This window comes from Kribbella yunnanensis (assembly GCF_039529655.1).
Lineage (GTDB): Bacteria > Actinomycetota > Actinomycetes > Propionibacteriales > Kribbellaceae > Kribbella > Kribbella yunnanensis.
The window spans coordinates 292,877-348,288 of the sequence record NZ_BAAANF010000002.1; the positions used below are offsets into that span (position 1 = coordinate 292,877).

The 55,412-nt window shown below is 68.0% G+C and carries 56 protein-coding genes (2 of these 56 running past the window's edge); 20 read left to right on the plus strand and 36 right to left on the minus strand.

Annotated elements, in window-relative coordinates; all coding sequences use genetic code 11:
* Positions 1–845, plus strand: the 3' portion of a protein-coding gene (gene guaA / locus ABD231_RS02850; protein ID WP_344144810.1) for a glutamine-hydrolyzing GMP synthase. 706 nt of this gene lie to the left of the window's left edge; the window shows 845 of its 1,551 coding nt (coding positions 707–1,551); the start codon falls outside the window, past its left edge; the stop codon is at positions 843–845.
* 24 nt (positions 846–869) lie between these two features.
* Positions 870–2,726, plus strand: coding sequence for a tetratricopeptide repeat protein (locus tag ABD231_RS02855; RefSeq protein WP_344144812.1), 1,857 nt, complete (start codon positions 870–872; stop codon positions 2,724–2,726).
* On the opposite strand, the gene ABD231_RS02860 is transcribed toward ABD231_RS02855, so the two are convergent.
* Positions 2,727–5,378, minus strand: a complete 2,652-nt coding sequence (locus tag ABD231_RS02860; protein WP_344144814.1) for a tetratricopeptide repeat protein — start codon at positions 5,376–5,378, stop codon at positions 2,727–2,729.
* Positions 5,375–7,144 (minus strand): HSP90 family protein, encoded by a 1,770-nt coding sequence (locus ABD231_RS02865; RefSeq protein ID WP_344144816.1) that lies wholly within the window; start codon positions 7,142–7,144, stop codon positions 5,375–5,377. The genes ABD231_RS02860 and ABD231_RS02865 overlap by 4 nt, the downstream gene beginning before the upstream one ends.
* 80 nt (positions 7,145–7,224) lie before the next feature.
* On the opposite strand from ABD231_RS02865, the gene ABD231_RS02870 reads away from it, so the two are divergent.
* Positions 7,225–8,187: an endonuclease/exonuclease/phosphatase family protein gene (locus ABD231_RS02870; RefSeq protein WP_344144818.1), complete on the plus strand. Its 963-nt coding sequence runs from the start codon at positions 7,225–7,227 to the stop codon at positions 8,185–8,187.
* Here ABD231_RS02870 and ABD231_RS02875 read toward each other — a convergent pair.
* Entirely contained in the window at positions 8,184–8,930 is a 747-nt protein-coding gene (locus ABD231_RS02875; RefSeq protein WP_344144820.1) for a TetR/AcrR family transcriptional regulator, read from the minus strand. The two genes, ABD231_RS02870 and ABD231_RS02875, sit on opposite strands and share 4 nt — an antisense overlap.
* Positions 8,931–9,003: 73 nt before the next feature.
* Between ABD231_RS02875 and ABD231_RS02880 the strand changes: the two genes are divergently transcribed.
* Complete coding sequence (locus tag ABD231_RS02880) at positions 9,004–9,837, plus strand: NmrA family NAD(P)-binding protein (protein WP_344144822.1); 834 nt, start codon at positions 9,004–9,006, stop codon at positions 9,835–9,837.
* 37 nt (positions 9,838–9,874) lie between these two features.
* Complete coding sequence (locus ABD231_RS02885; RefSeq protein WP_344144824.1) at positions 9,875–10,972, plus strand: Rv2578c family radical SAM protein; 1,098 nt, start codon at positions 9,875–9,877, stop codon at positions 10,970–10,972.
* A 7-nt stretch (positions 10,973–10,979) separates the two neighbouring features.
* Here the strand turns inward: ABD231_RS02885 and map are convergent, their stop codons facing one another.
* Positions 10,980–11,747, minus strand: a complete 768-nt coding sequence (gene map / locus ABD231_RS02890; protein WP_344144826.1) for a type I methionyl aminopeptidase — start codon at positions 11,745–11,747, stop codon at positions 10,980–10,982.
* 131 nt (positions 11,748–11,878) lie between these two features.
* Between map and ABD231_RS02895 the strand changes: the two genes are divergently transcribed.
* Both ABD231_RS02895 and ABD231_RS02900 read left to right on the plus strand, forming a co-directional pair.
* Complete coding sequence (locus ABD231_RS02895; RefSeq protein WP_344145587.1) at positions 11,879–13,048, plus strand: CapA family protein; 1,170 nt, start codon at positions 11,879–11,881, stop codon at positions 13,046–13,048.
* A 61-nt stretch (positions 13,049–13,109) separates the two neighbouring features.
* Positions 13,110–13,652 carry an rRNA adenine N-6-methyltransferase family protein gene (locus ABD231_RS02900; RefSeq protein ID WP_344144828.1) on the plus strand — a complete coding sequence of 181 codons (543 nt, stop codon included), beginning with the start codon at positions 13,110–13,112 and terminating at the stop codon, positions 13,650–13,652.
* A gap of 60 nt (positions 13,653–13,712) precedes the next feature.
* Here the strand turns inward: ABD231_RS02900 and ABD231_RS02905 are convergent, their stop codons facing one another.
* Both ABD231_RS02905 and ABD231_RS02910 read right to left on the minus strand, forming a co-directional pair.
* Positions 13,713–15,449, minus strand: coding sequence for an ABC transporter ATP-binding protein (locus ABD231_RS02905; RefSeq protein WP_344144830.1), 1,737 nt, complete (start codon positions 15,447–15,449; stop codon positions 13,713–13,715).
* A complete protein-coding gene (locus ABD231_RS02910; RefSeq protein WP_344144832.1) occupies positions 15,446–17,182 on the minus strand; it encodes an ABC transporter ATP-binding protein in 1,737 nt (578 codons plus the stop codon). Before ABD231_RS02910 ends, ABD231_RS02905 begins: the two co-directional genes overlap by 4 nt.
* Before the next feature lie 76 nt (positions 17,183–17,258).
* Here ABD231_RS02910 and ABD231_RS02915 point away from each other — a divergent pair, with 76 nt between their 5' ends.
* Entirely contained in the window at positions 17,259–17,888 is a 630-nt protein-coding gene (locus tag ABD231_RS02915; RefSeq protein ID WP_344144834.1) for a lysoplasmalogenase, read from the plus strand.
* Here ABD231_RS02915 and ABD231_RS02920 read toward each other — a convergent pair.
* Complete coding sequence (locus ABD231_RS02920) at positions 17,823–18,971, minus strand: DUF418 domain-containing protein (RefSeq protein ID WP_344144836.1); 1,149 nt, start codon at positions 18,969–18,971, stop codon at positions 17,823–17,825. The genes ABD231_RS02915 and ABD231_RS02920 overlap by 66 nt on opposite strands.
* Positions 18,972–19,067: 96 nt before the next feature.
* On the opposite strand from ABD231_RS02920, the gene ABD231_RS02925 reads away from it, so the two are divergent.
* Positions 19,068–20,033, plus strand: a complete 966-nt coding sequence (locus tag ABD231_RS02925) for a glycerophosphodiester phosphodiesterase family protein (protein ID WP_344144838.1) — start codon at positions 19,068–19,070, stop codon at positions 20,031–20,033.
* Here ABD231_RS02925 and ABD231_RS02930 read toward each other — a convergent pair.
* Positions 20,030–21,172, minus strand: a complete 1,143-nt coding sequence (locus ABD231_RS02930) for a M48 family metallopeptidase (RefSeq protein ID WP_344144840.1) — start codon at positions 21,170–21,172, stop codon at positions 20,030–20,032. The genes ABD231_RS02925 and ABD231_RS02930 overlap by 4 nt on opposite strands.
* A gap of 67 nt (positions 21,173–21,239) precedes the next feature.
* Positions 21,240–21,572: a PspC domain-containing protein gene (locus ABD231_RS02935; RefSeq protein ID WP_344144842.1), complete on the minus strand. Its 333-nt coding sequence runs from the start codon at positions 21,570–21,572 to the stop codon at positions 21,240–21,242.
* A 188-nt stretch (positions 21,573–21,760) separates the two neighbouring features.
* Between ABD231_RS02935 and ABD231_RS02940 the strand changes: the two genes are divergently transcribed.
* From ABD231_RS02940 to ABD231_RS02955, 4 genes are read left to right on the plus strand one after another with little or no spacing between them, the layout of a single operon-like run.
* Positions 21,761–22,252 carry a SigE family RNA polymerase sigma factor gene (locus ABD231_RS02940; protein WP_344144844.1) on the plus strand — a complete coding sequence of 164 codons (492 nt, stop codon included), beginning with the start codon at positions 21,761–21,763 and terminating at the stop codon, positions 22,250–22,252.
* Complete coding sequence (locus ABD231_RS02945; protein WP_344144846.1) at positions 22,249–23,103, plus strand: PASTA domain-containing protein; 855 nt, start codon at positions 22,249–22,251, stop codon at positions 23,101–23,103. The genes ABD231_RS02940 and ABD231_RS02945 overlap by 4 nt, the downstream gene beginning before the upstream one ends.
* Positions 23,104–23,136: 33 nt before the next feature.
* A complete protein-coding gene (locus tag ABD231_RS02950; RefSeq protein ID WP_344144847.1) occupies positions 23,137–23,472 on the plus strand; it encodes an MmcQ/YjbR family DNA-binding protein in 336 nt (111 codons plus the stop codon).
* 13 nt (positions 23,473–23,485) lie between these two features.
* Entirely contained in the window at positions 23,486–24,403 is a 918-nt protein-coding gene (locus ABD231_RS02955) for a zeta toxin family protein (RefSeq protein ID WP_344144848.1), read from the plus strand.
* Here the strand turns inward: ABD231_RS02955 and ABD231_RS02960 are convergent.
* Entirely contained in the window at positions 24,376–25,242 is an 867-nt protein-coding gene (locus ABD231_RS02960; protein WP_344144850.1) for a GlxA family transcriptional regulator, read from the minus strand. The genes ABD231_RS02955 and ABD231_RS02960 overlap by 28 nt on opposite strands.
* Positions 25,243–25,357: 115 nt before the next feature.
* Here ABD231_RS02960 and ABD231_RS02965 point away from each other — a divergent pair, with 115 nt between their 5' ends.
* Both ABD231_RS02965 and groL read left to right on the plus strand, forming a co-directional pair.
* Complete coding sequence (locus ABD231_RS02965) at positions 25,358–25,732, plus strand: Rid family hydrolase (protein ID WP_344144852.1); 375 nt, start codon at positions 25,358–25,360, stop codon at positions 25,730–25,732.
* Between the two features lie 216 nt (positions 25,733–25,948).
* Entirely contained in the window at positions 25,949–27,574 is a 1,626-nt protein-coding gene (gene groL, locus ABD231_RS02970; protein WP_344144854.1) for a chaperonin GroEL, read from the plus strand.
* Between the two features lie 62 nt (positions 27,575–27,636).
* Here the strand turns inward: groL and ABD231_RS02975 are convergent, their stop codons facing one another.
* On the minus strand, positions 27,637–27,996 hold the full coding sequence (locus ABD231_RS02975; RefSeq protein ID WP_344144856.1) for a guanyl-specific ribonuclease: 360 nt from the start codon (positions 27,994–27,996) through the stop codon (positions 27,637–27,639).
* Positions 27,997–28,211: 215 nt separating this feature from the next.
* Here ABD231_RS02975 and ABD231_RS02980 point away from each other — a divergent pair, with 215 nt between their 5' ends.
* Entirely contained in the window at positions 28,212–29,150 is a 939-nt protein-coding gene (locus tag ABD231_RS02980) for a GNAT family N-acetyltransferase (protein WP_344144858.1), read from the plus strand.
* Positions 29,151–29,188: 38 nt separating this feature from the next.
* The gene (locus ABD231_RS02985; protein ID WP_344144860.1) at positions 29,189–29,626 is read left to right on the plus strand and encodes a hypothetical protein; all 438 of its coding nucleotides are present in this window, start codon (positions 29,189–29,191) and stop codon (positions 29,624–29,626) included.
* 2 nt (positions 29,627–29,628) lie between these two features.
* Here ABD231_RS02985 and ABD231_RS02990 read toward each other — a convergent pair whose 3' ends face one another.
* The 12 genes from ABD231_RS02990 to ABD231_RS03045 all read right to left on the minus strand — a co-directional run bounded on the left by ABD231_RS02990 (position 29,629) and on the right by ABD231_RS03045 (position 42,930).
* A complete protein-coding gene (locus ABD231_RS02990; RefSeq protein ID WP_344144862.1) occupies positions 29,629–30,345 on the minus strand; it encodes an FHA domain-containing protein in 717 nt (238 codons plus the stop codon).
* The gene (locus tag ABD231_RS02995) at positions 30,342–31,625 is read right to left on the minus strand and encodes a vWA domain-containing protein (RefSeq protein WP_344144864.1); all 1,284 of its coding nucleotides are present in this window, start codon (positions 31,623–31,625) and stop codon (positions 30,342–30,344) included. The genes ABD231_RS02990 and ABD231_RS02995 overlap by 4 nt, the downstream gene beginning before the upstream one ends.
* 14 nt (positions 31,626–31,639) lie before the next feature.
* The gene (locus ABD231_RS03000) at positions 31,640–32,701 is read right to left on the minus strand and encodes a PP2C family protein-serine/threonine phosphatase (RefSeq protein WP_344144867.1); all 1,062 of its coding nucleotides are present in this window, start codon (positions 32,699–32,701) and stop codon (positions 31,640–31,642) included.
* Complete coding sequence (locus ABD231_RS03005; protein WP_344144868.1) at positions 32,686–34,962, minus strand: serine/threonine-protein kinase; 2,277 nt, start codon at positions 34,960–34,962, stop codon at positions 32,686–32,688. The genes ABD231_RS03000 and ABD231_RS03005 overlap by 16 nt, the downstream gene beginning before the upstream one ends.
* Positions 34,959–36,083 (minus strand): hypothetical protein, encoded by a 1,125-nt coding sequence (locus tag ABD231_RS03010; protein ID WP_344144869.1) that lies wholly within the window; start codon positions 36,081–36,083, stop codon positions 34,959–34,961. Before ABD231_RS03010 ends, ABD231_RS03005 begins: the two co-directional genes overlap by 4 nt.
* Entirely contained in the window at positions 36,080–37,036 is a 957-nt protein-coding gene (locus tag ABD231_RS03015; protein WP_344144871.1) for a glutamate ABC transporter substrate-binding protein, read from the minus strand. The genes ABD231_RS03010 and ABD231_RS03015 overlap by 4 nt, the downstream gene beginning before the upstream one ends.
* On the minus strand, positions 37,033–38,337 hold the full coding sequence (locus ABD231_RS03020) for a hypothetical protein (protein ID WP_344144872.1): 1,305 nt from the start codon (positions 38,335–38,337) through the stop codon (positions 37,033–37,035). The genes ABD231_RS03015 and ABD231_RS03020 overlap by 4 nt, the downstream gene beginning before the upstream one ends.
* Complete coding sequence (locus tag ABD231_RS03025; RefSeq protein WP_344144874.1) at positions 38,334–39,671, minus strand: AAA family ATPase; 1,338 nt, start codon at positions 39,669–39,671, stop codon at positions 38,334–38,336. The genes ABD231_RS03020 and ABD231_RS03025 overlap by 4 nt, the downstream gene beginning before the upstream one ends.
* Positions 39,668–40,240 (minus strand): hypothetical protein, encoded by a 573-nt coding sequence (locus ABD231_RS03030; RefSeq protein ID WP_344144876.1) that lies wholly within the window; start codon positions 40,238–40,240, stop codon positions 39,668–39,670. The genes ABD231_RS03025 and ABD231_RS03030 overlap by 4 nt, the downstream gene beginning before the upstream one ends.
* Before the next feature lie 26 nt (positions 40,241–40,266).
* The gene (locus ABD231_RS03035; RefSeq protein WP_344144878.1) at positions 40,267–41,559 is read right to left on the minus strand and encodes a toxic anion resistance protein; all 1,293 of its coding nucleotides are present in this window, start codon (positions 41,557–41,559) and stop codon (positions 40,267–40,269) included.
* Between the two features lie 127 nt (positions 41,560–41,686).
* Positions 41,687–42,142, minus strand: coding sequence for a dihydrofolate reductase (locus ABD231_RS03040; RefSeq protein ID WP_344144880.1), 456 nt, complete (start codon positions 42,140–42,142; stop codon positions 41,687–41,689).
* Entirely contained in the window at positions 42,139–42,930 is a 792-nt protein-coding gene (locus tag ABD231_RS03045; RefSeq protein ID WP_344144882.1) for a thymidylate synthase, read from the minus strand. The genes ABD231_RS03040 and ABD231_RS03045 overlap by 4 nt, the downstream gene beginning before the upstream one ends.
* Positions 42,931–42,963: 33 nt before the next feature.
* On the opposite strand from ABD231_RS03045, the gene ABD231_RS03050 reads away from it, so the two are divergent.
* A complete protein-coding gene (locus ABD231_RS03050) occupies positions 42,964–43,617 on the plus strand; it encodes a peptidyl-tRNA hydrolase (RefSeq protein WP_344144884.1) in 654 nt (217 codons plus the stop codon).
* Here ABD231_RS03050 and ABD231_RS03055 read toward each other — a convergent pair.
* The 10 genes from ABD231_RS03055 to ABD231_RS03100 all read right to left on the minus strand — a co-directional run bounded on the left by ABD231_RS03055 (position 43,604) and on the right by ABD231_RS03100 (position 49,712).
* Positions 43,604–44,194, minus strand: coding sequence for a dihydrofolate reductase family protein (locus tag ABD231_RS03055; RefSeq protein ID WP_344144886.1), 591 nt, complete (start codon positions 44,192–44,194; stop codon positions 43,604–43,606). The two genes, ABD231_RS03050 and ABD231_RS03055, sit on opposite strands and share 14 nt — an antisense overlap.
* A gap of 2 nt (positions 44,195–44,196) precedes the next feature.
* On the minus strand, positions 44,197–44,799 hold the full coding sequence (locus ABD231_RS03060) for a dihydrofolate reductase family protein (protein WP_344144888.1): 603 nt from the start codon (positions 44,797–44,799) through the stop codon (positions 44,197–44,199).
* Between the two features lie 3 nt (positions 44,800–44,802).
* Positions 44,803–45,273 (minus strand): SRPBCC domain-containing protein, encoded by a 471-nt coding sequence (locus ABD231_RS03065; protein WP_344144890.1) that lies wholly within the window; start codon positions 45,271–45,273, stop codon positions 44,803–44,805.
* Entirely contained in the window at positions 45,270–45,608 is a 339-nt protein-coding gene (locus tag ABD231_RS03070; protein WP_132404371.1) for an ArsR/SmtB family transcription factor, read from the minus strand. The genes ABD231_RS03065 and ABD231_RS03070 overlap by 4 nt, the downstream gene beginning before the upstream one ends.
* Before the next feature lie 77 nt (positions 45,609–45,685).
* Entirely contained in the window at positions 45,686–47,188 is a 1,503-nt protein-coding gene (locus tag ABD231_RS03075; RefSeq protein WP_344144894.1) for a multicopper oxidase family protein, read from the minus strand.
* Positions 47,185–47,613, minus strand: coding sequence for a hypothetical protein (locus ABD231_RS03080; RefSeq protein ID WP_344144896.1), 429 nt, complete (start codon positions 47,611–47,613; stop codon positions 47,185–47,187). The genes ABD231_RS03075 and ABD231_RS03080 overlap by 4 nt, the downstream gene beginning before the upstream one ends.
* Positions 47,610–47,984, minus strand: a complete 375-nt coding sequence (locus ABD231_RS03085) for a hypothetical protein (RefSeq protein ID WP_344144898.1) — start codon at positions 47,982–47,984, stop codon at positions 47,610–47,612. The genes ABD231_RS03080 and ABD231_RS03085 overlap by 4 nt, the downstream gene beginning before the upstream one ends.
* A gap of 87 nt (positions 47,985–48,071) precedes the next feature.
* Positions 48,072–48,416 (minus strand): hypothetical protein, encoded by a 345-nt coding sequence (locus ABD231_RS03090; RefSeq protein WP_132404359.1) that lies wholly within the window; start codon positions 48,414–48,416, stop codon positions 48,072–48,074.
* Between the two features lie 38 nt (positions 48,417–48,454).
* A complete protein-coding gene (locus tag ABD231_RS03095; RefSeq protein ID WP_344144901.1) occupies positions 48,455–48,664 on the minus strand; it encodes a hypothetical protein in 210 nt (69 codons plus the stop codon).
* 13 nt (positions 48,665–48,677) lie between these two features.
* On the minus strand, positions 48,678–49,712 hold the full coding sequence (locus tag ABD231_RS03100) for a LacI family DNA-binding transcriptional regulator (protein WP_344144903.1): 1,035 nt from the start codon (positions 49,710–49,712) through the stop codon (positions 48,678–48,680).
* 113 nt (positions 49,713–49,825) lie between these two features.
* On the opposite strand from ABD231_RS03100, the gene ABD231_RS03105 reads away from it, so the two are divergent.
* Entirely contained in the window at positions 49,826–50,530 is a 705-nt protein-coding gene (locus ABD231_RS03105) for a copper homeostasis protein CutC (protein WP_344144905.1), read from the plus strand.
* Positions 50,527–50,793 (plus strand): DUF4031 domain-containing protein, encoded by a 267-nt coding sequence (locus ABD231_RS03110; RefSeq protein WP_344144907.1) that lies wholly within the window; start codon positions 50,527–50,529, stop codon positions 50,791–50,793. Before ABD231_RS03105 ends, ABD231_RS03110 begins: the two co-directional genes overlap by 4 nt.
* An 18-nt stretch (positions 50,794–50,811) precedes the next feature.
* Here ABD231_RS03110 and tuf read toward each other — a convergent pair whose 3' ends face one another.
* The 3 genes from tuf to ABD231_RS03125 all read right to left on the minus strand — a co-directional run.
* Positions 50,812–51,999: an elongation factor Tu gene (gene tuf, locus ABD231_RS03115; RefSeq protein ID WP_344144909.1), complete on the minus strand. Its 1,188-nt coding sequence runs from the start codon at positions 51,997–51,999 to the stop codon at positions 50,812–50,814.
* A gap of 274 nt (positions 52,000–52,273) precedes the next feature.
* Positions 52,274–54,655 carry a hypothetical protein gene (locus tag ABD231_RS03120; RefSeq protein ID WP_344144911.1) on the minus strand — a complete coding sequence of 794 codons (2,382 nt, stop codon included), beginning with the start codon at positions 54,653–54,655 and terminating at the stop codon, positions 52,274–52,276.
* 159 nt (positions 54,656–54,814) lie between these two features.
* Positions 54,815–55,412: the final stretch of an outer membrane protein assembly factor BamB family protein gene (locus tag ABD231_RS03125; RefSeq protein WP_344144913.1), read on the minus strand. 1,661 nt of this gene lie beyond the right edge of the window; only the last 598 of its 2,259 coding nucleotides appear in the window; its start codon lies off the right edge, out of view; the stop codon is at positions 54,815–54,817.

A 55,412-nucleotide genomic window follows, 5' to 3' on the forward strand; every position in this document is an offset into this window, starting at 1 on the left:
TCAGCAGGGCTATCGGCGACCAGCTCACCTGTGTGTACGTCGACCACGGTCTGCAGCGTGCCGGTGAGTCCGATCAGATCGAGAAGGACTTCGTCGCCGTCACCGGGACCCGGCTGGAGGTTGTGGACGCGGAGGAGCAGTTCCTCGGCGCACTGGCCGGTGTCACCGACCCGGAGCAGAAGCGGAAGATCGTCGGTCGCGAGTTCATCCGCACCTTCGAGGCGACTGCGCGCAAGCTGGACGCCGAGCGCCACATCGAGTTCCTGGTCCAGGGCACGCTCTACCCGGACGTGGTTGAGTCCGGCGGCGGTGCCGGCACCTCGAACATCAAGTCGCACCACAACGTCGGTGGGCTGCCCGACGACCTGCAGTTCAGCCTGATCGAGCCGCTGCGGACCCTGTTCAAGGACGAGGTCCGTGAGCTCGGTATTGCGCTCGGACTGCCCGAGACGCTGGTCTACCGGCACCCGTTCCCCGGGCCGGGTCTGAGCATCCGCATCATCGGTGAGGTCACCCGGGAGCGTCTGGACATCCTCCGCGCTGCCGACCTGATCGCCCGCACCGAGCTGACCGCGGCCGGCCTGGACCGCGAGATCTGGCAGTTCCCGGTCGTGCTGCTCGCCGACGTCCGCTCGGTCGGCGTCCAAGGTGACGGCCGCACCTACGGCCACCCGGTTGTACTGCGTCCGGTCACCAGCGAGGACGCGATGACCGCGGACTGGGCCCGCCTCCCGTACGACGTGCTGGAGCGGATCTCCACCCGCATCACCAACGAGGTCGACGAGATCAACCGGGTCACTGTCGACATCACCAGCAAGCCGCCGGGCACCATCGAGTGGGAGTGACCCTGCCGTCGCCATACTGACCGGGTGGACGAAGGGGTAGGGGATCCGCGGCTGACCGCGGAAGGTGAAGTCAGCCTGGCCAGGCTGGCGCTGGACGACGACGAGCTGAGCCATGCGGCCGACCACGTCGCGAGCGCACTGGGTGCGTTCCCGACGTTGCCGGAGGCGCACGAGGTGCTGGGCATGCTCGTGAGCCGGCCGGACGGCGGTCCGGAGCTGTGGCCGCTCGACGGTGAGCTCTACGTCGGTACGGCGGTCGCCCGGGCGCATGCGCTCGCGTACCAAGGCCAGTACGCCGAGGCGCTGGAGCTACTGGTGTCAGCGCAAGGACACGAGCCCGCGATGCGCTGGGCGGATGCACCTTGGGTTCTGGACCCGGCCACGCCAGCGCGGATTGAGCCGGGTGATCTGGTCAGCGTGTTCGCGCGGCTGTTCCGCGTGATGCCCGAGCTGCGGCAGGACGACGTACGGGCGGCCTTCACGCCGTACCTGGTGCTGGCCCGGAACATGACTGCGGCGCATCCGGAGTCCTCGTGGCTGTGGTGGGCGGCGTCGATCTACCTGCGCCGCAGCGGCGAGTACGTCGAGGCAGCGGCCGCAGCGGAGCGTTCTGCGCAGCTGGAGCCGAGTGACCGGGCCGACATCGCACTGGGCTACGCCTTGCGTGAGCAGGGCCGCACCGACGACGCCCTGGCCGCATTGCAGCACGGACTGACGTTCGACCCGAAGAACCTGTCGCTGTACGCCGACATCGCCGGTCTGCTCGGTACGGCGGGCCGGCTGGACGAGGCGATCGAGTGGACCGACCGGGCGCTTGCCATCGAGCCTGGTCACGACTGTTCGCTGGTCGAGCGGCATGGGCTGCGCTATCGCCGCGACGGCGACGTCAACGAGCTGGTGGCGATCGCCGACCTGCGTCGATCGGCGGAGCCGGACAGCCACGAGGCGCAGCACGCGGACGCCGAACTGACCGACCGGTCCCGGCAGACCTGGCTCGGTGGGATCGCGATACCGACCGAGGCGGTGATCAACGTGCTCGGGCAGTTCCTGGAGAACCACAGCCCGGGTGACGAGCGGCCGCAACTGTCGCTGGCGGTCTCCTCGATCGAACCGCCGAGCGCACTGCTCTCCGTCGAGCAGATCGCGCCAGGGTCTGACGTGACGTTCAACGAGATCCTCACACCGGACCCACGTCAGCCCGCAGTGCTCGACGGCCGACCGATGCGGCAGATCGAGGTAGCGGTCTGGTCGCACGACGGGACTACCGCTCGCCCCGCGGTTGCACCGCCATCCGAGGCCGGTGCGCAGGCCGTTGCACGGGTGGCCGACTGGGAATGGCTGCACCTGCCGGCGGCGTACGACCGAGCCGTGCTGCTGGCGAATACCTCGCTCGACGACCTGCTCGGCGTACTGGTGCATCCGGTGCTGCCACCGTCGGACGACCTGGCCATCTGGCCGATGTGGATCCGGCAGCTGCAGACCTGGGCCTGTCTCGGGATCGCCCATCACCGGACCGACGAGGCCTGGCCGGACTCCACCCGCCGGAAGGTGCTCGCTGATCTGGCCTACGGTCCGGAGGACTGGGTCACGGAGTCGGCGACCCTGGCGCTGATTGCCACCGCCTGGGCGGATCCGGCGACGCGGGAGGACGTGGCCGAGCTGGTGGGCTGGCGCTTCATGGCGGCGGTCGAGGCAGCACGTGAGCGGCCGCTGACGATCCTCGAGTCGCTGGCCCAGCTGGTCCTCGCGACACCGGCCATGAACTCCTCGGCAGCGAGTCTCGCCCGGGACGTCCTGAACCTGCAGACCGAAGCTCCTGAACCAGCACCAGCACCAGCCCCGGCCGCGAAGAAGCGGCGGGGCTGGTTCAGGCGCGGGTGATCAGGACTCGCTGTTGAGGCGGGTCTCCAACGCTGCGGCTGTCTCCGCCTGGCCGACGCCGCGGAGGCGGTCGACCAGCAGGTAGCCGGTGCGGTACCAGAGGTCGGTGGCCGCTTCCAGAGAGTTGAACAGGTCTTCCAGCGCCTTCTCGTCCTCGGTGCCGTGTTCGGCCAGCAGGAGCTGGGCGTTCAGGTACTGGTCCTCGTAGCCGCCGCGTTCGTAGAGGTCGGCTGCGTGGTCAGCGTGGGCGACCGCGGTCGCCTGGTCGCCCTGCTGGAGGTGGATGAGCGACAGGTCCCAGTGGACACCAGCGGTCTGGAAGATGACGTCCTCATCGGCGGACGGCAGTGCATCCAGGATCGGCTGGGCGGAGGTGGCCAGCTCGAGCGCCCGGGCGTGGTCGCCGGTGTAGCGGGCGGACTGGGCGGCCAAGCGGATGGCCTGTGCCTGCTGCAGTGGGGACTCTGCGGTGCCGAAGTACTGGGCGGCATCGAGGAAGACCTCGACCGCCTCGTCGTCGCGGTCGAGCTGTTCGAGCAGGATGCCCTCGTCCTGGCGCAGAGTGGCCAGCCAAGCCGGGTGGGCGTCGGGGGAGACGTCGGCAAGCAGCTCGCGGACCTTGGTCAGGGCCGACTCGTTCTCGCCGAGCATCCGGTAGGAGTCGATCAGTACGCCGCGGGCGTCGGCCAGGGCGTCATCAGTCAGCACCGACAGCGACTCTTCGGCCGACTCGGCGGCCTCCAGCGGACGGCCGGTCAGCAGGTAGGCGCGGGCCAGCATCAGCTGCGAGTAGGCGACGTGCGCCTCCAGACCGGGTACGCCGGTGGCCAGGGCGACCGCCTCGATCAGGTCCTCGGCCGCTTCGGCCGGGCGCTCCAGCTCCAGCCGCACGCGTCCGCGCAAGTGATATGCGAACGAGCGTTGAGCGTCATGCGGTGAATCGAAGGCAACGGCGATCGCCGGCTCGACCTCCTCGAAACGCTCGTCCTGGAGCAGCAGGTTGGCCAGCAGGATCGCAGTGCTGCCAGCGTGCTCGACGCGCGTGTGTGCCGGCCCGGGCTCGGTCAGGACCTGGATGGCTTCGCTGAACCGTCCGGCCTGGGCGTACATGATCGCCAGCGAATCCCGCTGCGACGGACGCCGCTCGAGCTCGTCGTTCGCGATCAGCCAGCGGATCGGCTCCTCGCCGGCGGCCAGTCCCTCAGCGACCTGACCTTGCTCGCACAGCATCCGGCCGATCCGCCCACGGGTCCGGAGGACCCGGACCTCCTCGCCGAGCTCGTCGTACAGCGCGAGTGCTTCGCTCCACGCGTCCAGTGCGACCTGCGGGTCCTCGCTGCTGGACAGGCCGCGACCGTCGAGCAGTCGGGCGCGGTCGAGCGGAGTCCACTCGCTCTCCGGCACCTCACGCTCGAAGGCCTGCCAGGCTGCGATCGCGGCTTCGCTGTCGAAGTTCAGCCAGTCCTCTTCGGCCCGGTCGAGCCAGCCACTGCCGGATACGGCAGGACGCTCGGCCGGCGCTGTCTGCTCCGTTTGCTCGGCCTGGGCCTGCTTACGCAGCTGAGCGCGCCGCGCGGTCTCCGACAGCGGCAGGTACTCGACCCACGGCTCTGCGGACAGCACGCGCTGGATCTGCTCACTGCGATGCGTGGTGCCGTTGCGGGTATCGAACTGCGCAGCCAGCTCCAGTGCGCGCGCGGCGTAGCGCTCGGCGAGCGCCCCGGCCGGCTCTGCGTCCGCCTGCGGCTGCCGGATCGCCAGGTCACCGTCCACCCGGCTCAAGGCGAGCGATGCCGCCGCCGAGAACGCCATCTCCGCGTACGGCGAGGGCGGGTCTGCCAGCTCGGCAGCGTGCCGCTCGATCAGCTCGACCGCCTTGAGCTCATTACCGGTGCGGGCCAGGAACTCGACATGATCCGCGTGCTCGCTCAGCTCACCGACCCGGTTCCGCAGCAGCCGGTAGGCCTTGCGGTGCGCGTCGACAGCCTCGTCGTACATGCCCTCGGCAACATAAGCCGGGAGGAGTGCGGTGAGCATCTGCTGCGGCTGCTCGGCGCAGGTGAGCTGACCGTCCAGCACGTTCACGGCCAGTGCGACAGCATCCGCCGTCCGGCCGACCGAGGTGAGGTGGTGCACCTTCGAGGTCGGATCGCAGCCGACACAGTCGGACAGGTCGTCACGCGGCGCGGTAGACCAGAGCCGGAACTGCTCGGCCGCGGTCTCTTCGTCGCCGATGTGGTGCGCGACCAGCCAGCGGTGCTGGTGGACGGCGTGCATGCTGTGCCCGCTGAGCCGCCAGCGCTGCTCCATGTCGTCCAGTACGGCGTACGCGCGGTCCAGCGGCACCTCGGGGAACTTGCTGAGGGTGCTGGGCGCGTACTTGTAGCACCAGTGGAACAGGTGTGAGTACTCGCGATACTTGTCCGGCTCCGCGTCCCAGTCCGCCACGCAGCGGGCGAACGGCACCAGCGACTTCCGCGGCTCGCCACCCATCACGTACGCGGTGACGAGTGCGAGGCGGCTGTAGAACGCCAGCTCCGCTTCGCTGGCCGCATCGGCCCGCCGTACGACGTCTTCGAGCAGGGCCGACCGGACCTTCCCGTACGGCGCGCTCTCGGCACGCTGGAGCAGGTCGATGAGTTCCGGGTTCATGGCGTCTGGTCCTCCGGCGTGGGGACGGCCTGGTCGAGCAGGCCGAGGAAAGAGCGGTTCACGAGAGCAGAGTCGGCCGGTGTGATCGGGTGGTAGCCGAGCATCAACGCGTGCCCGTACAACCCTTCCACCGCCAGTTGGGTCAGCTCACGATCGTTGAGTGACGCCATCCGCCGTACCAGCGGGGAGCGGTAGTTCAGCACGAGCTGTGGCCGACTGTCGTCCTTGGTGTCGAGTGCACCGAGCACCTCTGACCACAGTGCGTCGGCCCGGTCCTTGGTGGCACGCAACTCACTCGCGAACTGGGCAGAGCGGTCAACCAGGTAGAGCGCCGGAAGCCCGGCCGGCTCGAACGCCCGTACGACGACCTCGCAGCCCACCGGGTCCAATGCGTCCTGCGCCAGCTGGACGAACGGCCGCAGCCGCAGCTCAGTGTCCGGGTCCAGACTGTCGAAGCTGGTGCTCAGCTCAGTTGGGTCGAATCGGCTGGTGCTCAGCTCGGGCACCACCTCCGGCAGCCGGGCCAGCAGCTCACTGTCGTAGGTGTAGCCGCCGTTCACCACCGTGATCTGCTGCGCGGCCGCGACCGCTGCGAGCTGGCGGAACTCCTCGACCGTGGTGACGTACCTGATCTGGTTGGTGCGTTGCTGCAGTTCCGCAGTGGTCATCCGGCCATGGTTGGTCTCGAAGCGCAGCCAGCGGTGGACCAGCTGGAGCATCTCGTCGTCGTGCAGCGCCAGGGCCTTCACGCCCAGCTGGTGGATGCTGAGGAACCGGTCCAGCTTGGCGGGGTCGGTGTTGCCGAGCCGAACCAGCCAGCCACGCAGCTGATCGCCCAGCGCGTCCCTGGTCGCCTCTAGCGTGCCGTCGTCGAACAGCGCCTCCCGGCTCGCGGTCGGCCGCAGCTCGGAGGTGTCGATGACTGCCCGGACGAAGAAAGCCCAGTCCGGCAGGAGGCCTTCGACGTTCTCCGCGAGGAGCATCCGCTTCAGGTACACGCGGTGTGTGGCGCGCTCGGCCGGGTTCGCGGCGAACGGCAGCACGAACGCCACACCGGTGAGCCCAGCGCTCGGATTGTTCAGGTGGATCACGTCGAACGGAGTGAACCCGAGCTTGTCCTGCGCATAGCCCACCAGCTCGGCCCGCTGCAGCGCTCCCGTGTTCTCCCAAGGCGCCTTGCCGTCGGTCACCTGCTCACCGTTGACGCGGATCTCGATCGGCAGCAGTGCGCCGAACAGGCGGATCAGCTCCACGACAGTGGCGTGTTTGTACCACTGCTCCGCACCACGCCGGGCCTTCAGCGTCACCGTCGTACCGGTCTCGGCGCGGTCCACTGTGGCGGCGAGCTCGTAGCGGCCGTCCGCCGTACCGAGCCAGCGGGTGGCCGGGCCGCCCGTGGGCTGAGTGACGACCTCGATCTCGTCGGCGACCATGAAGGCCGACAGCAGGCCGATACCGAACTGGCCGAGGAACTCCGAGCGGGCGAACCCAATCTCGTCCCGCTTCGAGCTCCGGCCGATAGTGGCCAGCAGCTCGCGCACCTGGTCCGGTAGCAGGCCAATGCCGGTGTCGGCGATGCTCAGGGACCCGTCCGTCGCCTGTACGTCGATCCGTCGCGGTGCCCCCGCCTCGACCGCCTCGCGCGCGGTGATCGCGTCAACGGCGTTCTGCAGCAGCTCTCGCAGGTACACCCGCGGACTGCTGTACAGATGGTTGCTCAGCAGGTCGACGATTCCCTGGAGGTCGACCTGGAAGTTCTCACTCACCCCACACCCCCTTGTTCGCCGCCAACCTACCCAATGGCCAGTTCGCACCGTACTTTGAGAGGTGTCTGGGGGAGGACGCTATGGCATTGACGGTGGGGACCTTCAATCTCAACAACCTGTTCGACCGCTGGAACTTCGCCGGCGCGGTCGACGTACTCGCACAGGGCACCAGCACGGTGCCGGCCACCTACACGTTCGACGACGAGCACCGGCGCCGGCTGCAGCTGGACGGCCGGGGGAAGTTGCTGGTGTCCAAGAAGCCGGAGGACACCGACCGGGTGGCCGAGCGGTTGCTGACGGCCGATGTGGACGTCTGGGTGGTGCAGGAGGTCGAGAACGTCGACGTCCTGCGGGAGTTCAACCGAGAGCACCTGAATGGCGCGTACCAGCACGTGATGGTGATCGACGGCAACGATGCGACCCGGTTCATCGACATCGGGATCCTGTCGCGGCGGCCGATCGGTGGTGTGACCAGCTACCAGCGGGCGTTCCACCCGGACGTGCCGGGGCGGCCGATCTTCTCGCGTGACCTGGTCGAGGTGGAGATTCTGGACGCCCGCGGACGCAAGGTGCTCACGGTGTTCGGGACACACCTGAAGTCGAAGTTCGTCGACTTCGCTGTGGCCGACCCGGTGGCGGCCGCTGCGGAGGCCGAGCTGCTGCGCACGCGGCAGGCCGACACCATCGTGCGGATCATCGCTGCGCGGATGAGCAGCCGGCAGCGGTACCTGCTCTGTGGGGACATGAACGACACACCAGAGTCGCCGGCACTAGCGGCGTACGCGCAGTCCGGTCTGGTGAACGCACTGACTGCTCCGACCGAGATCGGTACGGTGAAGACCACGGTTCAGCTCCCGGCCAACCCGGCGTGGACGTCGACGTTCAAGGGCGCGCGGCAGCCACGGTCGTTCGACCTGATCGATCAGATCTGGTTGTCACCGGCACTGGTGCCACGGCTGAAGGGTGCCTTCATCGGTCGCCGGAAGAAGCTGGCGCGGGACGGTACCGACCATGACCCGGCCTGGATCTCACTGGACGTCTAGGCGTTCGCGATGCCGTCTAGGAGGCGGTCGAGTCCGTAGCGGTACGACTCGGCTGCCACCTCGTTGGGACCTGCGGTGAAACCACCTGCGTTCCAGACCGCAGTCATCGCGGGATGGCGCTCGACGTCGAAGTACGTCTCCCACAGGTCCGAGCGCTCGATCCACCAGGAGTCATGGCTCTGACCGCTGCTCCGCTCGATCAGTTGGCTCTCCGCAGCCAGGCTGGCCGCAGAGTCGACGTACGTCGAGATTGCCAGCGCCGCGGTGTTCGTGTCGCGCGGTGTGAGGTTCAGAGCGCTCACCACGGACAGCAGGTACTCACGGCCTGCCAGCAATCCCGGTCCGGCGGGTGGGCGGATCGGGGAGACCTGTGAGAGCCACGGGTGCCGGTTGAACATCAGCTGGGTCTGTTCGGAGTACAGATCGACCTGTGCACGCCAGTCGTCCGGACGGGGGTCGTTGGGCCCGGGTAGCTCACGCTCGCCGAGCACCTGGTCGACCATGAGCTCCAGGAGGTCGTCCTTCGACGGGACGTAGGTGTAGAGCGTCATGGTGCCGACGCCGAGCTCCTTGGCCACGCCACCCATGGAGGCCGCGGCCAGACCGTCACTGTCGGCCAGCCGGATCCCGGTGGCGACCACCTCGTTCACATCCAGCGACGGACGCCGCCCTGCGCCCTTGGCGGCCGGGGCGAGCGGGCGGTGGTTACGCCACAGCAGCGCAAGCGTGCGATCGACCGTCACGGAACCAACCATAGGCGCTGGTTTGAATTCTCGTATACCCTACGAGAATTACTTCGAAGCTGAGGGGAACGGCATGACGATCTTGGTGACCGGTGCGACTGCGAGCGTCGGACGGCTCGTGGTGGATGAGCTCGTGGCAGCTGGAGCGCCAGTGCGGGCGCTGACGAACAAACCGGCTCGCGCTGCGCTTCCAGCAGGTGTTGAGGTCGCGACTGGCTACCTGGGCAAGCCGGAGTCGCTACCGGCGGCACTCCAGGGCATCGACACGGTCTACCTGGCGCCCCTACCGGCGTACGTCGACGACTTCGTCCGGTGCGCCCAGGAGGCCGGCGTACGGCGAGTGGTGGTGCTGTCGGGGGAGCCTGCTGAGTACGAGGCCCAGGGGGATCCGGCGAACTGGCATTACTACCGCGTCGAACGAGCGATCGAGGAGGCCGACTTCGAGTGGACCTTCCTGCGACCCGGCCAGTTCATGAACAACACCCTGGACTGGGCCCCAACGATCAAGTCGGAGGGCGTGGTGCGAGCGCCGTACGCCGCTGCCGTGCAGACGCCGATCGACCTGGTCGACATCGCCGCCGTAGCGCGAGTGGCGCTCCTCGATGAGTCCTTCAACCATCAGAAGCTGGTGATGAGCGGCCCAGAGGCGATCACCCAGCCACAGGAGGTCGAACACATCGCAGCGGCTCTCGGGCGCGAGATCAAGTTCGAAGAGCTCACGCCCCAGCAATACCTAGACCAGTTGGAACCATTCACCGGCCTGGAAACCGCCCAGTGGCTACTAGACGGTTTCCGAATGATGGCCGAGCACCCGATGACCCCAGAGCCCACAGTCGCCAACCTCACCGGCCGCCCAGCAACGCCGTACCGAGACTGGGCGCTACGAAACGTGGCCGCCTTCCGCTGACTTGAATCTGGGTAGAACATGTGTTCGACTGTTCTGCATGAGGTGGGCTGGTCAGCAACTTGACGCGGAGGTTCCTGGTGCGTTGCCGGGGATGGGGTCGATTGCGGGGCTGGTTCGGTCGGTGACTACGCCGGAGTTTCGGGGGGTCACGTTTCATGAGGTGGTGGCGCGGTCGGCGTTGAACTCGGTGCCTGGTGGCGGGTTGCCGTTCAACTGGACGGTGAATCCGTACCGGGGGTGTACGCATGCTTGCCGGTACTGTTTCGCGCGGCCGACGCACAAGTATCTGGAGCTTGATCAGGGGCTGGACTTCGATCGGCAGATCGTTGTGAAGACGAATGTGGCCGACGTACTGCGGCGGGAGTTGGTGCGGCCGTCGTGGAAGCGGGAACAGGTTGCCTTGGGCACCAATACGGATCCGTACCAGCGGGCCGAGGGTCGGTACCGGCTGATGCCGGGGATCATCGGCGCGCTGGCAGGTTCCGGTACGCCGTTGTCGGTGCTCACGAAGGGGACGCTGCTCCGGCGTGATCTCGATCTACTGGTGTCCGCGGCGAGCGAGGTTTCGGTCGGGATCGGGGTGTCGCTCGCACTCGGGGACGAGGAACTGCGGCGGCGGCTGGAGCCCGGCGTACCGTCTGTGCGCGGCCGGCTCGAGCTGATCCGTGCCGTGCGTGAGGCCGGGTTGCCGTGTGGGGTGATGGTCGCTCCGGTGCTGCCCTGGTTGACCGACTCGGCCGATCAGCTCGACGATCTGTTCGGTGAGCTCGCAGCGGCGGGCGCGACCGGAGTCACCACGCTCGTCCTGCACCTTCGACCGGGCGTGAAGGACTGGTTCATGAGCTGGCTGGGCCACGACCACCCTGAGCTGGTCGGGCGCTACGAATCGCTCTACGCGCGCGGTTCGAACGCCGCACCCAGCTACCGCACCGCCTTCGAGCAGAAGGTCCGCCCGCTCCTCGACAAACACGGCTTCGGCCGCAGCTCTCGCCACCGCTCGAACCCCTTCGGCGTGGTAGACGGCGCCGACTCCGGCTGGGGCGAGCCCGCCGCAACCCACCCTCGCTTCCGCGGCTCGGCGACCCCCGCCCGGGAGCGCCGCCACGAGCCGCCGGCACAAGAAGCCCTGTTCTGACGGGTGACTACGGGAGGGTGAGGATTTCGGGGCCGGCCTTGGTGATGGCGATGGTGTGTTCGGCGTGGACTCCGCGGGTGCCGTCGGCGGAGCGAAGGGTCCAGCCGTCGGGGTCGATGAGGTAGGTGCTGCCGGGCCCGGACCAGAACCAGGGCTCGATGGCGAAGGTGTGGCCGACCTGGAGTTTGAAGCCGCGGCCGGGGCGGCCGGCGTTCGGGACGTGGGGTTCTTCGTGCATGCGGCGGCCGATGCCGTGGCCGCCGAAGTCGAGGTTGGTGCCGACTCCGGCTTCCTTGCCGATGCGGCCGATCGCGGCACCGACGTCACCGAGTCGGTTGCCCGGAAGCGCAGCCGCGATACCGGCGGCCAAGGCGCGCTCGGTGAGCTCGATCAGCTGCAGATCCTCCGGTCGTGGCGTACCGACGCAAAAACTGGTTGCCGCATCCCCGCACCAGCCGTCGACCGAGGCACCACAGTCGACGTTCAGCAGATCGCCGTCCGCGAGCTTGAGATCCGACGGAAGTCCGTGCAGGACGGCATCGTTGACCGACGTACAGATCACGCCGGAGAACGGGCTCGTCGCGAATCCAGGCTGATAGCCCTCGAACAGCGACACGGCCCCGGCCGAGCGGAGCACCTCCCGCGCCACCTCGTCGAGTTCACGCAGCGAGACCCCGACCGCGGCCTCCTTCTTCACTGCGGCCAGTGCGTTGCCGACGACCCGTCCAGCCGCGCGCATTGCCTCGATCTCTGCCGGTGTCTTCAGCTCAACCATCGCCTGTGCCCTCGCTCCGTGATCCTTTGGCTGCAAACGGTACCCGCAAGGACACGATCGGGTTACCGGTCGAACCCAGGAGCCCGCCAGGCCGTCCGTTGAGTGATGGACACCGAATCTTGGGGGCTGTGATGGTGGTACGACGGCGTGCGGTGCTGGGTGCACTGCTGGCCGGGGCGGGGGCGACTGTCGTCGGAGGTTGTGCGGATGTCGGTCTGAGTTCGCCCAGTATGCCGACGGACGGCGGATCGGTCGGCCCGCCCGGGAATCCGTCGGTGCCTTCCGGAGCGCGCCCGGATCGGATCTCGATTGTTGCCACCGGCGACGTTCTCCTGCATGAACGCTTGTGGACAACGGCACGCCGCGACGGCCACGGCGGTGCCTGGGACTTCGCGCCGTTGCTCGCCGGAGTCAAGCCGCACGTCCAGCAGGCCGATCTCGCGATCGCGCACCTTGAGACTCCGCTGGCGCCGATGGGCGGTCCCTACAAGGGCTACCCGCTGTTCCTGGGCCCGCCGCAGATCGCAACCGCGCTGAAGCAAACCGGCTACGACCTGTGCACGACGGCCAGCAACCACAGCTTCGACGGCGGCGCGGCCGGGGTCGACAGGACGCTGAACACCTTGGAGAAGGCCGGACTCCGGACCGCCGGCACCGCCCGGAACCGTCAGGAAGCCGAGACTCCGACGATCATCGACGTCCGCGGTGTGAAGATCGCGTCGCTCTCGTACACCTTTGGCTTCAACGGCCTGCCGTACCCGAATGGGCAGACCTGGCGGGCCGGCAAGCTCGACGCGGCCGCGATCAGCCGGATGGCGAAGGAGGCCCGGGACCGCGGCGCTGAGATCGTCGTGGTGAGCTGCCACTGGGGGACCGAGTACTCGGCGAAGATCAACGATCAGCAGCGTGAGCTCGCCCCGCAACTACTTGCCGATAGCAACATTGATCTGGTGGTCGGCCATCACGCGCACGTCGTCCAGCCGATGGAACAGCACAACGGCAAGTGGGTCGCCTACGGTCTCGGCAACCTGGTCGCCGCCCATCGCCAGCCGAACAGCACGCGGGCCGAGGGCCTGCTGGCTCGCTTCAGCTTCAAGCGCGAGGGCGACAAGTGGACCACCGAGCAGGCCGGCTACGCCCCGCTGCTGATGACCGATACGCTGCCGGTCCGGGTTCTCGACGTACGGCGGGAGCTTGCGAAGCCGGGCCTGGTTGCGGCGAAACGAGCCCGGCTGCAGCTTGCACAGCGACGGACCGACGAGACCGTGCTGTCGCTCGGAGCGACACCGAAAATGCTTTGAGTACTGGGCGCACTGCGGTCTAGGGTCGGCGGCATGAATATGTACTTTGTGATGGTGCGTCGTGCCCGGCTCCGGGCAGGCGCGGGGTGCCTGGGGATGGCATCCGCTCGATAGCCGGTGGGCTCAACGAGTAGTGGACGCTGCCGGGGTCGTACCTGGCGAGCTGATTCTCGACGTCGGAGCCGGACTCGGTGCCTTGACTGGACCGCTGGTTCGGGCCGGTGCCCGGGTGATCGCAGTCGAACTGCATCCGGGGCGTGCCGATCGGTTGCGCCGGCGGTTCGCCGACGAGCCGGTCACGGTGGTCCGTGCCGACGCCGCTGACCTGCGGTTGCCGTCCCGGCCGTTCCGAGTGGTGTCGAGTCCGCCGTACACGCTGTCGACCGCGTTGCTGAAGCGCTTGCTGGCACCGGGTTCTCGCCTGGTGTCGGCGGATCTGGTGCTGCAGCGGCAGGTGGTGAACCGCTATGTCCGCGGTGAGGCACCGGGCGCACAGCGGTGGTACCGCCACTACGAGCCGTCTCTCGGGCTTCGCCTTCCCCGTAAGGCCTTTACCCCACCTCCACATGTCGACTCCGCAGTGCTCGTGCTGCGCAAACGCTGAAAGGACAGTGAGCCCCGCCGATCAGAGGTGATCGACGGGGCTCACTGGCGTCTGGAATTCTCAGCCGTGCCAGGACTTCCACAGCTTGGCGTACGACCCCTGCCGCTCGACCAGCTCGTCATGGCTGCCGAGCTCAGTGATCTGGCCGTCCTCCACGACCGCGACCCGGTCGGCGTCGTGGGCGGTGTAGAGCCGGTGGGCGATCGCGATCACCGTGCGGCCTTCGAGTACTGCGGCCAGCGAGCGCTCCATGTGCCGGGCTGCACGCGGGTCGATCAGCGAGGTCGCCTCGTCCAGAACCAGCGTGTGCGGATCGGCCAGCACCAGCCGGGCCAGCGCCAACTGCTGCGCCTGTGCTGGCGTCAGTGCGAGCTGACCGGAACCCACACGGGTGTCGAGTCCGTCCGGCAACGCCTCGGCCCACTCACGTGCGTCGACCGCCGCAAGTGCGTCGTACAGCTCGGTGTCGGTCGCGGCGGGCCGTGCCATCGACAGGTTGTCGCGCAGCGTGCCAACGAAGACGTGGTGTTCCTGTGTCACCAGTGCGACCTGTCTGCGCAGCTCATCCAGCGGGAGCTCGGTCATCCCGACACCGCCGACCGTGACGGAGCCAGTGCGCGGCGGGTGGATCCCGGCGACCAGCCGGCCGAGCGTCGACTTCCCTGCGCCGGACGGACCGACCATGGCGATCCGCTCACCCGGCTGCACCGTCAGCTCGACACCGTGCAGCACGTCGCGACCATCAACGTACGAGAACCGCACGTCCTTCGCTTCGACCAGCTCGCCGTCCGGAGTACGACCAGACGCTGTCCGGTCGTCCGGTACGTCGTTGATCCCGAGCAGACGGGCGAACGCGGCCCCACCGGACTGCAGCTCGTCCACCCAGGACAGCAGGCGGTCGACGGGGTCGATCAGCTGGTTCACGTACAGCACGCCCGCGGTCACCGCGCCGAGCGTGACATGGCCGTTGATGTGCAGCCAGCCGCCGAACAGCAGGGTGCCGACGATCGGGATGAGATACCCGACCTCGACGGCCGGGAACCACACTGTGCGCAACCGCAGTGTGTACCGCTCGGCGTTGTACGAGCCCCGTACGTCGTCATCGCCGCGCCGCACGCGGTCGTCGTACCGCTGGAGGGCCTCGACCGTGCGGGCGCCCTCGACCGTCTCGGCCAGCGAGCTGGTCATCTGTGCGTACGCCGCGTTCTCGCGCAGGTAGCCGTCCTTGGCACGCCCCAGGTACCAGCGGGTGCTCAGCCAGAGCACCGGCACCATCGCGAGCAGTGGGACCAGCACCCAGACGCCGACGAGGATTGTCGCCGTCAGCGAGAACAGCACGGTGACGAACGCGATGATCGTCTCCGGTACGGCGAAGCGCACGGTCCGCGACAGTGTGTCGACGTCCCGCGAGGTGCGCGACAGCAGGTCGCCGGTACCGGCCCGCTCGACTGTGCCGATCGGCAGCGCCAGAGCGTTGTCGACGAAGTCCTCGCGGAGCTCGGCCAGCACCTGCTCGCCGAGCGCGAACGACCGGTAGCGGGCCCAACGGGTAAGCAGCGACTGCACGACCACGAACCCAGCGATCAGCCCGATGACCAGGTTGACCTTGCTCGCGGTTGTCCCGTTCTGCACGTTCTGGACCAGGTCACCGATAAGCCGCGGCGCAGCGAGCCCGGAGACCGCTGCCACCGCATGCAGGCCGAGTGCGATCAGCAATGCGCGCGGATGCTTGAGGGCGAGCTGGCGGGCATGCCGACGGATCTCGGCGCTGTCCGCCACTGGCAGGATCTGCCTCATCGTCGCACCCCTTCCGTCAGCTCTTGTTCTTCCTCAGTCTGCCGGGTGACTGTCCGGCGGTACTGCGGCTCGTGGGCCAGCAGGTCGCGATGCTTGCCTGCCGCAACCACCCGGCCGGCGGCGACGAAGATGACCTCATCGACCCGGTCCAGCAGCAGCGGGCTCGCAGTCAGTACGACGGTGCTGCGGCCGGCCCGGTGTTCGCGCAAGCGGTCGGCGATCCGCGCCTCGGTGTGCGCATCGACGGCCGAGGTCGGCTCAACCAGCACCAGCACGGCAGGGTCGGCCAACAGGGCGCGGACCAGCACCAGCCGCTGCCGCTGACCACCTGAGAACGACCTGCCCTTCTCCTCGACCTCGGAGTCGAGTCCGTCCGCCAGGGCGACCAGCACGTCCTCGGCCGAGGCAGTCCGGATCGCTGCGAGCAACTGCTCCTCGGTACGGCGGCCTGCCGGGTCCAGCTCGGTGCGTAGGGTGCCGGTGAACAGCTGGGAGCCGGCGTCGCTGACCAGGATCCGCTGCCGGACATCGGCGCGCGTCGCACTGGCCAGGGTCACTCCGCCGAAGCGGACCTCGCTGCCCTCGTCGTACCGGCCCAGGCGGTCGGCGAGCACGCCGTACACGTCTGGCTCGGCCGCGACGATCGCAGTCAGCAGACCGTCCCGCGCTCGGACACCGGAGACTGGGTCGACCAGGTCGCCCCGCACGGGGAGTTGCACGGCGTTGGCAGGGTCGGTGATCTCGGGGCGCAGCGAGACCACCCGGATCACCCGGGCGCCTGCGACCAGCCCACGCATCAGCTGGTTGACGAACTCGGTCACAGTTCTCAGTGGCAGCACCAGGAACGTCGCGTAGCCGTAGAACGCGACCAGCGAACCAGCGCTGAGGTCACCGCGCAGTGCGAAGTGGGCGCCGATGCCGACCACCAGCACGACGAAGGTGCCCGGCAGCAGCACCTGCGCCGCGTCCAGCACGGACTGGATCCGGGCCACTCGCACACCGGCATGGCGGACCTCTTGCGACTCACGCCGGTACCGCTGCGAGAAGGAGTCCTCGCCACCGATCCCGCGCAGCACCCGCAGCCCGGCCACGATGTCCGAACCCAACGAGTTCAACTCACCGACCGCCTCGCGCTGAGCGGACTGCCGCCGGTGCAACGGCCGCAGCATCGGGCCCAGACAGAACAACATCACCGGCACGCCGATCAGCACGACCAGGCCGAGCACGGTCGACGTCGAGAGCAGGATCGTCGCGACCACCGCGAACGCCACGATCGCACCGGCGAACCGGGCACTGACCTCCATCAAGGTCCCGATCGAGGCCAGGTCGCTCGCCCCTACGCTGACCACCTCGCCGGTCGCCAGGTGCTTGGGCAGCGTCGCACCGAGGTCGGCGGACTTCCGCGTGATCACCTGGACCGTCCGGTACGCCGCCATCAGCCAGTTCGTCACCGCGAACCGGTGCCGCATGATCCCGGCGAGCGCCTGCAGGACGCCGATCGCGCACAGCGCCGCGGTCCACTGCAGCAGCTTGTCGCCGTCCTTGGCCGCGACGCCCTCGTCGATCGCCTTGCCCAGGATCGCCGGGATGAACGCCTGGGACGCCATCCAGAGGATTCCGAACGACATCCCGCCCGCGAGCGTGCGAGCCTGCCCGCGGGCGACCCACAGCAGGTAGCGGGCCGGCGAGCGGTCGTCGGGGGTGCCGGGATCGGCAAGAGGGAGGTTTCGCATGATTCCTTCAGGCTAGGCGCGCCCACCGACAACCCGCATGCGAATTAATCGCGGATGGCAAGGCACCATCTAGGCCATGAAGCGAGGTTCGGGCTGGCTCGGCGCGTACGGCGTGATCGCGGTCATACACCTGGTCACGATCGCGGTCGGCGAGCCCTGGTCGGAGTCGATCACCAAGGTCCTGCTGATGCCGGTCCTGGCCGTTTGGGTGCGTCTGAGCGGTGGCCCGGTCACACTGCTCGTCGGACTGGTCTTCTCACTCGTCGGTGACTTCCTGCTGCAGATCGACCAGCTCGTGCCGGGTATGGCGGCGTTCGGCGTCGCACATGTCTGTTACGTGCTGCTGTTCAGCCGTCGAACGACACAGCGGTCGCTGGTCGTCGTCGCGGCCTACGGCGTGCTGTGGATCGGCGTACTGGCGCTGCTGTGGCCCGATCTGGGTGATGTGCGCGCCCCGGTCGCGGCGTACTCGCTGCTGCTGATCGCTACTGCTGTGACGAGCGCGTGGAACGGTTGGCGGTCCGGAGTGGGCGGTGCGGTGTTCCTGCTGTCCGATGCGCTCATTGGCGTGGAGTTGGCCGGGCATGACTTCGGTGCGCGGCCGTATCTCGTGATGGCGACCTACCTCGCGGCGCAATACCTACTGGCGAGCAGTCTGGTTGCGGTAGGTCAGCCGGCGGAGCAGGACCTCGAACGGGCCGCGTAGATCGCGACGGCGCATCTGGTCGGCCAGGAAGACAGTGAACGCCCAGGTGGCGACGGCGACGAGCACCGACTGCCACAGCTTCAGGGAACTGCCCAGGTCGAGCAGAAACGGCGCGAACAGGACAGTCCAGACGACGGACTGCGTGAGGTAGCAGGTCAGCGAGCGCTGGCCGGTCGCCTGGATCGCGGTGACGACGGGAGTACGTCGTACCCGAAGTGACCAGAGCGCGATCAGAGCGGCGTACGCCGGACCTCCAGCGAAGCCGGTCAGCGCATGCAGCCCGGCCACCGGGATGATGTTGGCGTCGGTGGCGGGCAGCAGGCCTGCTGTGTAGAGAGCGAGTGGGACACCGCCGAGGAACGACAGCGGTACGCCGATCGCCACCATCCGGCGCAGCGTCTGCTGGTGCTGTTCCGGGTGCTCGTACAGACCGCGCCGCGCGGCCCAGATGCCGAAGAGGAACGCACCGGCCGCCGTGACCGCCAGCACCGGGGCGCTGATCGAGATGGCGAAGGCCCGGCCGGCCATGCCCAGCAGTGGGTTGTGATCGATCGCCCAGGGGTACATCTCCGCGGCCGAGTCCGGTGGGTTCGGAGTGGACAGGAAGGCGAAGGCCCAGGACCCGAACAGCGTCATGACCGCTGCGGAGACCAGCAGCCGCGAATCACTCCAGCGGATCGCCGAGACCAGTACGAGCGCGATGAGACCGTAGGCGGTCAGGATGTCGCCGTAGTAGAGCAGCACTGCGTGCAGGAGGCCGAGCAGTATCAGCCAGAGTGCGCGGCGACGCAGTAGCTTGCGGGTGCTCTTCCACTCGCCGGTCTGGCGTCGGGCGATCTGCACCATGCCGTAGCCGAAGAGTGCAGCGAACATTGTGTACGAGCGTCCGTCGACCAGAGTGGTTTCCAGGAACGCCACGATCCGGTCCGGCAGCGCAGTGGGGATCGGCATCGCGCGGATGTCTCCGACACCGGGTGGGTGCAGGAAACCGTGGATGTTGGCCAGTGCGATGAACAGTAGGAGAAATCCGCGGGCCAGATCGGGCCCGAGAGCACGGTCCTTGACTGCAATCGGACCGGTCATGACTCAGAGCATAGGCCGTGGTTCGGTTCGGTGACCTTCACCTTGCGTTGGGCAACGAGTTCCCGGTCAGCCATGTGCGCCGCCTGTCCTGGACCCATGCTGGTGATCGCGCATCGGGGAGCGAGTGGCTACCGCCCGGAACACACGCCGGCGGCGTACCGCCTGGCTGCGGCCCAAGGGGCCGACTACCTGGAACCCGACCTGGTCGCCACGCTCGACGGCGTCCTGGTCTGCCGCCACGAGAACGAGATCTCCGGTACGACGGACGTCGCGGAGCACCCGGTCTTCGCGGACCGGCGGATCACCAAGATCGTCGACGGCGAGGCCGTGACCGGCTGGTTCGTCGAGGACTTCACGTACGCCGAGCTGCGGTTGCTGCGAGCCCGCGAGCGGATGCCTGCCCTCCGGTCGGCCAACACGGCCTACGACCGCACCGAGGGAGTGCCCACGTTCGACGACGTGGTCGCACTGGCCCGGCAGGAGTCGCTGCGGCTCGGGCGGACCATCGGCGTGATCCCCGAGATCAAACACCCGACGTACTTCCGGCGGCTGGGTCTGCCCCTGGAGGAGCTGCTGACCGAGCGCATCCTCGCTCTGGGGCTGCGCACCGACGAGATCATGATCCAGTCCTTCGAGCCGACCAGTCTGCGCCGGCTGGCCGTCATGACCCGGGTACCGCTGGTCCAGCTCGTCGACTCCGAGAGCTCGCCGTACGACTTCCTCCGGGTCGGAGACGGCCGCACCTTCACCGACCTGCTCGACCCGTCCGGCCTGCGCGAGATTTCGACGTACGCGCAGATCCTGGCCCCCCACAAGGACCTGGTCATCCCACGCACCCCCACCGGCGCACTGGGCGAGCCCACCCGCCTCGTCGACCAGGCGCACCGCGCCGGCCTCGGAGTCCAAGCCTGGACCTTCCGCGCCGAACGCCGCTTCCTCCCCACCAACACCGACTTCCGCACCGAACTGTCCCGCTTCGCCGCCCTGGGCCTTCAAGGCGTCTTCGCCGACCACCCCGACATCGCCGCAGCCACCCTCAAGGCCGCATCCCTGTCTGGCTAGAGCTCGGCCTTCACTTCTTTGAGCACCTGCTCGGACGCCGGTGCGAGCTCACGGTCGATGTTGCGTGCCTGATCGATCCCCATCACCACGCGCGCCGACGTTGCCGACCTGGTCCGGATGAGCTTCGTGCGCAGGTACGTCGGCGGATGGGTCGCGTCCGTGCGAGTCCCGTGCACCCGGCTCACTCGCAGCCGTCGCTCGATCTCCCGGGCAGGCACCTCGGTCACTGCGCGCCGTACCGCGTCCAGTGGAGCAAGCTCGCTCGGGAACCGCAGCGCTCGAACCATGGCGTCATACGAGGTATCAGCCAGCAGCGTGCGCTCCAACGCGTGCGCAGCGGCTTCAGAGCCGGCGACCTCACCTGCGCGACGATCTGCCAGGTATTCGTTGCGCTGACCGCTCCGCAACTCGAGGCGATTCAGTACGGCGCTCAGGCCGCGCACCACCGTGCCGACAGTCGCGTTGACCATGCGGCTGAACAGAGTCCCACCGCTGAGCTCCTCGGCACCCCATTCGCGGCGTGCCGCATCGAGTGGGCTCTCGCTGAAGGTCGCACCCAGTCCTTCCAGGACGCTGTGTGCGTTGCCGATCAGCCAGCCGCTTCGCAGGTCGCCGTGGCGGCCGTGGCCGAACTCGTGGGCCAAGATGGCGACTCGCTCCTGGGGCTGCAGCCCGATCCAGAGCGGCAGACCGATGCCGATGACCGGTCGGAAGCGCCAGCCGACCTGCGAGTACCAGATGTTGGCCTCGTCGGTGACTGCGACGGCCGTAGCCGGCCGGGCGCCGACGGCGGCGGCGACCTCGTCCAGTACGGCGAATAGAGCGGGCGCCTGCTCGCGGTGGACGAGCTGGTGGCCGTCGATGTGACCGGCCCGGGGCCGGAACACGAAGGCGATGGTCAGAGCGAGCAGCGCCAGGATGATGCTGAACCACAAGGGCCGGTAGAAGATCAGGAGCCCAATGCCGGTCAGGAACGCGATGAGCGGCAGCAGGAGGATCAGGACCGAGAGCAGGTTGGCGGTGATCCGCGCAGCGTCCCAGCTGGGGCGGTGGATCGCTCCGCGTTCGAGTTCGCGGTAGAGCGAGTCGACCAGCCGTTGCTCGACTCTGAGCCGCCAGGCAGGGGTCAGGTCGAGCAACGGCGTCGGATCGACGTTCCAGTCGCATTTCTCGCACTCTGCACAGGCAGAGTGTGACAGGACGAGGTCAGGCGGCCGGGGGCTTGGGGGCGTCGTCGTAGATGCGGGAGGCGATGTCGGCCTCGGGCGTCTGGGTCTGGTGGTTGTTGGTGTGCTGGGCGCTCTGCCAGACGGCCTTGCCGTCGGACTCCGGCATCACGATCCACGCGATGGCGTAGCCGAGGATGGCGGTGCCGCCGGTGATGATGGTGAGGCCGACGATGCCGAGGCGGACCAGGGTGACGTCGATGTTGAGGTACTCGGCGAGACCGCCGGAGACGCCGGACAGCATCCGCTGGGAGCTGGAGCGACGCAGGACCTTGCCGGACAGGTTCGAGAACGGTGCGTTGGAGTTCGTCATGGCTCTACTGTCCCGTTCTCGACCCCTCCGCCACATCAGGATCGGTACCGAGTGGCCCCTGACCTGACCCCGGGGACCCTGGTCGGACACCCTGACTACCGACCGGGGTGGTGGGGCGGGGAAGGAATCAAGTTCAGTGGAACCTCAGGGGCGGGCCAGGCTGTCTCTACGGTGAGGGAGGATGCCGAATGGATGACTTCACTGAATATGTGGCGGCGCGCTGGCAGGTGCTGGTGCGGTCCGCGGTGTTGCTGGGGTGTTCGCATCCAGAGGCCGAGGACCTGGTCCAGACGGTGCTGGAGCGGTGCCTGGTGAAGTGGAAGCGGGTCAGCGCGGTGGACGACCGGGACGCCTACGTGCACCGGATGCTGGTCAACAGCTTCCTCTCGGCGCGGAGACGCCGCTGGACCGGCGAGAAACCATCGGCTGCTCTGCCTGAGCACGCCGACCAGGACCGGACCGCAGGTGTCGACGACGCCGACCTGATGACGCGTGCCCTCGACCGGCTGCCGACTGATCAACGGACAGCCGTTGTACTGCGCTACTACGCACACCTGACCGAACAGCAGATGGCCTCCGTGCTCGGCGTCGCCGCCGGCACCGTGAAGAGCCGTCTCTCCAGGGCCGTCAAAGCACTGGCCCAGGACCCGAATCTGGCAGAACTGCGAGAGATCCTATGAACGAATCGAAACTGTCCGAGCTCCTCGAACAAGCCGGTGAGCGGACCGCCGTCAACCCGCCCCCGATCGACGCCATGCGCTCCGGTGCCACCCGCCGCCGACGCCGCCGTACCGCAGTCTGGTCCGCAGCCGGTACGGCGGTCGCCGTGGCGGCCGTGATCGGCGGATCGACCGCACTGACGAACAACGGTGCCAGTCCGCTCGAGCAGCCACCAGTGGCCGGTCGGACGCCGACCGCGACTGTTCCGGACGACGTACGGCTGGTTGGCGTGGGTCATACCGCAGTCGCAGTGCCGAAGGACTGGGCGACGAACCAGCTGAGGTGCGGTACGCCGACGAAGAACACCGTCATCGTGGACCCGGGTCCGCAGGGCTACTGCTTCTTGCAGCAGGCAGCCGGCATCGTGAGCGTGCAGATCGGGAGCAAGCCCGCAGTCGAGTTCAAGGCTGACGAGACCTTCCAGCTGAACGGCGTCGAAGCCCAACGGCAGCGGACTGTCTGCACCGCATCGGACGCCGATCGTCCGACGACGTGCGCCGGGGCCGTGCTGATCCCCTCGCGGAACGTCTGGGTTCGGGCGGTGTCCTCGGCCGATGCCGAAGCGGTCGGCAAGGCCCTCGAGCAGATCTGGTTCATTCAGGACGCGACTGGCGTACCAGGCTTCCAGTCGCTCGATCTGGACACCTCGAAGGCGGACTACGCGCAGGAGCTCGGAAAGGTCGGTCTTCAGGCGGAGTTCGCGACCAAGCAGGAGCCCGGCGTACCCAAGGGTTCCGTGATCGCAGTGTCGCCCCGGCCCGGGACCATGGTGCCGAACGGGTCGACCGTGACCGTGACGCTCGCCGGCTGAGAACTGTCGGTGCCGCCGCCTAGCGTTGCCGGCATGGATGCGCAGGTGGTGCAGAAGCTGGTGCAGGGGCTGCCCGGAGCCGAGGAACACGAGGGCTGGGCCGGGCAGCCCGCGTTCAAGGTGCGCAAGAAAGGTTTCGCGTACCTGTCCGAGGACGAGACCCGGCTGATCGTGAAGGCCTTCCGCGAAGAGCAGGAGGCCCTCATCGCAGAAAGCCCCGACGTCTACGCCCCGTCCTGGGAGAGCGGCCGCTTCGCCTGGCTGGACGTGACCCTGGCCGTCGCCGACGAGGACGAGGTCGGCGAGCTCCTCACCGAGGCCTGGCGCCTGACCGCCCCGAAATACCTGATCGCCCAGCTCGACAACTGAATAAGCTGCCCGGATGGATGGAGCCCTCACGCCGGCCGAGCTGGAGCGGGCGTTTGCCGAGCGACTCGCACAGCTCACGCCACCCAACCCTCCGAACCGGGCGCCAGGTGTCCAACCGCGCGCGGTCGTGCTCGGCGGCCAGCCGGCAGCGGGCAAGTCGACGATGTCACGGCTGGTCCACGCAGCGCTGGGCGCCGACCGCGTGGTGCGGTACGAGGCGGACGACAGCCTGCGGGTGCATCCGCGGTACGACGTCCTCCGGCACCAGTACGGGATCCAGGGACTCGAGATGGTGGCCGACGCTCTGGAGAACGGGCCGAACGCCCGCCTGCACGAGGTCATCCTGGCGCACGTCTGTGCAGGGGACCCGCGGTACGACCTCGTGGCGAGCCATCCGCTCGCCCGACAGCAGTGGGCGCGCCGGTGGGCAGGCGACCTGCGGGACCTGGGCTACCGCTGCAGCTTCGTCTACCTGGTCGTCAACCACGCGGACAGCGCGTTGTCACTGGCAGAGCGCCATCAGACAGCTCTGGATACCGGGGGAGACGGTGGCTGGTTCGACCCTGAGCTGCACGACGAGTTCTACGACGAGCTGCCCGACACCGCTCAGGCTCTGGAGACAGAGGGCCTGATCGACGACATCTACCTCGTCGACCGCGGCGGTTCGGTGCGGTACGAGAACCGCCGTACCGCCAGCGGCACCTGGGAGCGTCCACCTCGCGTAAAGGACGCCATCCTCGAAGAGCGTGCCCAGCCGCCCACTCCGGCAGCGCACGACTACCTGCTGCGGACGGCGGACCGGCTCCTTCAGCGCGACGACCTGGCGCCCAAGGTGCGCGAGACCGTGGAGCGCGCCGTACGGCGGGAGGCCGAGCGGCCGGAACCGCAGCCTGTCGACCGGGCTCAGGACATCGACGTCCGCCTGCGGTAGCTGGAGGGGGAGGTGCCTAGCTCGCGGCGGAAGGCTTCGCGTAGTGAGGTGGCGCTGCCGAAGCCGCTGGCGGCGGCGATGCGGTCGACTGTCCAGTCGGAGGTCTCGAGGAGGCGGCGGGCGCCCAGCAGGCGCTGGTGGACGACCCAGCGCATCGGCGGCATGCCTGTCTCGCCCTCGAAGCGGCGGATGAAGGTACGGCGGGACAGCGCGGCCCTGGTGGCCAGTCGGTCGACGGTGATCGGCTCAGCCAGGTGGTCTTGGACCCAGGCGCGCACCGGTCCCAGATCCGACCGCACTGGCGTGAGCACGTCGGCGTACTGGCGGTGTTCTCCGCCTCGCTCGGGGGCCGCGAGGACCCATTTGCCGACCTCGTGGGCGGCCGCCGCGCCGTAGTCGGCGCGGATGACGTGCAGACCGGCGTCGATACCGGCGCCCCCGCCGCCAGAGGTCAGTACCTTGCCATCTTCGACGTACAGCCTGTTCTCGAGCACGGTGACCTGTGGGTGCAGGCTGCGCAGCTGGTCGGTGTAGTGCCAGTGCGTGGTGGCCTCACGGCCGTCCAGTACGCCGGCCGCGGCCAGCGCGAAGGTGCCGGTACAGATCCCGAGCAGCCGGGCCGGAGTGTCACGCAGCAACTCCAAATACGGCGCCGGCGGCGGCAGCTCAGGCTCGTCGAAACCCGGTACGACGATGATGTCCGCGCCGGCCGCGGTCGCGGGGTCGCTGTCCTCGATCACCCGGTAGCCGTCGTGGCGGCCGAAGACGTGTGCCGCGATCCCGAGGTCGAGCGAGATCGCCCGCGGGAGTTTCAGCAACGCCACGACCAGTTCAGGCAAGAGCACTCCTCCGCAGGCACGAATCCGGCGGTTCCTGGCACTGCGGCCGATCGCCGCGGCCGGGCCGCCCTCCCTAGGTTAGTTGAAAATCAATCTTTCTAAAGGGAGTGCACCAGTGATCGAGAACTTCGGCCTGCCGTGGGAGCAGGACTACGGCTACGTCCAGGCGATCCGGTCGGGCGACACCATCTACCTGTCCGGCCAGGTCGGCAACCGCGGTTCCGAGATCCTCGAGGGCATCGAGGCACAGATGCGGCAGGCTTACGCCAATGCCGAGGAGCTCCTCCAGCGGTACGGCGCCTCGCTGGCGAACGTGGTCGAGGAGACGCTCTACGTCCGCGACATGGACGAGGCGTTCCCGTACGCCGGTCCGGTCCGCAAGGCGGCGTACGGGCGCCCTGATCCGCAGGTGGCCAGCACCATCGTCGGGACCACCCGGCTGGCGTTTCCGGAGCTCCTGATCGAGATCGCCTTCACCGCGCGGGTCTGAGCTGGCTTGCACTCGTTTGGGGCGAGTGCTAATACTTGGTTAGCACTCCATGGGTGAGAGTGATAAGGCTCGTGCCCACGGAGTGAAGAACTGAGACGGCCCAGATGAGGTGCCGGGAGCGGGGCGGGACATGAGCGCCACGACTTCGGTGCCGTCCGTCGCGGGCATCTGGCCGGCTGAACCACCAAAGTCTCGACGCGGGAGGACTCGCGGAGAATGCCCAAGCTGATTTCGTTCAATGAAGAGGCGCGCCGCGGCCTGGAGCGGGGTATGAACACCCTCGCCGACGCGGTCAAGGTGACGCTCGGCCCGAAGGGCCGCAACGTCGTCCTGGAGAAGAAGTGGGGCGCCCCCACGATCACCAACGACGGTGTCTCGATCGCCAAGGAGATCGAGCTCGAGGACCCGTACGAGAAGATCGGGGCCGAGCTCGTCAAGGAGGTCGCGAAGAAGACCGACGACGTCGCGGGTGACGGCACCACCACCGCCACCGTGCTGGCCCAGGCGCTCGTGCGCGAGGGTCTGCGCAACGTGGCCGCCGGCGCCAACCCGATGGGCCTGAAGAAGGGGATCGAGAAGGCGACCGAGGCCATCAGCGAGCAGCTGCTGGCACTGGCCAAGCCGGTCGAGACCCGTGAGCAGATCGCGGCGACGGCGTCCATCTCGGCCGCCGACACCCAGGTCGGCTCGATCATCGCCGAGGCGATGGACAAGGTCGGCAAGGAAGGCGTCATCACCGTCGAGGAGAGCAACACCTTCGGCCTCGAGCTCGAGCTCACCGAGGGTATGCGCTTCGACAAGGGCTACATCTCGCCCTACTTCGTGACCGACACCGAGCGGATGGAAGCGGTCCTCGACGACCCGTACATCCTGATCGTGAACAGCAAGATCTCGAGCATCAAGGACCTGGTCCCGGTGCTGGAGAAGGTCATGCAGACCGGCAAGCCGCTGGCCATCATCGCCGAGGACATCGAGGGTGAGGCGCTGGCGACCCTGGTCGTCAACAAGATCAAGGGCACCTTCAAGGCCGTCGCCGTCAAGGCGCCGGGCTTCGGTGACCGCCGCAAGGCCATGCTGGTCGACATCGCGGTGCTGACCGGCGGTGAGGTCATCTCCGAGGAGGTCGGCCTCAAGCTCGACACCGTCGACCTGGAGCTGCTCGGCCAGGCCCGCAAGATCGTCGTCACCAAGGACGAGACGACCATCGTCGAGGGCGAGGGTGACGCGGACCAGATCGGTGGCCGGGTCAACCAGATCCGCGCCGAGATCGAGAAGTCCGACTCCGACTACGACCGCGAGAAGCTGCAGGAGCGCCTGGCCAAGCTGGCCGGCGGGGTTGCGGTCATCAAGGTCGGCGCGGCCACCGAGGTCGAGCTGAAGGAGCGCAAGCACCGCATCGAGGACGCCGTTCGCAACGCGAAGGCGGCCGTCGAGGAGGGCATCGTCGCCGGTGGCGGCGTCGCGCTGCTGCAGGCGTCGGTCGTCGCGTTCGAGAAGCTGGAGCTCGAGGGTGACGAGGCCACCGGTGCCGCGATCGTGCGGTCCGCGGTCGAGGCCCCGCTGAAGCAGATCTCGGTGAACGCCGGCCTCGAGGGCGGCGTCGTGGTGGAGAAGGTTCGCAACCTCGAGCCGGGTCACGGTCTGAACGCCGCGACCGGTGAGTACGTCGACCTGATCGCCAGCGGCATCATCGACCCGGCCAAGGTGACGCGCTCGGCGCTGCAGAACGCAGCCTCGATCGCGGCCCTGTTCCTCACCACCGAGGCCGTCATCGCCGACAAGCCGGAGAAGGCTGCGGCCGCTCCGGGTGGCGCGCCCGACATGGGCGGCATGGACTTCTGATCCACTGAAGTTCAGCAGGACAAAGAGCGGTCCCGGGTTTCGGCCCGGGACCGCTTCTGCATTTAGGTCACCTTGCAGAACGACGCGTAGTGGTCGGCGGTGTAGTAGACGTATGCCGGGTTGGTGACCGGCGAGCCGCCACCGATCAGGCGGCGCGCGCCGCGGTCGGGGGAGCCGGGCGTCTTGACGGTGTACTCGCGGTAGTAGCCGCTGGACTGGCTCGGCAGGATGCCTTCCCGGTTCTGGAAGACGGTCCCGTCCTGGCGGTAGGGGAACGGGCCGCCGGAGTGGATCAGGTCGAGGGTGTCCGAGGCCTGCGACGGCAGCGAACTCAACGCGCAGGTCGGGATGGCGGCGTGCGCCGTGGTGGGGGCGACTGTGGTCGCGACGGTGAGGGCGAGGGCGGTGATGAGGGTTCTCATGGCTGGGAGGCTGCCCGGCCCGGGAAACGCTCGCACATCCCAGGTATGAATAACAGTTGGACTATGACCTCGGTCGGCCCTAGAGTTCTGCCCGGCGAGAAGATGCCTCGAGCGGAAGGAGCGACCGATGATCACCTTGTTCGGTATTCCGGCGCGACCTGCCCGCGATCACAGCTCGCACTGAGCGGAGCGGCGCGCCTCCTGCTGGAGGAACTGTGAGTATTCGCAACACCGTCGAGGCTGACCTCGACACCATCCGTACCCTGATCGAGCAGCAGCCGACGGTCAACACCGTCACGCTCGAGCGCTTCAACGAGTACCTCGAGATCGGCCACTACCGGCACGACTGGAGCTGGGTCGTCGAGGAGGACGGTGCCATCCAGGCCGTGGCCATCTGGTGGGGCGGCATCGACGACACGTACCCGTACAGCATCGACGGCCTGTACTACGCGGGTGACGGCGACCCGGTTCCGGTGTGGACCGAGTTGATCAAGCACGGCATGCAGAGCCGGCCGTCCGACGCCGAGCCGCCGGAGTACCACTTCTTCCTCGACGGCGATTGGGAGTCCGACGCCAGCGTGGTGGCAGCGCTCGAACCACGGCAGAAGGCTGGTACGGCGGCCGGTTGGACCGCGGTCACCGATCGACTGCGCTACGAGTGGCTGGCGGAGAGCGGGCTGCCGCCGCGGTCGACCCGGCTGCGGTTCGAGCGGGCCGACGACGAGGCCTTCGTCGACATGTTCATGCGCGTGAGCGCCGGCAGCCTGGATGCGGCGACCGCTCGCGATATCGCCCGGCTCGGCGCCGAAGCGGCCGCCCGTGAGGAGGTCGAGCTGTACCAGACCATGCTCGTAGGCGATCGCGACTGGTGGCGGTTCGGGTACGACGCCGAAGGCAAACTGATCGGGTTCGCGATCCCGTCGAAGAACAACGGCGGACCGGTCGTCGGCTACCTCGGCGTCCTGCCCGAGCATCGCGGCAACGGATACATCGACGACCTGCTCGCCGAGATCACCCACCTGCTGGCCGAGACCGGGGCCGAGCAGATCCGCGCCGACACCGATTTCGGCAACGTGCCGATGGCGAAGGCGTTCGAACGCGGCGGCTACCGAAACTTCGCCGTACGCCGGGTTCTGTCCTTCCCGGAGGCGTGAGCCAGCCCTATGCTCCCTGACATGTCAGGGAGTTTCCGGTGCGAGATCTCGCACTGATCGTGCATGTGGGGGCCGGGGTCCTGGCAGTACTGCTCGGGATCCCGGCCATCGTGGTGACGCTGCGCCGACGCCGGCTGAACTGGGTCGGCGAGATCTACCACTGGGTGATCGCGGTGACGTGCCTGAGTGCGTTGGTGATGGTCCCGTACGACTGGAAGCGGCTGTGGTTCTTCTGGCCGGTCGCTCTGGCCACCTACCTGTTCGTCTACCTCGGCCAACGGGCTGCCGAGGCGCCAGGCGGCCTCTGGTACCGCGGAGTGCTGCGCGGGTACGGCGGTGCCTGGATCGCCTTGTGGACGGGCATTCTGATCACCACAGTCCCCGACCAGTCGTGGACCTGGCTGCTACCGGTCGTGCTGGGGACCGTGGTGATCGAGTGGTTGTGCTTCCGGATGCGAGACCTCGCCGCCAGTTGACCTCAGGCCTGGCCGGCTTGTTCTTCCGGAGTGGCTTTGCGCAGGACCAGGCGGGTCCAGGCACCGACGTAGATGCGGTCGTCGGAGTTGAGCTCCTGGCGCTGGCCCGGCGGGATCGGGATCTCGGGCAGCGGGCCGGCTGCGGGAGCCACGTAGGTGCCGTTGGAGGACTGGAGGTCTTCGACCCACCAGCGCTGGCCGTCAGTGGTGAGCTGGGCCTGGCGGCGGCTCACACCGGTGTCGTCGCCACAGTCGACCTCAGGAGCGATACCGCGGCTGCGAGACGGGCGTCCGACCAGAACGCTCTTCTCGGTCACCGGGATCACGACTGGCAGGCCAGGTGACGGACACGGGTCGTCACTCTGCTGTACGGCGTACCAGTCGGGATCCACCCAGCGTTCGACGACCCACTCGGCCACCACCGGTGCCGGTGCGGGCGGTGCGGTCGGCGGAGTCGCCGAGAGGTCGAGTGATGAGGCGGGGCGAGGCATGGTGCCGGTGGTGAAGTCGTAGCCGCAGCTCTCGCAGAACAGCGCGTCCGCAGCGGCCGACTCCGAGCAGTTCGGACAGGTCTGCGTGGCTACCGCGGGACCGGGCGCAGCGACCGCAGGTGCGGGCGGGGCGACCGGAGTGGCCGCGGCACCGATGGGGAGGCCGCAGACATCGCAGTAGTCGGTCGAGACGGACGGGTGTCCGCTCGGACAGTTCACTGTGCTCATTTCTTCACCCGGGTCGTCTTGGTGGACGCGGTGTCGAGAGCCATCTCATCGGCCTTCTCGACAGTCCGCTTCAGCCGGACGGTACCGGTGTCCTGGTCGTCGATGTCGACCACCTTGCGCAGCCGCGTGGTGGCCTCCTCGTTGCCGGTCTGGGCGGCCAGCTGGACCGCACGGCCCAGCTTGGTGGTCGCCGTGGCCGTGTCACCCGCGGCCTTCGCGGCCAGGCCGTCCTGGATCGCCTCGGCCAGCTCGGTCTGCCCGGTGTAGTGGGCGACCTCAGGGCTGATCCGCGTGGTCAGGGCCTCGTCGGCCGACCACAGCGCCTTCACCAGGCCCTGGGCAACCACGTTGTCACCGATGGTCAGCTGCACGCGGGCAGCCAGCTGCTCCTGGCCGACGCCCTTCGCAGCCAGCCGGATCGACACGTGGTAGTCACGGGACTCGTCGCCCCACGACCCGGTCGGGTACGAACCGGTCAGTGGGTTGATCGACGTACGGCGAGAGGTCAGGTCCTCGACCGTCGGAGCCACCTGGCGGACGAACAGCACCTCGGCGCCCTGTGGTGCCCAGACGCGCAGGTCGGCCTGGGCGACACCACGGCTCATCGCGTTCTGGATCAGCTTGGAGAACTCGGCCGCGAGCTGGTTCGGTGCCGGGATGATGTCGACAGTACCGAGCAGCGCCTGGGCGATCCGACGTACCTCGTCGACCTGCCAGGCCACGCCGACACCGCGGGTGTCGCACTGGAACTGGCCGGTGACGGCCTTGATCGCCTGGGTCAGCGCCTCCGGCGTCTCGTGCTGGTTCTCGCCGTCGGTCAGCAGGATCGCGTGCTTCTGCGACAGCGACGGGACGGTGGCGAAGACCCGCCCGGCCAGCCGCAGCCAGGTGCCCATGGCGGTGCCACCGTCGGCGTAGAAGCGGGAGACGGCGTCCTTGGCTGCCTGCCGGGTGTACGGGTCCATCTTGACCATCACCGGCTCCGCGGACGGCGGGAACGCCAGCTGGGCGCGGTCGTTACCGGAGATGACCGCGAACCAGACTCCGTCGAGGATCTGGTCGAGTGCGGTCTGCGCGGCGAACGCGGCCGCCTGGACGCCTTCCTTGCCCATCGAACCGGAGGTGTCGACGATGATGATCTCGCCCGCGTCACCGGCACCGGACTGGCCGGCCGCACCGGCACCGGCACCGGTGCAGTTCACGGTGACGATCGCGTGCACGTCGGTACCGCCGTCAGGCAGGAACTCGTTCTGGTAAACAGCGGCGGTGAAGTCTGCCATCTCGGGTCCTCCCCTTAAACACGCGCAAGCGTGACGGTGATGTTGTCCTGGCCGCCCTGGGCGTTCGCCCAGTCGACCAGCGCGGATGCCGTGGCGAGCGGGTCGCCACCGTTGGCCGCAGCGGTCTGACGGACGAGCTCGCCCAACGGTGCCGCCTCGGAGCAGTAGTTCCACAGTCCGTCCGAACAGACCATGACCCAGCCCGGCTCGGTCACCCGGACAGTCGTCGTACGAGGTGTGTGGTCCGGTGCGTCCTTGCCCAGCCAGCGGGTGATCGCATGCGCGTGCGGACCGGACTCGGCCTCCGCACGAGAGATACCGGTGGCGATCAGCTCAGCGGCCCAGGAGTCGTCCACAGTCAGTGCGACGGCCTCGGACGTGTCCGGGAACCAGTACGCCCGGCTGTCGCCCACGTTCCCCGCCACCAGCAGCCCGTCCTCCAGTACGGCGGCCACGAACGTGCAGGACGCCGGGTTCGGGCTGTCGGGGCTGGTGTTCGCCAGTACGGCGTCACTCGCGGCATCAGCCGCAGCGGTCAGCCGGGCCACGATCGCACCGCTGCGCGACGACTCGGTGCCGATGCCCTGTGCATGCCCAGCAGTCAGTACGTCGCGTGCGGCGCGCGCGCCAGCCAGTGAGGCGACGTCGGAGTCGAGTGACGAGCTCACGCCGTCACAGACGACCAGCAGCGCGCGGCTGCCCTGCTCCGCGTCGGCGGCGATCGCCATCGCGTCCTCGTTGCGGCTGTGCCGGATACCCCGGTCACACACACCAGCCACCCACGGCGCCGGCTGCTCGCTGAAGTGGTCCCGCGGCTTGGCCGCCTTGGTCCCACAGGTCTCGCAGTACCCGTCCGCGCCGACCGTGCCACCGCACGACGTACAAGGCCCGGCTGGTGGCAGCGCGTGGATCTCGACGGTCGGCTCGGTGTCGGTGTCCAGAGCGGCCGCGGCGGGGGCCAGCTCGCCGGGCTTGAGCTCGGCGCCGCACGCCTCGCAGAAGCGGTCGGCCGTGGACACATGGCCACCACAGGTGGGGCAGACCGTGTCGGTCGTACTCGTCATCGCAACGTCCATCCTCGAACCTCGTTGGCCAGGTCGACCAGGGCGATCCGTTCCGGCCGGCTCTCGGCCTGGTCGGCCAGTTGCCGGTAGGTGGCTTCGAGCCCGTCCCGCAGGGCCGGCTCGGTCGCCTCCCGGCCGTCGATCCGCAGACCCTCCTGCGGACCGGACTGCCGTACCTCGTCCAGTGCGTTCCGGAACACGCTCGCTGCCAGGTTGGCCCGATCGACCGGGTCGATGGTCAGCGACTCGATGCTGTCCATCGCCTGGGCGAGCGCATCCAGGCCACGCCCCGATCCTGCCAGTAGACCGGCTCGTTGGCGGCGAGCGCGCACATACGCGCCGCTGGTTCGCGGTACCAGGTCCAGTGCGCCCAGCGCTCCGTCCAGGTCGCCGCGGTGGGTCCGGATCGACGCCAGCCCGAAGGCTGACGGTGCGATGTAGTTGGCGTCCGTGCGCGCACAGGTCTGGTAGAGGCCCTCGGCAACGTCGAACTCGCTGCTGAGCTCACAGGCGATCGCCAGCGCCAGTTTGGGCGCCAGCTCACCCGGCACCTGGCCGTAGACAGCGTTGAACGCGGACTGGGCCGCAGCCGCGTCGCCCCGGGCCAGTGCGACCAGTCCGGCCATCCAGACCGCCCGCCACTCCCAGGGGTCGGCTGCGAGCAGGTCCGCCACCGCAGTGTCGACCATGTCGTAGCGGTCCGGCCCCACCTCGAGAGAGGTCTCGGCAATCTCCAGCAGGATCTGCAGTGACGGCTCGGGCGCGTCCACCAGCAGCTCGAGCCGCTTGAGCGGATCCGGCACGCTGACGGTCTTCAACCAGCCGGCCATCTTGTCGCTGTCGTCCGCGATCAGTGAAGGCAGCCGCTGCCACGGTGCGGCCGCATCACCGAGTCCGAGCGACTTGTCACCCGGCGTACCGAACAGCAACGACGATGCGGAGTGCTGGGCAGCCTTGATGCCCTGCTTGTCCGCAACGACCTCACGCAGTACGCCGAGCAGTTGCACGCGGAACTCGTCAGCAGTCTGGAAGCGGTCCGCCGGGTCCTTGGCACACGCCTTGAGCAGGAGCCGGTAGACCGAGTCGTACTTCTGGAACAGCGGTACTTCGCCCACCGGCGGCAGCGACGTGACATAGCGGGACTGGTACCCGCGGAACTCCATCGCCAGCACACACAGCGTCCGGCCGAGGGTGTAGATGTCCGAGGCGATCGACGGACCGACCTCAGCCACCTCAGGCGCCTGGAAACCGACCGTTCCGTAGATGGCCGAGTCCAGGTCGTCGATCCGCCGGACACCACCGAGGTCGATCAGCTTGACCGCGTCACCGACCTGGATGATGTTGTCCGGCTTGAAGTCGCAGTAGACCAGCCCGAGGTCGTGCAGGTACGAGAACGCGGGCAGGATCTCCAGCAGGTACGCAATGGCCTGGTCGATCGGCAGGGCGTCGTACTGGTTGTTGTTGGCCGCCATCCGCTGCTTGAGCAGCGTCTTCAGCGAGGTGCCGCCGACGTACTCCATCACGATGTAGCCGGCGCCTTCGTGCGTGACGAAGTTGTAGATCTCGACGATCAACGGGTGCTCGACCCGAGCGAGGAACTGCTGCTCGGCGATCGCGGCCGCGACGGCGTCCGGGTCCTCTGAGTTCAGCAGGCCCTTCAGGACGACCCAGCGGTTCGAGACGTTCTGGTCCTGGGCCATGTAGATCCAGCCGAAGCCACCGTGCGCCAGGCAGCCTCGGACCAGGTACTGGCCACCGACCAGGTCACCGTCCTTCAGCTTCGGCGAGAACGAGAAGGGGTTGCGGCACTTCGGACAGAAGCCCTCGGTGCGCCCCGGCTGCCCGTCCCGTGACCGGCCGACCGGGTTGCCACAGCTGGGACAGTTCCGGCGGTCCTCCGGCACCATGGGGTTCGCCAGGATCGCCTTGCTCGCGTCGATCGGCGGAATCGTCGGTACATGGGTCAGACCGGCACCCAGCCGCGCACCACGCAGGCGGGTGGACGACGTACCGAGTCGGCGCGTCAGCTTCGAACCTGCGGCCGCAGCGCGGGCAGAGCCGAGCGGTGTGGACGCGAGACGGTTCGACGCGCGGGATACCGTCGACGGCGAGCTGATCGGGTCAGCCTCGTCAGGTGCGATCACATCGGGCGCACCGGCGACCGCAGACGGGCTGACCGCACCAGCGGGTGCAGGCGAGCCGCACACGTCGCAGTACCCGTCCATGATGGTGCCCGTGCAGCCAGGCTGCGTGCAGGCGATAGTGGTCGTCATCTGGTCCCTCCTGTGCTCTCCAGGTAGGCCTGGTACGCCGTGACGAGCGCAGCGAGCCGGACACTGTCCACCGGCTCCGACTCCATCACCGCACGGCCACGCCGGTACAACTCCGCAAGGTCTTCGTTGTTCGGGGCCATCAGCCCCGCCTTCACCTGATACGCATCCAGGAGCGCCGCCAACTCGTCCCGCCGCGCCACAGCCGCGCCATACGCAGCCTGCGCCTGCCCGAGCGCCCGCCGTACGGCGTCCAATCGGGTCAGGTACCTCTCCAGCTCAGCCGGGGTATTCGGCACAGGTCCGAGCGCAGTGACATCCGGTACGGCGAGCCGCGGGGCCGGTGTCACCGCAGCAACCGCCTTGTCAGCCAGCGCCCGCACCGCCGTCCCCTGCGCTTCCAGCTCGCTCCGTAGCGACCGTGCGCGCGCTACGTCGGCCGCCCGCTCTTTGCGAGTAGCGGCACCGACAATCAGGTCGCGCTCGGCCCGCGCCGCGTCGATCTCGAACGGCCCGATCAAACCGCCGATATCCGCACCCCGCTTGTTGCGGTCGGCAAGGTCTGTCAGCCGGCGATCCAGATCGTGATGCTCGGCCAGCGCCGCGTTCCGAACATTCGCCGGCTCCAGCTTGACCAGATCCCCGATCCGCTCCACCTGAGCCCGCAACTGCCGCAGTTTCGCGGCCCGGTCGGCATCCCCCGGCTCCAACGCCAGCTTGGCCCGCAAACTGGAAGCCAGCGCATCCGACAACTTGCATGCCTCAGGCAACGAAACCGCGAGCGACCCACCGGCACTCCCGGTATCCAGCCCACCCCAGATCAACGTCGAGATCCGCTCGGTCTCGGTCGGCCCGACCCGCCCCGAATCCCACGTCACCAGAATCAGCTCGTACCGATCCGAAACCGCCTTCCACACCGCCATACTGAGCACAACATCAGCACTCAAAGCATCCGAATCCGGCGAGTGGAGCGCCGCCTGATCCAACTCCTCAAGCTCAGCCTTCCGCTGGTCCCGCCACGTCCCGAGCTCCCCGAGGAACGACAGCAGTTCGCTCGCCGGAACACTGCTCCCCATCCGCCCGGGAGGCGCGGGGGCCGCCGCAGTAGGCGTCCGAACCGTCATTTGCGTCCGTACACAGGAGCCGGCGGTGCCTTCAGCTCGCCGAGATCAGGAGCGAGCCACTTGTTGTACGACTCCATCCACCGCCCATCGGCCTTCATCTGCTCGAGCACCTGGTTCACGAATTGCACGAACTCCGGGTGTTTCCTCGACATGCCCAGTCCGTACGGCTCGTCGCTGAACCGCTCGGCCAGCACCTTCGCGTACGGGTCCTGAGCGGCGTCACCGGCAAGGACCGTGTCGTCTCCGCTGATGCCATACGCCTTGCCAGACTGGAACAGCACCAGGCATCCGGTGTCGGTGTCCGCGGTGATCGGAATGACCCTCGGGTTCTGCTTCTTCAGGTTGTCCAAGCTGGTCGAACCTGCCGGAGCACAGATCGTCTTGTCGTTCAGGTCCTTCACACTCTTCGCGGTGGAGTCCAGCGGCACGAGGGTCTTCTGACCCGATCGGTAGTACTCGGCGGAGAAGGCGATCTCCTTCCACCGGGCGCAGTTGATCGTCATGTTCCGAGCGACGATGTCAACCTTCTGCTCCTTCAGCACGGGGATCCGCTGCGGGCTGGAGATCACCCGCAGCTCGACCGCGTTCTCGTTGCCGAAGATCGCCTTCGCGACCGCCTTGATCATGTCGATGTCGAAGCCCTCGATCTGACCACTGACCGGGTTCCGGGCACCAAGGTGGAGGCTGTCCGCGGACACTCCCGCGACCAGGCGCTTGTTGCTCTGGATCTTCGCCATGTAAGAGCCGGCTGGCATCGCGCCGGGCTGCGGCATCGGGCCTTCCGGCGTGTACGACGCCAGCGGGTTCCCGCAGTTCGGCTGCGTCGCCGGGGGAGCGGCTGGTTGTACCTTCGGCTGCGGCTTTGGGGGCAGCTCGGTTGCGTCGTACGTGCCTGAACCGCAGGCGGTGACTGTCATGAGCACGGCGGCCGAGGCGGCGATCAGTTTCTTCATCGGTATTCCCCCAGTCGCTGCGACATTCCCCAGGCGATCAGCAGCGCCACCAGGATCCCGATCGGCAGCCCCAGCCACCCGATCGGCGGCAATCCATCCCGCGCGTCCTTCAGCTCGGAGCTGACCCCGCTGCTCGTGTTCTCCAGTTCCCTCGCCGTTGCCTGGTCGAAGGCGCCGAACGCGTCCACGGAGGTCTTGGTGGCGACCTTGACGGCGGCGTCCCAGTTGCCGTCCGTGTCCTTCTTCCGGACGTCGGCGTGGGACTGCTGGTAAGTGCTCCACAGGGCGGACCCGGCCGTGCCCCCGGAGATCTTCCCGAGTTGTTCGTCGACCACCTTCGCCGACGCGTTGTAGGCCTCGTCGTACGCCGTGCCGGAACCACGGGCGATGAGCGTCAGGCTCTCGTTCGAGCGGGCGTCGTACGCCGCGATGCGGGCTCTCGACAGTGCCAGCGTGGAGGCGTAGTCGCCGTCACGGGTGTTGGTCGCTGAACTTGATCCGGAGATCAGTGCGAAGCCACCGATGAAGGTGGTGAGCAGGACGATGACGGCGCCGACCAGGATCGGCATGTTGAGGTAGCGGTGTGTTTTACGCGCCAGCCAGCGCAGAGTGAAGAACAGGACGAGCAGAGCGAGCAGTCCACTGACGAACACCCACCAGACGCCGACGCTGACTCCGTCGAACTCGGTGTCGACGCGCTTCTCATTGGCAGCCACCAGGGCCTTCACCAGCGGCAGGGAGTCGTTCTGCAGGGTCGCGTTCGCGTCGCGCAGGTACTGCGAGCCAATCGGCAGCCCCTGGCGGTTGTTGGCTCGCGCCTGCTCGATCAGACCCTGGTACGTGACCAGCGTGGTGTTCAGCTGCCCCAAGGCGTCACGGTCGGCCGCCTGCGCGCTGGCGGCTTCCGCCACCAGACGGGCGGCGCTAGCCATGGAGTCGACGAAGTGCTGGCGCTGTTGAGCCGGCTCCAGGCCGCCGACCAGGAAGGCGTTCGTGGCGTCGGCGTTGGCGCTGACCAGGTTGGTGTGGATCGCCTGGATCCGCACCAGCTGTGCTGCGTTCGCTTCAGCCCGTTGCAGTGCGCCATCGGAGTCGTTGAAGCCCTGCGCAGCGCACAGTCCGAAGACGACACTGATCGCGGCCGCGAGCACGAGGAAGGCGCGCATCCGCCCCGGGGTGCCTTCGAACCACTGCGCGACGGCACCACGCGGCGCCGGCGTACCGGGGCTTTGGAGTGCTGCGGTCTGCTGTGGCGTCGGCGGCGACCAGGTCGCGGGCGGCGCACTCTGTGTCTGGGTCACGCCTCTTCTCCTTGCTCGACAGGGTCTGTCGGGTCGGCGGACGCCACGGGGTCGTCGCTGAGGTCCTCGGCGAGGATCTGACGCAGCTGGTCGGTCGTAGGTGCCGTCACGTCGCGAAGCCGCCAGGCGTGCCGGCCGATGGCGGCTTCGAGGGTGTTGCGGGCGAAGCGGCCGTTGCCGAAGGACTGGCCGCGTGGGGTCTCGGTGAGGATGTGCCGGAACCGCTCCAGCGCCTCCGGCACCAGCTCGTAGTCGGCGCCTTCGCACAAGCCGGTGAGGATGTCGGTGAGCTCTTCGTCGCTGTAGTCATCGAAGGCGATCGTGGTGCGGAAGCGACTGGCCAGTCCGGGGTTCGCGGCGATGAAGACAGCCATCGGCTCGGGGTATCCGGCGACGATGACGACCAGGTCGTCCCGCCGGTCCTCCATCTCCTTCACCAGCGTGTCCACGGCCTCACGCCCGTACTGGTCGGCTCCCAGGTCACCAGCGGTCAGGCTGTACGCCTCGTCGATGAAGAGCACCCCACCGGCGGCTGACGCGACCACCTCAGCGGTCTTTGTCGCTGTCTGGCCCAGGTACCCGGCGACGAGCTCAGAGCGGTCCACCTCGACCAGCTGTCCTTTGGAGAGCAGGCCGAGTGCTTTGTAGATCCCACTGACCAGCCGGGCCACTGTGGTCTTGCCGGTCCCCGGATTGCCCACGAAGACCAGGTGCCGCGTGATGGTCGGGCTCTTCAGCCCTGCTTCGGTCCGCAACTTCTCCACCCGCAGTACGGCGACCTGTCGGTGCACCTCGCGTTTGACTCGCTCAAGCCCGGTCAGCTCGTCCAACTCAGCCAGCAACTCGTCGACCGTCTTGGCCGGCTCCTCGGGCTTCTGTTCGACAGCAACTGCAGCAGCAGGTGTCGGAGTGGATGCCACCTGGAGCGGTCGGGCACCAGCCGCCTGCAACTGAGCAGCCGCAGCGACAGATGCGTTGCCGACAACGCGCATGGTCGGCTCACCCAACGTGCACGACGCAGATGCGAGCTCAGCCAGAGCTTCGGCGTACGGGATCTTCTCTGGTGAGCCAGCGGTGACCAGCTCAGTCAGTACGGCGGTTGGTGCGCCCCGCCAGCGTCGTCCGCGCACGGCGGCGTCGAAGAAATCCTGCGTGGTTGCCCCCGGGAAGGCTTTGGCCCAGTCTGTCGGCGCACCGGGCGCTGACTCGGCCAGAGCGGCGGCGAGTGACAGCGCTTCGGTGCGGGCGCGGTTCTCCTCGACTCCGGCACGCACGGCGACCTCCAGCAGCGCTGCCAGCGCCTGCTGCAGTGACAATCCCCCCTCGCCGCTCATGCTCCCCCTCGTCCTGGTGGTGGTTGTAGTGGTCCTGTGTCAGGCGGTGGTGTGGATGCCGTCGGACCGAGGGCCAAGCCTCCGCCGGTGGAGCCGGTGCCGAACTTCTCCTGCAGGAACCGGCCATGGGCAATCAGAGCTGCCGCATCCGCCCGGTTCACCGCGTCGAACACCTTGTCCATCGTGGCCCCGAGCAGGTCCAGTTGGTCGATCAGGATCATCAGTGAGGTCTTGCCGCGATCCACCGGGCGAGTGTCGGCCCACTGACGTGGCAACCGCAGGTACCCGCCGATGGCCTCCGGCAGGTAGTCGGTAGCCGTGGCCATCACGGAGTACGCCTGCGCACTGCCGGCCAGGTTGCCCAGCCGCGGAATCGTCTCCCGCACGATCCGGACGACTCTGTTCACCCGGGACGCCACCACAGCCGGTACGGCGCCCTGTGCGATCAGCTCCTCGACCCGGACCAGTGCCGCGAGCAGGTCGTCGTTCGTCGGTGCCCGGGGTCCCGGGGCAGGCTCGGGCTCCTGCTGGCGACCAGTCAGTCGCGCGAAGAAGTCCCCCAGAGCCATGCCCGTCCCCTGCTAGTGGTGTGGAGTCAGCGACCGATGTTGATGTCGAGGCTGCCGTGGACGACCTGCTGGTTCTGTCCGGCCACCCGGTCCAGGTAGCTGCGGGACTTGGTCACCTCGGACTCCAGCGTGCCGATCGTGGCCGCCATGTTGTCGAGTGCCTCGGACTTGAACGTGTCGATCGCGTCCATGGTCGCGTAGATGTTCGCGAACGCGGCCTGCAGCTGCGGCAGCCCGATGGTGGCCGACGCCGCCTGCTGCTGGATCGCCACCGAGTTGTCGCGCAGCATCTGCGAGGTGCGCTCGATCATGCCGCTGGTGGTGGTGTTCAGCGCGGTGATCTGGTCCAGCACGAGCTTCTGGTTGCCCAGCGCCTGCGCCACGATGACCGCCGTACGGAGTGCCGAGACGGTGGTCGTGGAGGCGCGGTCGACACCCTTGATCAGCTCGATGTTGTTCTTGATCACGATGTCGATGGCCAGGTAGTTCTGGATCGACACGGCGAGCTGGGTGAGCAGGTCCTGGTGCTTCTGCCGGACGTAGAACAGCACGTCCTCGCGGAAGGCCTTCGCCTTGTCCGGGTTGGTCGCGTCCAGTTCCGCGATCGCTGCGGACAGCCGGGCGTCGAGGCGCTCGGCGACGTACACGTACTGGTTCAGCCGGGTCATGGCGTCCCAGAGGTTCTGCTTCTCCAGGTTGAGCGCGGCGTTGTCCTTGCCCAGCTCGTCCTGGCCGTTCCGCAACGAGTGCAGGATCCCCTCGAGGTGCGTCTGCGCGCTCTGGTACTTGCGGAAGTAGTCCTCGATCTTGTCGCCGAACGGGATCATCCCGAGCAGCTTCCGGGTACCGGTGGCGCCCTTGGGGTCCAGGTCCTCGACGGTACGGCGCAGGTCGAGCAGCGTCTTGCCGACCGTCGACCCCTCCGACAGACCGCCGCTCTGCAGCGCCTTGACCGGCTGCTGCAGCAACCGGTTCGAACTCTCGGCGGCGTTGCGGATGTCGAGGTCACCCATGCTGCGCACGTCACTGGCCTTGGCAGCGAACTCAGGGGAGCGTGGCTCGGCCACCATCAGCGCACTGAGGAAGGTGTCGACCTTCGCGTCCAGCCCGGGCAGTGCGGCCGCGTCGACCGCCGGAGCCAGGCTCGGGGCAGCCGTCGTCGCTACTGCCTGTGATGGTGGCGGAGCGGTCAGTATCAGCCCGGGAGCGGTCGCGGTCGGCGGCTGCAGCGGCGACATCGCCTGCTGCGCGGCTCCTTGGGCCGCAGCACCCGGCTGCCCGGTTCCTGCTGCTCCGGCGGTGTTATCGGCTTCGGTCATCGTCGTTCCCCTCCGGTGGCCTGCGCGAGGCGTCCCCCACCCCCGCGTGCTGTCACCTCCGTGACGCGCACACAATCTACGCGGTTCCCGGCCGACTTGGTGGTGTCGTTGTGTAGTCGTTGCCTGCTCAGCTACGTCGGTAGCTGACGAAGCTGAAACCGTCGTGGGGGTCACGGGCGGTTTCGGTCCAGTCCGAAGCGTCGAACGCGGGGAACGTGACGTCGCCATCGGGGGACTGGTCGACCTCGGTCAGCTCCAGGCGGTCGGCGTACGGGAACGCCTGGCGGTAGATCTCACCGCCGCCGGCCACGTAGAGGTCGCCGTCCTCTTTGAGTGCCTCTTCGAGGGTGTGAACGACCTGTACGCCGTCAGCCGCCCAGTCCGGTTGCCGGGTCACGACGACGGTACGGCGGCCGGGGAGTGGCCGGCCGATCGAGTCATAGGTCTTGCGGCCCATCACCAGCGTGTGTCCGAGCGTCAACTGCTTGAAGTGCTGCAGGTCCTCGCGGATCCGCCACGGCAGGTCGTTGTCACGCCCGATGACACCATTCGCCCCGACTGCGGCGATCAGGACGATGCTCATACCGCGATGGGCGCCTTGATACCCGGGTGCGGGTCGTAGCCGACCAGTTCGACGTCGGCGATCTCGTAGGAGTCGATCGAGTCGCGGTGTGCGAGCTGGAGCGTCGGCAGCGGCCGGGGCTCACGGGTGAGCTGCAGGCGGGCCTGGTCGAGGTGGTTCAGGTACAGGTGTGCGTCGCCGAGGGTGTGGACGAAGTCGCCGACCTCCAGCCCGGTCTGCTGCGCGACCATGTGGGTCAGCAGCGCGTACGACGCGATGTTGAACGGCACACCGAGGAAGATGTCGGCCGACCGCTGGTACAGCTGGCAGGACAGCCGCCCGTCGGCCACGTAGAACTGGAACATCGTGTGACACGGCGGTAGCGCCATGTTGTCGACGTCCGCGACGTTCCACGCGTTGACGATGTGCCGGCGCGAGTCGGGGTTCTTCTTGATCCCCTCGATCAGCCCGGCGATCTGGTCGACCTGCCGGCCGTCCGGAGTCGGCCAGGAGCGCCACTGGTAGCCGTAGACCGGCCCCAGCTCGCCGTCCGCGTCGGCCCACTCGTCCCAGATCGAGATGTTGTTCTCGTGCAGCCACTTGATGTTCGTCGAGCCGCTGAGGAACCAGATCAGCTCCCCGATCACCGACCGCAGGTGCAGCTTCTTGGTAGTGACCGCCGGAAAGCCCGCACGGAGGTCATACCGCGACTGGTACCCGAACACACTCAGCGTGCCGGTCCCGGTGCGGTCCCCCTTCTGAGCTCCGTTGTCCAACAGGTGCCTCAGAAGATCCAGGTACTGCTGCATGCGGCCAACCTACTCCCTGACAGACTCGCGTCCGTGGAGCACGTACTGACTCTGGTCATTCGCGTCGAGAAAACCGCCCGCCCGGAGCAGACCGACGCCCTGGAGGCCGCGGCACACGCCGTACTGGCGATCCTCGCCGACGACCGCTCCACCGGCGAGGGCGAGTGGGCCGACGCCATGACCGCCTGGCAGGACCACCGCATCCGCAAAGTCGTCCGCCGCGCCCGGGGCGCCGAATGGCACCGAGCCGAAGCCCTCCCCGGCATCACCGTCACCCACGGCACCGCCGAGCTCCGTGTCTTCCCACCCGTCCCCCTGGGCGACGTCCCCAAGGACCTCGCCAAACTGCAAGTCACCGGCACCGACTTCGACCAGCCCGAACCCCCCGCCGTACCGCATCCCCAAACCCCAGTCCTCTGGATCAATCCAGCCCTGCACATGTCCAGCGGCAAAACCATGGCCCAAGTAGGCCATGGCGCCCACCTGGCCTGGCTGGCGCTCTCACCGCACCACCGCAAGGAGTGGGCCGCTTCTAACTTCCCCCTGGCGGTGCGGACCGCAGGCCGAGCCCACTGGACCCAGCTGCTCCAAACCACCTTCCCCGTAGTCCAAGACGCCGGCTTCACCGAAATTGACCCCGGCTCCCGCACAGTCATCGCGGAACACCCGGACCTCAGGACTTGGTGACCTTGTAGTGCAGGTGGGTTACGCGGTCGCCTTCGATGACGCGGGGGTTGTCCAGGAGGACCTGAGCGCCGGCGTAGTCGCCGAAGAACTTGCGGCCGGTGCCTAGGACGACGGGGGCGAGGTTGTAGGCGATCTCGTCGACCAGGCCGGCTGCCAGGGCTTGGCCGGTGAGGTTGCCGCCGGTGATGGAGATGTCGCGGTCGCCGGAGTGGGTCTTGGCTTGGGCGACTGCTTCTTCGATGCCGTTCACGAAGGTGAAGGGGGCGTCGGGGAAGGGCCAGTCGGTGGGGGGCTCGTGGGTGACGACGAAGACATGGTCGCCGACTGCGGGGACGCCGTTCCAGCCGTTGGTGATGTCGAAGAGGCGGCGGCCGATGATGCAGGCGCTGATGTTGGGCCAGGTTTCGTTCATGTAGTCGGCACTGGCCTGGCTGACCTGGAAGGGGCGGCCGGGGTCGGTGCCGTACACCTGGACCGGTCCGTTGCCGTACCAGTCGAACAGCGGCCCGACCCCGTCCTCCAGATCCGCCACGAAACCGTCGAGTGACACGACAGCGGATGCGATCACGCTTCCCATGACTAAGCCTTCACAATCGAGTAGGTGAGGTGCTGGGCGGCCGGAGTCGACACGGCGTCGGCCAGCTCGAGGGTGAATCCGGTTGCGGCCTCCGCCGGGAAGAGGCGCGTGCCGGCGCCCAGTACGACGGGTGCCACGTGCAACCGCAGTACGTCGGCCAGTCCGGCCGTGAGCACCTGGTGGCACACCTGTCCGCCGCCCATGACGTACACGTCCTTCTCGCCGGCCGCTGCCAGCGCCTGGCGGATCGCCTCGGCCGGACTGTCGACGAAACGGAACCGGTCGCCCAGACGCGTGTTCTCGGGTGCGGAGTGGGTGACCACGAAGATCGGCGGGTTCACCTCGCCGGTCGGCTTCGCGCCGTACCCCAGCTCGTCGTTCCAGCCCTGTGGCCCGTCGATGATGTCGAAGAGGTTCCGGCCCTGGACTACCGCGCCGGTGGCCTCGAAGGCGGCATCCAGTACGGCGGTGTCCGCAGCGGTGCCCTGGAAGACCCAGTAGTGCAGGGCCTCGCCGCCGTCACCGAGCCCGTTGTCGAGACCGACGTTGGGTCCGGTGACGTAGCCGTCCAGTGACACCGAGATGTCGACCACGACCTGGCTCATCGGTCAGCCTTCCTTGGCGACCAGCTCAGCGAGGCGGTCCATGGAGTCGTTGATGCCGTCGGCCATGCCGTACTCGACCGACATGTCCCGGGCCTCGACGGACGGGAACACGGACTGCTGGTGCAGCCGGACGCCGGTCTCGGTCGGCTCCAGGGTGAGCTTCTCGATGCACACCTGGTCCGGTGCGCCCTCCCACTCGAAGGTCTGGATGATCAGCTTGTCCTGCTCGACGTTGTGGAAGACGCCGCGGAACGCGTACTCGCCGTTCGCGTCGCGGTGCACGTAGCGGTACTTCCCGCCCGGGCGGACGTCGTACTCCTGGATGTCGGCCTCCAGATCGCGCGGGCCGAGCCACTCGCCCAGCAGGTCCTTGCTGGTCATCACCTTGAACAGCTGGGCCGGGGTGGCGTCGAACTCCCGGGTGACCTCGACGAACGGCGTACCGGCGGGGGTGTTGATGGTGGTGGCGTTCATTGCTCCTGCTCCTTCATGGCGTTGAGGACCGCGTCCATCCGGCGGAAGCGGCGTTCGGTCTCCAGCCGGTACTCGTCGATCCAGCTGGTCAGTGCTTCGAGCGTGGCCGGCACCAGGTGGCAGGGGCGGCGCTGGCCGTCCCTGGTCCGGGTGATCAGCCCGGCGGCCTCGAGCACCTGGATGTGCCGCGACACCGCCTGGGTGGTGATCGGGAACGGCTCGGCCAGCTCGTTGACGGTGGCCGGACCGCGCGAGAGCCGCGCGATCATCGCCCGCCGTACCGGGTCGCCGAGTGCGGCGAAGGCCCGATCGAGCTGTCCGTCATCAACCGACATCTTTATCAACCATTCCCTTGATCAACCGATGTGTTGAATATAGGGAGAGGCTGCGCCCGGCGTCAAGCCCTGAGGAGTCAGATCGTTTCGAAGGCCGCCATCATCGCCATGTCCTCGTGCTCGAGGTTGTGGCAGTGGATCAGGTACTTGCCCTTGTGGGCGGTGAACTTGACCAGCACCTCGACTACCTCGGCCGGCCGCACATCCACAGTGTCCTTCCAGCCGGCGTCGTACGGGCCGGGTTCACGGCCGCGGCGGCTGAGGACCTGGAACGGCGCGAGGTGGACGTGTACCGGGTGGTGGACGTCGGTGACGAACGACCAGATCTCGTACTGGTCGAGCTTCACCTGCGCCTGCATGTTCACCGGGTCGAAGGCCTTGCCGTTGATCGTCCAGCCGTGGTGACCGCCGACGCTGCCGCGGCGGAAGCGCCACTGGCGTTTGACGATGCCTTTGGGCGCCTCGATGACGGCGTACGTCGAGAGCTTCGCCGGGATGCTGCTGTCGTCGCTCGCGCGCCGGGTGACCTTGAAGCGCAGCACTGGCGCGTTGTTGTCGAGTCGATTGACCACAGTGACTTCGTCACCGGGCTTGTACGCCGAGAAGTCCACGATCACGTCGAATCGCTCAGCCGGTGCGACCACCAGCGTCTCGTGCTCGACCGGTGCACCGAGTAGTCCGCCATCGCTACCGATCTGCACGAACTTCGCCGGACCGCGGTCGAAGCCCAGTTCGTACCGGCGCGCGTTGGCCGCGTTCAGAATTCGGAGGCGGTAGCGGACTGCGTCCACCTCGTGCACTGGCCACGGTGCGCCGTTCACCAGCGTCACATCGGCCACAACGCCTTCCATATAAGCCGATTCGACTCCGGGGCGGCCTTTGGCGGCCGGATAGATGAACGAGCCGTCCTCGGCGAAGGCGCGGTCCGCGATCACCAGTGGGATCTCACGGTCGCCATGCGGCAGCGGGAGGCGGTCCTCCTCCTCGTCGCGAATCAGATGCAGACCGAACAGTCCGCGGTAGACCTGTGGTGCGGTGTAGTCCATCCGGTGGTCGTGGTACCAGAGCGTGGCCGCGCGCTGCGTGTTCGGAAAGGTGTACGTGCGGCTCCCGGTCTTCACATCACCGCCCTGCATGGTGTGGTGACCGGAGTGGTCGTGGTGACCACCTGCCGGCATCAGCAGGTCCAGCGGCCAGCCATCGCTCGCAGCGGGCGTGTGACCGCCATGGAGATGCAGGGCGGTCGGTACGTCGAGTTCGTTCACCTGCTCGACCACAGTGGTCTGGCCACTCCGCACATCAAACGTCGGGCCGGGGAACAGGCCGTCGTACCCGAGCACCTCGGTCTTGAGGCCGGGCAGGATCTCCAAGCTGGCCTTGCGCTGTACGACGCGGTACCGGCCGGGCGAGGTGGGCTGCTTCACTGGCGGAATGGGCAGTGGGACGGTGAATGGCTCGGGGAGTTTCGCCTTGCTGCGCAGGAGTTCACCGGACTGTGCGGGGGATGAGTCCAGCCCGCAGCCGGTCAGGGTGACGGCAGCTCCGGTGGCTGCGAGCAGGGTGCGCCGGGACAGCTTCACTGCTTGACCTCCTGGCGGCCGCGACGTGCGGCCGGACGGAACGACCAGATGGTCATCCAAATGACGACGGCGACGATCGCCGTACCGAGTGGGACGTGGACGGCGAAGTTCTGCAGGTAGCCGAAGGTGAGCTGGACGAACTCCGCCACGACGAGCAGTGCGGACCACAGCAGCGGCCACGGGCGTCCACCGCCACCGAGCCAGTAGAAGCCTGCGATCACCACCTGCAGGAAGCCGGCCATCCAGACTGTCGAACCGATCGGGCCGTGCACTTCCATCGCGTCGTTCTCGCCGGCCAGGAAGTATCCGGCCAGGATCGGCTGTGCGCAGACCAGGGCCGCGTGGAGCAGCAGGATGATGCGCAGCGACCAGAGCGACACCTTGGGACGGCGGACTCGTCGCTGCGGCTGGACTGTGAGTGTCATGCGGCGACCGCCGTCCGGACAGTGCGACGACACAGCCACGCGGCGAAGCAGACCGACGTACCGATCAGAGCGATGCCCAGCGGGATGTGGATCGCGAGCTGCTTGGAGTACCCCATCCCGATCTGCACGCTCTCGCCGAACAGGATCAGTGCGGAAACCAGTGCGGCCACGCCGCGACCGCCCAGCCGCCAGTGAATGAGCGCCACCACCAGCTGTGCGACCCCGATGAAGCTCACCGCCAGGCCGACCGGCTCATGCACCTTCAGTCCGGTTGTCGCGCCGTTCAGGTAGATGCCGATCGCGATCGGCTGCACGCAAACCGCCGCCGCGTGCAGTACCGCGACCCCTCGTAGAACCCCCAACCATCTCATGTAGCCAGACAATAGTAGTCTGGCTACATGTAGAGCAATCAGGTATTACCCGGACAGAGCTCTCCTGGGAGCCGGGGTTGCGGTCTTTTACGTGAGGTGGCCGAGCGGCGCGACGGTGATTCCGGCGCGCTCGCAGACCCAGTGCGGGTCGGGGCCGAGCTCCGGCTCGATCCGGAGCTCGTGATCGTTCAGGTCATCGCAGGCGGTGCAACGCGGCCAGCGGATGCGGGAATCGACCAGCCGGTCCTGCACGTCCTGGGCGACCAGGCCTGCGATGTGTTCCGCACCGTCAGGCCACTGGTCGAGCCACCACTGCCGCTCGGCGACCGCGTCCTCGACCACTGTGACCATGACAGCGTCGTTGAAGCCCCGCGCGGCCAGGTCGTGCAGGACCATGGCTCGCGCGGTCAGTAATACCCCTGGCTCACTCATCGTCCTTCAGAGTGCCAGACGGCACCGACAATCCCCAGTCAGCGGCAGCTAGGGCTGGGGTCGAGGCGGTCCGCGAGCCGGAGCTCGCGGGCAGCCGCAGTGCGCAGAGCTGCGCCGAGGCGGGTGCGGAGTGCGGCGATCCGGCGCGTCGGCTCCTCGTACGGCTCCTGCGGAGCGTTCGGAAGCGCTGACTGCGACAGTGCGCGAGAGTTCTCGACGGCGGTGTTTCCAGCGATGAAGTACGTCATGGTTGCTCCTTCCTCAGAGCGTCTTCGGTGCGGGTCCGCTGCTCGAGCGGACGATCAGTTCGGTGTCCAGCCGCACTTGGCGTTCAGTGGTCGTGGGGTCCAGGAGAACCCGGCCCACGCGGCGCCCTTTGTCCTTGATGGGCTGGCGGATGGTGGTGAGTCCGGCCGGCTCGGCAGCGGGGATGTCGTCGAAGCCGGTCACGGTCAGGTCCCGTCCGGGGACCAGCCCGCGCACCCGCATCGCCTCCATTGCACCGAGCGCCTGTACGTCGCTCAGCCCGACGATCGCGGTCGGCCGGTCCTGGGAGTCGAGCACCCAGCTGGCACCGGCCTGTCCGGAGCTGAAGGCGTTGTGCCCGCCGGACACCAGGCGGACGTGCGCGTCCGGCATGGCCTTGAGCATGCCCTGGATGCGCAGCTCGCAGTCGGTGCACCCGATCTCGTCCCAGTCCAGCTCCACGACCCGTCCGCCGGTCAGCTCGGCCTTGTCGACCAGTACGACGAGGTCGCGGTGCCCCAGCCGGGCCAGGTGCTCGCCCATCGGGGTGGCCGCTTCGAACTCGTCGATGGCGACCCAGTCCTCCGTGAAGTCACGCTTGTCGGTGGAGACCGCGGGGATCCCGCGAGCGGCCAGAATCTCCAGTGCCGGATGGCCGTGCGGCACGCAGAAGATCGCTGCACCGTCGATCGCTGCCTGCTGGACCGCGCTGCCGTTGTCGATGTCGGTCGAGCTGAGCGGCATCAGCAGCAGGCTGGTGCGGAACTCCTCGGCGACCTCGGCCAGTCCGGCCAGGAAGCCGACCGCGAACGGGTCCGAGAACGCGTACGACAGCTTGTCGGTGAACAGCACCCCGATCGCGCCGGCCTTGCCGCTGCGCAGGGCCCGCGCGGATGCGTCAGGTCCGGCGTACCCCAGCTCGCGAGCGGTGGCCAGGATCCGGTCGCGCAGCGCTGCGGAGAGCTGGTCGGGCTTGTTGTAGGCGTTCGACACCGTCGACGGCGAGACGCCCACGGCCTTGGCCACGGTCTTCAGCGTCACTCCGGACATCTCGGCACCCACCTTCTGTATCGTTCTTCTAAATCGATCTAGAAAAACGATACAGAAGGTCGTACGAGAGCGCAACAGCCAGCTCGACGGACACCGCCTGGGATGATGGCGGCATGGCTTCGTTGCTGGAGGTGATCGCCCTGCATCCGGCGGATGCGGAGGCGGCGCAAGAGGGTGGTGCGGACCGGCTGGAGCTGTGCGCGTCGATGGAGGCCGACGGGCTGTCGCCGTCGGTCTCGACGGTCAGTGCGATCCGCCGGGCGACCGATCTGCCGTTGCGGGTGATGCTGCGGCTGTCCGACTCGTTCACCACGAACGGCGCCGAGCTGAACCGGATGACCGCGCAGGCGCAGTCCTACCTCGCCGCCGGTGCGGACGGGTTCGTGCTGGGGTTCCTGACCCCGGACAACGTGGTCGACGTCGAGTCGGTGGCCGCACTGGCCAGCACCTTCGCCGGTACGCCGTGGACGTTCCACCGCGCGATCGACGCCGTACTGGAGCAGGCGGCGGCCTGGCGTGCGCTGCGCTCGCTGTCCGGTCTCGACTGCGTGCTGACCGCAGGGTCGTCGCTGGGCGTCGGACACGGTCTGGACGACCTGTGCAAGCTGGCCAAGGCCGATCCGGCCGTGGCGAGCGTGATGATGGCCGGTGGCGCGCTGAAGCCCGAGCATGTTCCGTGGCTGTACCAGTCCGGCGTACGGCGCTTCCACGTCGGCTCGTCGGTCCGCCAGGACGGCTCATGGACCAAGGCCTACGTGAACTCGCGTTTCGTCCGCTCCTGGCGCAACCTGCTCGACGCACAGGACTCCCGCGGATGATCCTGATCGATCCGCCCGCCTGGTCAGCCTGGGACCGGCTCTGGTCGCACCTCGTCAGCGACGAGTCGCACGAAGAGCTACACGCCTTCGCGAAGGCCGCCGGTATCCCCGCCCGCGGCTTCGACCGCGACCACTACGACGTACCCAGCGATCGGTACGACGACCTGATCGCGGCCGGCGCCGTACCGGTCTCCAGCCGCGAGCTGGTCAGCCGCATCACCGCCGCAGGTCTACGGCATCGCAAACGGCCCCCAACCCGTTGAGGGTTGAGGGCCGTTGCGTCAGTCGAGCAGTTCGGTGACTGTGCCTGCGGCGACGGTGTGACCGCCTTCGCGGACTGCGAAGCCGAGGCCGACGTTCATGGCGATCGGCTTCGCCAGCTCCACGGCCAGGTCGACCGTGTCACCCGGCATGACCTGTGTGGTCGTACCGAGGTCGATACCGCCGGACACGTCCGTGGTCCGGAAGTAGAACTGCGGGCGGTAGTCCGCGGCGAACGGCGTGTGCCGGCCACCCTCGGCGGTGGACAGTGCGTGCAGTGTGGCCCGGAACGCGCGGTGCGGACGCACCGTGCCGGGTACTGCGACCACCATGCCGCGACGAACCTCGTCGCGCTTCACGCCCCGCAGCAGGATCGCTGCGTTGTCACCGGCCTGTACAACGTCCAGCGTCTTGCCGAACGTCTCGAGCCCGATCGCCGTGCTGCTGACGGTCTCACCGAGACCGACCACGTCGACGGCTGCACCGACCTGAAGCGTGCCGCGCTCCACCGCACCGGTGACGACTGTGCCCCGGCCGCTGATCGTGAGCACGCCCTCGACCGGCATCAGGAACGGCTCGGTCAGCTCGCGCTCCGGCGTCGGAACGTAGCTGTCCACCGCATCCAGCAGCTCACCGATCGCAGCGGTCCACCGCGGGTCGCCCTCCAGCGCCTTCAGGCCGGAGACGCGCACCACCGGTACGTCGTCGCCCGGGAAGCCGTACTCCGTCAGGAGCTCACGGACTTCCAGCTCGACCAGGTCGAGCAGCTCGGGGTCGTCGACGGTGTCCGCCTTGTTGAGCGCGACCACCAGGTACGGCACGCCGACGCGCTGCGCGAGCAACACGTGCTCCCGCGTCTGCGGCATCGCACCGTCCTGTGCGGACACGACCAGGATCGCGGCGTCCACCTGGGCGGCGCCGGTGATCATGTTCTTCACGTAGTCGGCGTGCCCGGGCATGTCGACGTGCGCGTAGTGGCGGGACGCGGTCTCGTACTCGACGTGGCTGATGTTGATGGTGATACCGCGCGCGACCTCCTCCGGCGCCCGGTCGATCCCGTCGAACGCGACGAACCGGTTGGCGGCCGGGTCGCGCTCGGCGAGCACCTTGGTGATGGCGGCGGTCAGCGTGGTCTTGCCGTGGTCGACGTGACCCATCGTCCCGATGTTGAGGTGCGGCTTGGACCGCACGAACTGGCTCTTGGCCATGAGTTTTCCCTTGCTGGTCAGAAGATTCTGGACGAGTCCAGGACCCTCCGGCTGGCCTCCCGGCGCTGTCACCGCGCGGAAGGGGGCCGGTCTCGGGCCACCCTCCTCCGCGGGTCCTGATCAGCAGGAAGAGGGTCGGCTATCGACTGACGCGGCAGCCCACGTGGGAGCGCCCGTCAGGCCGGTGCCTGACAGGAACAGCTCGAAAACCACGCGGTACATGCGGATCACGTTAGGTAGTAACAGTGCCTACCGCAACGGAATTCCCGAGTGGTCAGTTCAGGGCGAACAGCCGGGTGCCGTCGGAGAAGACGGGTCGCGCACCGGCCACTGTGGTGACCGGCTTGTTGCAGGTGACCTCTTCGGAGCGGGCGACCGATGCGGCTGTCGGGCCGGGCAGGATCGGCCGGGGCTGGATGCCCGCGGTACCGATCATCACTGGTGAGCAGCTGCCGTTCGGCTGCGGCATCAGCGTGATCACGCGCCCGTCCGGCAGCAGTGCGAACCCGTCCCGCGGGTACTCGGGTTGCTGCAACTTCGGTGGCACCTGCAGCAGGTGATGCCACTGCGGAGTGCCGTCGGCCGGGTTCGCCGCCGAGACGTCGTACGTCTGCGGCGCTGAGGGGTCCGTAGCGTTCCGGCAGGTGATCAGCACGAGTGATGCGTGGGTTGCGGCGAGCTGTGCGTCGCACGATGCCGGTCCGAGCCGCGGCCGCGGCGTACCCGGCACTGAGGTGGTCCAGCTCATCCGGCCCTCGCCGACATCGATCGACCACTGGTTGAGCGTTCCGCCCGCTGCGGCGGTCCAGATCAGGCCGGAGACCTCACGGGTGTCCGGTACGGCGACCAGGTCGCCGACCCAGGTGTCCGGGTCCAGCTCGGCGCTCAGGTCGAACCGCTGACCCAGGTCGACCTCCCAGAGCTGGTCACCGGTCTTGAGGTCCAGACCGCGCACGACTGCGCCGTTGCCGGCACACGCGTCGACCACGATCGCCTGGTCGCTCAGCAACTCGCCCTGTGTCACGTTGCAGCGCAGCTGCGTCCGCCAGTGCGTCGGGTTGCTCACACCATGCGCCGCGACGTAGTTGCCTTCGGAGATCAACAGCTGGTCCTGGTTGACCGCCAGTGCCCGGCCGTCGGTGTGAACCTCGGTGAGCACCTCACCGGTCACTGCGTTCAGTACGGCGTACGTCGGCAGGTCGATACCGGTCGGTGCGCGGTTCCCGGCGTACGGGAGGTTCGCGGCGACGATGCGGCCGTCACCGGAGACCAGCAGTCCCTTCGAACCGCTGGAGGCGGCGTCGTCGACATCTGCCCGCGCATACCGCCAGCGGATCTGGCCGGAGTTCCCGTCGGACATGACCACGCCGTCCGGTCGCAACTCGGCCACTCCGCCCGCGGTACCGGCAATCGCACCGGCTGCGGGTACTTCGCGCGTCCAAGCGAGCGTGCCGTCGAACTGGACCGGCAGCTGAGTCGGTTCGGCAGTGGTCGTCGTACTGACTGTGTTGGCTGTCTCCAGTCGTGCCTGCACGAACGGCTCACCAGCCGACACCACGATCCACGCCAGCAGGGCTCCACACACAGCAGTGGCGGCAACACCCAGCCACTGCGGCGGAGACTGCGAGTACGGCGGTGCGCGGCGAAGCCGGCGTGCCAGTGCCAGCAGACCGCCGGAGAGAATGAGGGTGATCGACGCGAGCAGCAGGTACGGCCAGCGCTCGGACATCGCGGCACCGGGCTGTGCGGCCGGCCAACGCCACCAGCAGATCCCGACCGCGATCACACCGGCTACTGCGAACAGCAGCGCCGGGATAGCCAGCAGTCGCTGCTGTGAGCGCCGGAACCACGCACAGCCCAGTGCTGTGGCTGCTGCGGTTCCTGCGATCGGAGCCCACACCGGGAAGCCGGTGAGGTCAGACGGGTCGGCCGGCCACTTCGACGCGGCTCCGAGGCCGCGGCCGAGCAGGACCGACGCGGCCACGACCGCACCGAGCGCAGCGCCGAAGTAGACGATCGGGATCAGCCCGCCGATCGGCCGGGCCGCCTTAGGGCCCCAGGAGTCGAGCTCCCGCTCCAGATTGGCGCGCGCAGTTCGCTCCCACGCGTCGTGGCCGGCACTGGTCGCATAGAGATCGGTCTCGGCCAGCCCTTGCAGGAACGACATCCGGCCGCGAGCGAAGGCGCGGTCGTCGATGTGCGCGTACTCCTGCCGGATGCCGGCCGCGTACTCGTCGTACCGGTCCGCGGGCATGCTCAGGATGCGCAGGTCGGCGTCGCACAGTACGGCGCCGTTCGCGTCGTCGGGGGCACAGTCGTGCTTGGCGGTCAGCCGGACCAGGCGACCGACCTCCTCGACCTTCGCGGCGTCGACGCCGTACGCGGCGAGCTCGAGCTCGGCCAGTTGGGCCGAGACCTCTTCGTTCTCACCGGGGTCGGCCTGCGGGTCGTAGATCGCGTCGTGGAACCAGGCGGCCAGCCGGACAGTGTCCGCATCGTCGGCGGCGTCCGCGAGCTCGTCCACCGTGCGCAGGACCTCGGTCAGATGCCGCTGGTCGTGATAGTGCCGATGTTGCTCTGCGTAACGAGCCAGCAGATCATCGCCCAACGGCTGCGCGTGCGGCAGCAGGCGATTCCACTGGTCGCGCAGGTCCATGGCAGGGAGTCTCGCACCACCAAGGAGTCCGTACCGACCGATCTCGGGCTCCCGGAGACGGTCGTGGCCAAAGCGATACCGGCTCGTCACCTAGCCGCTTCGAAGGGTGCCCACAGCATCGAATTGCACTGTTGGCATTGCGTTGTGGATCACACTGAGTTAGCGCAAGGCGATGACAGCGTTGTCCCCGGTCACCAGGACCTGATTACCGACCGCAAAGGCGTCGCGACTGCAGGTGATTCCGAGGGGTAACCGGACCTGGCGGAATCCGGCCCGCTCGATCACGTTGGCCGAGCAGGCCTCGGCGTCCCGGCTGAGTGAGACGACCCGGCCGTCCGCGGTCACCGTGACCTTGGCCCGCGGGTCCACTCGCGCGGTGACCTGCCAGGCGGTCCGGCCGGTGGCGGTGTCGATCGCAGTGACGACGGTGTGCCGGTTCTCGATCGTGCTCGGTCCAGGACAGTCGACGACGATCAGGTACCGGCCGGCGGCGTTCAGCAGCGTCCGGCAGGCCCAGGTCTGTGGCACCGGCCAGCGCCACTTGACCGCACCGGTCCGCGGTTCGATCGCCGTCAGAGCCTCCGGTACGTCGGAGTCCCCACCAGGCTCGGCGACCACGACGAGTCCGCCCGCGACGACCGGACGCCGGTAGGTGTCGGTCGCGGTCTTGGTCCACAGCTTCTTGCCGGACTTGAGGTCCAGCCCGGTCACTGCGTCCGGCCGGCCGCCGCAGTTGCCCAGGAACGCGACCACAGCG

What these genes read in the sequence shown, in the direction of transcription:
- ABD231_RS03100 (WP_344144903.1), bottom strand. Translation starts at nt 49,712, where the DNA reads ATGTCCGGAGTGACGCTGAAGACCGTGGCCAAGGCCGTGGGCGTCTCG.
- ABD231_RS03000 (WP_344144867.1), bottom strand. Translation starts at nt 32,701, where the DNA reads ATGGACGTTGCGATGACGAGTACGACCGACACGGTCTGCCCCACCTGT.
- ABD231_RS02905 (WP_344144830.1), bottom strand. Translation starts at nt 15,449, where the DNA reads ATGAGGCAGATCCTGCCAGTGGCGGACAGCGCCGAGATCCGTCGGCAT.
- ABD231_RS02885 (WP_344144824.1), top strand. Translation starts at nt 9,875, where the DNA reads ATGAGGTGGGCTGGTCAGCAACTTGACGCGGAGGTTCCTGGTGCGTTG.
- ABD231_RS03110 (WP_344144907.1), top strand. Translation starts at nt 50,527, where the DNA reads ATGATCCTGATCGATCCGCCCGCCTGGTCAGCCTGGGACCGGCTCTGG.
- ABD231_RS02995 (WP_344144864.1), bottom strand. Translation starts at nt 31,625, where the DNA reads ATGGCAGACTTCACCGCCGCTGTTTACCAGAACGAGTTCCTGCCTGAC.
- ABD231_RS03090 (WP_132404359.1), bottom strand. Translation starts at nt 48,416, where the DNA reads ATGAGTGAGCCAGGGGTATTACTGACCGCGCGAGCCATGGTCCTGCAC.
- ABD231_RS03025 (WP_344144874.1), bottom strand. Translation starts at nt 39,671, where the DNA reads ATGAGCGGCGAGGGGGGATTGTCACTGCAGCAGGCGCTGGCAGCGCTG.
- ABD231_RS03085 (WP_344144898.1), bottom strand. Translation starts at nt 47,984, where the DNA reads ATGAGATGGTTGGGGGTTCTACGAGGGGTCGCGGTACTGCACGCGGCG.
- tuf (WP_344144909.1), bottom strand. Translation starts at nt 51,999, where the DNA reads ATGGCCAAGAGCCAGTTCGTGCGGTCCAAGCCGCACCTCAACATCGGG.
- ABD231_RS02870 (WP_344144818.1), top strand. Translation starts at nt 7,225, where the DNA reads ATGGCATTGACGGTGGGGACCTTCAATCTCAACAACCTGTTCGACCGC.
- ABD231_RS02915 (WP_344144834.1), top strand. Translation starts at nt 17,259, where the DNA reads ATGAAGCGAGGTTCGGGCTGGCTCGGCGCGTACGGCGTGATCGCGGTC.
- ABD231_RS03120 (WP_344144911.1), bottom strand. Translation starts at nt 54,655, where the DNA reads ATGGACCTGCGCGACCAGTGGAATCGCCTGCTGCCGCACGCGCAGCCG.
- ABD231_RS02910 (WP_344144832.1), bottom strand. Translation starts at nt 17,182, where the DNA reads ATGCGAAACCTCCCTCTTGCCGATCCCGGCACCCCCGACGACCGCTCG.
- ABD231_RS02895 (WP_344145587.1), top strand. Translation starts at nt 11,879, where the DNA reads ATGGTGGTACGACGGCGTGCGGTGCTGGGTGCACTGCTGGCCGGGGCG.
- ABD231_RS02860 (WP_344144814.1), bottom strand. Translation starts at nt 5,378, where the DNA reads ATGAACCCGGAACTCATCGACCTGCTCCAGCGTGCCGAGAGCGCGCCG.
- ABD231_RS03105 (WP_344144905.1), top strand. Translation starts at nt 49,826, where the DNA reads ATGGCTTCGTTGCTGGAGGTGATCGCCCTGCATCCGGCGGATGCGGAG.
- ABD231_RS03035 (WP_344144878.1), bottom strand. Translation starts at nt 41,559, where the DNA reads ATGACCGAAGCCGATAACACCGCCGGAGCAGCAGGAACCGGGCAGCCG.
- ABD231_RS02880 (WP_344144822.1), top strand. Translation starts at nt 9,004, where the DNA reads ATGACGATCTTGGTGACCGGTGCGACTGCGAGCGTCGGACGGCTCGTG.
- ABD231_RS03070 (WP_132404371.1), bottom strand. Translation starts at nt 45,608, where the DNA reads ATGTCGGTTGATGACGGACAGCTCGATCGGGCCTTCGCCGCACTCGGC.
- ABD231_RS03045 (WP_344144882.1), bottom strand. Translation starts at nt 42,930, where the DNA reads ATGCAGCAGTACCTGGATCTTCTGAGGCACCTGTTGGACAACGGAGCT.
- ABD231_RS03005 (WP_344144868.1), bottom strand. Translation starts at nt 34,962, where the DNA reads ATGACGACCACTATCGCCTGCACGCAGCCTGGCTGCACGGGCACCATC.
- ABD231_RS02940 (WP_344144844.1), top strand. Translation starts at nt 21,761, where the DNA reads ATGGATGACTTCACTGAATATGTGGCGGCGCGCTGGCAGGTGCTGGTG.
- ABD231_RS03055 (WP_344144886.1), bottom strand. Translation starts at nt 44,194, where the DNA reads ATGGGAAGCGTGATCGCATCCGCTGTCGTGTCACTCGACGGTTTCGTG.
- ABD231_RS03060 (WP_344144888.1), bottom strand. Translation starts at nt 44,799, where the DNA reads ATGAGCCAGGTCGTGGTCGACATCTCGGTGTCACTGGACGGCTACGTC.
- ABD231_RS03010 (WP_344144869.1), bottom strand. Translation starts at nt 36,083, where the DNA reads ATGACGGTTCGGACGCCTACTGCGGCGGCCCCCGCGCCTCCCGGGCGG.
- ABD231_RS02925 (WP_344144838.1), top strand. Translation starts at nt 19,068, where the DNA reads ATGCTGGTGATCGCGCATCGGGGAGCGAGTGGCTACCGCCCGGAACAC.
- ABD231_RS03095 (WP_344144901.1), bottom strand. Translation starts at nt 48,664, where the DNA reads ATGACGTACTTCATCGCTGGAAACACCGCCGTCGAGAACTCTCGCGCA.
- ABD231_RS02990 (WP_344144862.1), bottom strand. Translation starts at nt 30,345, where the DNA reads ATGAGCACAGTGAACTGTCCGAGCGGACACCCGTCCGTCTCGACCGAC.
- groL (WP_344144854.1), top strand. Translation starts at nt 25,949, where the DNA reads ATGCCCAAGCTGATTTCGTTCAATGAAGAGGCGCGCCGCGGCCTGGAG.
- ABD231_RS03080 (WP_344144896.1), bottom strand. Translation starts at nt 47,613, where the DNA reads ATGACACTCACAGTCCAGCCGCAGCGACGAGTCCGCCGTCCCAAGGTG.
- ABD231_RS03030 (WP_344144876.1), bottom strand. Translation starts at nt 40,240, where the DNA reads ATGGCTCTGGGGGACTTCTTCGCGCGACTGACTGGTCGCCAGCAGGAG.
- ABD231_RS03065 (WP_344144890.1), bottom strand. Translation starts at nt 45,273, where the DNA reads ATGAACGCCACCACCATCAACACCCCCGCCGGTACGCCGTTCGTCGAG.
- ABD231_RS02975 (WP_344144856.1), bottom strand. Translation starts at nt 27,996, where the DNA reads ATGAGAACCCTCATCACCGCCCTCGCCCTCACCGTCGCGACCACAGTC.
- ABD231_RS02945 (WP_344144846.1), top strand. Translation starts at nt 22,249, where the DNA reads ATGAACGAATCGAAACTGTCCGAGCTCCTCGAACAAGCCGGTGAGCGG.
- ABD231_RS02950 (WP_344144847.1), top strand. Translation starts at nt 23,137, where the DNA reads ATGGATGCGCAGGTGGTGCAGAAGCTGGTGCAGGGGCTGCCCGGAGCC.
- ABD231_RS02920 (WP_344144836.1), bottom strand. Translation starts at nt 18,971, where the DNA reads ATGACCGGTCCGATTGCAGTCAAGGACCGTGCTCTCGGGCCCGATCTG.
- ABD231_RS02955 (WP_344144848.1), top strand. Translation starts at nt 23,486, where the DNA reads ATGGATGGAGCCCTCACGCCGGCCGAGCTGGAGCGGGCGTTTGCCGAG.
- ABD231_RS03040 (WP_344144880.1), bottom strand. Translation starts at nt 42,142, where the DNA reads ATGAGCATCGTCCTGATCGCCGCAGTCGGGGCGAATGGTGTCATCGGG.
- map (WP_344144826.1), bottom strand. Translation starts at nt 11,747, where the DNA reads ATGGTTGAGCTGAAGACACCGGCAGAGATCGAGGCAATGCGCGCGGCT.
- ABD231_RS02935 (WP_344144842.1), bottom strand. Translation starts at nt 21,572, where the DNA reads ATGACGAACTCCAACGCACCGTTCTCGAACCTGTCCGGCAAGGTCCTG.
- ABD231_RS03015 (WP_344144871.1), bottom strand. Translation starts at nt 37,036, where the DNA reads ATGAAGAAACTGATCGCCGCCTCGGCCGCCGTGCTCATGACAGTCACC.